Source organism: Veillonella infantium, assembly GCF_002959895.1.
GTDB lineage: Bacteria > Bacillota > Negativicutes > Veillonellales > Veillonellaceae > Veillonella > Veillonella infantium.
On the sequence record NZ_PPDD01000004.1, the window covers coordinates 1 to 57175 of the forward strand.

Below are 57175 nucleotides of genomic sequence, written 5' to 3' on the forward strand. Positions count from 1 at the left end.
GTCAAAGACGATTCACTATAACTATTAATTAGTAGCACTTAAAACAGTTGAACTTTCAAATATATGTACTAATAAACTATAGAGAATATATATGCTATAAAGTGGATAGGATATATTATTGCTTTAGCTGACTAAAGAATATATAATAAAAGTATCTTTCATGAAAATTTCACATAAAGAAGGGGAGACTATGGTTAGTAAAAAGGTTATTATCAAATCTTTAGTATGTACAGCGTTGACATGTAGTTTTGCTACATGCGCAATAGCAGCAGATAAAGATACTGGGGAAAACGTTCAATCAAGCTGGATGGATCGTACTGATATTGGTATTGGTTTTAAAGGAAGCCAAGAAGATTCCTATCATGATTATGCAATGCCTAATAAGCAAATGACGGATAATAATTTAACGTATGATACACGATTCCATTACCGGAATCATAACTCCAACCATAAAGTGAATACACAGTATTTTATAGAAACATTACAACCCATAAAACAATATGGTAAAGATGGCAAATCCATGGTGTTTGTACAAGGTCGATTAGATGGTAATGGTGGTGAAAAAATTTCCACTAGTGCATATTGGAATGGTCCTGACGCATATGGGAGCCTGGCTGATGTTCAACAGTATTATATTGATAAAGGTGAAGTAGTAAAACATGATACTCTTGGTCTTGTCGGTACTGCTGGTGTTGGTTATCGTCGCCTTAGTATAAATGAACACGCTTACGTCGGAGCCAATGTATTCTATGACTATGCTTTTAAAGATAAATTTTCCCGGGTTAGTGCAGGTTTAGAATATGTAGCTGGTCTAAATACGATTAGTGTCAATGTATACCGTGGACTATCAGAAAAAAAGGTGGGTCCATATCAATTTAATACACCTTTACGTCAAGTGCCGCGGGCAATAGATTTTCATGATAGCTTTAGTACACCACCTGATGGTATTCATACAACACCTCGATATTCTTATGAACATGTATTGGATGGCTTTGATATACGATATACACGTGATTATAAGAATGCTCGTTGGCTATCTAGTTATGTGGAAGGATATCACTGGAAAACAAAGGCACCAGGAGAACAGCCAACAGAGATGTTCTATATTGACCAACATAAGTGGCAATCTATACATGGATTAAAGGTAGGCGCTAAAATGAATGTGACGCCTCATATCTCTGTAGACTTAGGAATTGGTAAAAGCAATATTAGTTCTGTAGAACCTTATGTATCTGTTATGTATACTTTAGGTAAGTCTAGATATGCGTACTTTGGTGGTAAACATAGTGAAAATGTGATGACTTCGGCACGTTCTAAGATGTTTGATAAGGTTAAACGCAGTGATATGAAGGTTGAGTATTATTGGGAACAAGACTTGCGTGACGGTCCTTGGGATCATTTATAATTAGAATCGTATTAATTATGATTGTTTATAGTTCTTAATAAATCTTAATGAATTGGTATCTATCTATTATTTAGAATAGGTGGATACCAATTTTATTTTATAGTTCTATGAAATATTGCGTATAAATGAGCATTTGAAATATAAATGGTAAATCTATATGATTTTTGCTAGATAATTCTTAATTTCATATATTTTGGAAAAATTCATCAAAAATTAGAAAAAAGTACTTGCATTAGCAGGTTACCTCATGTTAATATATACGAGTAGTCAACGAGAGTTGATACGCGGCCCCGTGGTGTAGCGGTTAACATGTCGCCCTGTCACGGCGAAGATCGTCAGTTCAAATCTGATCGGGGTCGCCATTTTTTTTTACAAAAAAACGTGCCTCGGTAGCTCAGTTGGTAGAGCAACGGACTGAAAATCCGTGTGTCGACAGTTCGATTCTGTCCTGAGGCACCATTTGTATTCCATGCGGTTGTGGTGGAATGGCAGACACGCCATCTTGAGGGGGTGGTGAGCGTACGCTCGTGAGGGTTCAAGTCCCTCCAACCGCACCAAAATATAAGGACCTACAGTTTACTGTAGGTCCTTTTTGCTATATCCATCTAGGCAGAATTTCATATTATGTGTACAATCATAGTAATTAATAATATATATTGTTTTGGGAATGAGAGTGTTTTATGAAATTTAACTATGGCGATACATTGCGTATCCGAAATGAGTTATATACGATCCTAGGCAAAATTCGTTACATTGATACTCATAGGAGAATTTGGTATAAGTATAAGCTTGTTAAACACAAGAATAATGCTGAGTTTTGGATCAGTTGGAATGAAAAGCGTGATGTATATCAGTTTACAAAGTTATGTGGCAAAGTAATACCATCTGATATGAACGTAGTTCATCGAAGTTATCAGATGGCAATAGGTACAAGAGGGGATATAGATACAGATATAGATATTGGTGCTTTCTCTCGTTATGAAGAGTATGAAGATGATAAGGGTACTCATATACTTACTATTGAAAAACGGGTTCATACGACAGAGTATTCCAAAGGCGTTTATGTTGATAAAAAATATGTGTTGCTTGAAAGCAATGCAGAGATAACTAAGCCTATTCTAGATAAAATGGATACTGTTAAGAAGGTGAGATTCATAGGGCCAATTATTTGGTTTTTGGCAAATTTTTTTAAGAATAAATAAAAGGTAGCAACAATATATGTTGCTACCTTTTGGTTTGCTCTAGAATTTAGTTGTTAGCTGTTTGCTTCAGCTGGTTGTAATTGTTCAAGTTCTGCTTCTTTAGCATCTAATTCTTTTGCGCCGAAGTGTGCAAGTACACAGAATGTAATGCAAAGAACACATGCTACTAATAAGAGGTAGAAACCTGCATTCCAACCAAATTTGTCTGCCAAAACACCAAATAGAGTTGTACCAAGGTTGGCACCTACGATGTAACTCATGAAGCCACGAAGACCAACGGCAGAGCCTACAGCGAATGGCGGTACAATATCCATAGTTTGTACAGATGCTAAGAATTGAGGAATGTAGATTAGGCAACCTACGACAGCAGCAAAGAATGTAACCCACAAGAGGGATTCACTTTGCCAATAGCCAAAGATACAGAAGAAGATAATACTTACTGCAATGATTGCTGGTGGCATACGATAACCTTTAAAGAATTTATCGGAAATATAACCTGCAAAAATTGTTGAAGGAATGGCTGCCCATTCAAAGAATAAGAATGCGATAGACATTTCTGCTTTAGAGAAGCCTTTCACTTGTAATAAGTAAATAGGCAACCATGTAAGCATACCGAAACGAATCATGTAAACGAATGTATCAACTAGAGACACATACCAAGCATTTTTATTTTTTAATACATATTGTACAAAAATTTGTCTTGTGCTTAGGTGAGGTGCTTCTGCACTTCTATGTGCTTTATGAGATGTATCGGCAATGATTTCACTAGTTGGTGGTAAGCCTTCTCGTTCTGGACTTTCTTTAATCAAGAAGCCAATAATAACAGCTACTACAATCGCAATAATTGCAGGAATACCATAGCTACCTAATTGCCAGTGATCAGTAGTGGTGAAGTATAACGCAGCAGCTACGATTGGTGCTACGATACCGCCACCAAGATTATGGGAGATATTCCAAATTGCTCCAAAGCGACCACGTTCTTGTTTTGGATACCATTTAGCGAGTGTGATGAAGGATGGGCCTACACCAAAGCCTTGGAAGAAACCATTAAGAACTACTAATACTAAGAAGAAAGCGAGGCTATCGGCAAAGCTCATAAAAATATTGATGATTGCACAGCAAATAAGACCGAAAGCCATAAATTTTGCAGGACTTGCTTTGTCAGCAAGACTACTCATGAAGCCTTTACTTAGACCGTAGGCGATAAGCATACCACTAGATAGCAAACCGATTTCCGTTTTGCTCATGTGTAAGATATCTGATAAAAAATGAGTTGATAAGGCAAAGTTGTTACGAACGATATAGTACGCAGCGTAACCAATAAATATACCGGCTAGAGATTGAAATCTATATTTGTAATATAGATTCATAATCATATTCTGTGGAACCGATGGTTTTGCCTCTTTTGGTTGTAGAAATGAAAACATAGTAATTACCTTTCTTTCATAATAACCAAATTCTAGTGCACTGCTAATACTACCATTTTTAGACGATTTATGTAAATGATTAATGGTACTAAATTAAGCGTTAGAATTATAAAATTAATTGATATATGATTATTTTACAAAAAAATGTTATTTATATGTATATAGCAGGATTAGGATATAGTAACATGTGGTAGAAATACTACATTCTATAGGTGCTGAAATTTGTTGTAATGATGATTTAGAATTTGGTATAATTATACGGATGTTAAATAGCTCTTAGTTATTGTTATTTTAAGGAGATTGTATATGAAAGGTTTTACTAAACGTGCTATCCTCGCTGCTTGTGTTGGTGCAGCCATGCTTATTACTGTAGGTTGTGGTTCTAATCAAAGTTCTCAATCTACTCAATTGACTTATAATGGTTCCTCCACGTTGGCACCAGTTATTTCTAAAATCGCTACAGATTTCACAGAGAAAAATAAAACTTGGAATCATGCAGATAGCTCCTTGCCAGATAAAGATATTACTATTTATGTATCTTCTGGTGGTTCTGGCACTGGCATTAAAGCCGTTATCGATGGTACTGCGGACTTCGGTTTAGTTGCACGGGAAGTAAAAGACAGCGAAAAAGCAAAAATTAAAGATTACAACGAAATCAAAGTAGGTATTGATGCGTTGACAATTGCCGTAAATCCTGAAAACCCTTTATACGCAGTAAAAGATAATCTCAGTAAAGAAGAAATTATTAAAATCTTCTCTGGCGAGTATAAGACTTGGAATCAAGTAGATCCATCCTTGCCTAACCAAGAAATTATCGTAGTAACACGTGACCTTGGTGGCGGTGCTCATGAAGTATTCCAACAAAAAATCATGGGTTCTGTAGAGGTAACTAAAGACGCTATTCAAGCTCCATCCATGGGTGCTCTTGTAACTAAAGTTAAAGAAAACCCATATGCTATTGGTTATGCATCTTATGGCATGTTGATTCAAAACAAAGGCCAAATCGTTGCTTTCAAAGTTAATGGTGTAGCACCAACAGATGAAACGATTACTGATGGTTCTTACATAATTCAACGTCCACTTCTCATCGTAGGTAAAGGTAATATGGGTGGCGTAGCAGACGCTTTCACAAAATACTTGAAGTCTGAAGAAGGCCGTAAAGTTATTCATAAAATGGGCTTTGTTCCTGTAAACTAATCAGATAGAATAAAAGCAAGGCTGCGGCCTTGCTTTTTTCTTATGAAAGGAGAGTCTATGCATTTATCAGATCGTTTTACATCTGGCATAGTACCGATTATGGCGGTGTCTGTTCTCGCCTTATATATAGGGCTCGTGCTCTATATGGCGATAGAGGCGTGGCCTGCTTTAATACATATGTCTTGGATGGATATTATAACCGGTACAGTCTGGAAGCCTATGGCGCAAAGCCCTGTATTAGGTCTTTCCTATATTATTTCGGCTAGCATTTATGTGTCGCTGTTATCTTTGCTATGGGCGTTGCCCTTAGGGATTGGTACTTCTATAGGCCTGAGTCTAGGCGTATCGCCACGTATTCGCCAATTCTGTTTATCTACTATCGATATGATTGCCGGTATACCATCTGTTATTGTTGGTTTTATCGGTCTTGCCGTAGTGGTTCCAGCCGTTCAATCCATGTTTTCTTTGTCTACTGGTGAGTCTATTTTATCGGCTAGTCTCGTATTAGCCTTTATGATTTTGCCTTATATTGTGACTCACTGTACAGAATCTATCGAAACCTATCGTCTGCGCTATGAAGAAACGGCTTTGGGCCTTGGCATATCGCCGTGGCATACTATGAAAGCGATAGTATTACCTAGTGCTAAAGGTTCAATCATTCTTAGTTCTGTTTTAGCCTTCTCCCGTGCTATGGGCGAGACCATGGCCGTTATGATGGTTGTCGGTAATGCGCCTATCTTGCCTAGCTTATTAGGTAAGGCTGAGCCGATTCCATCTCTTATTGCCCTTGAAATGGGTAGTGTAGAGTACAACAGTTTGCATTATAGCGGTTTATATGTAGCAGCGTTAGTATTGTTAATGATTTTGATACTGACTAATGTTCTAGTCTATATGTATTCTTGGAAAACTAGAAAGGACGGTCATCATGAAGTTATCTAATCTTGCATTAGCTACTTGGGCTTATGGCAGTCTAGTCCTAGTTATGGCAATACTCATCGCTGCTTGCGCCTATATTGTGTATCATGGTGGACCGTTAATAACTGTTGATTTCCTCTGGCTCTATCCAGCGGGCATGCCTCTCGGTGTAGAAGGAGGCATATTCCCTGCCATAATCGGCAGTATTCTCGAGGGCTTATTAACGGCTTCTATGGCGGCTATTGTAAGTATTCCTTGTGCTCTTTACATGGTATATGGCAATATTTCCAGATGGAAATCAGAATGCTTTTTATTCACTCTACGCTGTATGTCCGGATTGCCATCTGTTTTGATTGGCTTATTCGGCTATAGTGTGCTGATTTTATATTTAGGTATCGATAAAAGCTTATTATCTGCGTCGATTACGTTAACGGTAATGGTTATACCTTTTATTACGTTGCGCCTTGTGAAAGTATTCCACGAGTTTCCTCGTGAAACGTATGAGGCAGCTCTCAATATGGGGCTTTCACCAAGTTATATATGGATGCATATGGTCATACCTAGTGCCATGCGCGACGGATTGAGCGCTATAGCCCTTGGGGCGGCCTATGCGATGGGGGCCACCGCACCGATTATGTACACTGGCGCCGTATTATATACGCGGTCCATACCGAATATAACGGATCCATTTATGGCCTTGCCATACCATTTGTACATTTTAGTCAACGAAGGTTATTCCGTAGATTTAGCCTATGCTACAGCCTTCGTGTTGATGGTTATATTACTTTGCATTAATATCATTTGTCGCTGGATAGGAGGGCGGTCTTGATGAGCACAATATTAGATATTAAAAATATAGAGGTGTCCATTGGTGAGCATCCTATTTTGCAACACATAACCTTGCCTATTACAGAATGTGCAATTACTGCAGTCATTGGCCCGTCTGGTTGTGGTAAAAGTACATTGCTCGCTTCGCTTAACGGTAGTTTGCAGGCACCAAAAAAAGTTACTAATGGACAAATCATTTATGATGGTCTATCTGTAGACTCAATAAATCCGCAAATGTTACGTCGCCAAATCGGTCTCATCGGACAACACCCGACCGTATTTCCTGGTACCATTGAAGACAATATGTTATTTGCTCTAAATTATTATAAAGAGTTATCCTCTACAGACAGAAAGGCTAAAGCGATACAATGTTTAGAGCAGGCTGGATTATATAGCGAAATTAATGGTGATGTAAAGCGTTTGGCAAGTTCTTTATCTGGTGGTCAACAACAGCGCCTGTGTATTGCACGAAGCTTGACCGTAGATCCTCGCGTAATACTCTTTGATGAACCATGCTCTGCTTTAGATATAAAAAATAGCTTGCATATTGAGGCCTTGCTAACAGAGTTAAAAGCAAAACAAACGATTGTCATTGTTACTCACAATTTACAACAAGCTAGACGTATTGCAGACTACACTGTCTTTATGAATGATGGCCGAGTGGTAGAGTGGGGTGCTACAGAGCAAATATTCTCTGATCCACAACAAGAATTAACTCGTGATTATTTGGCTTTTGGTGGATAATCTTAAAAATTTTATATTTTCTAAAAATATTAAAGATAAAATTTCTATAAACTGTTGACAAAGTTATTTTATAATCGTATATTAAAGGTGACATACTGGCGTGTCAAAAAGGGACTTAGAGAGAGTTTAGCCAGACTGACATACGATATAGTTCGAGAGTAACTATATACATAAAAAGGCATGCCGCTGAGAGACGAGAGAAGGGTGGTGTGCCTTTTTTGTGTGTGAAATAGGGGCTAATCAGTTTTTATATAATCTAATAAGCAATGTAAATTATTAATATTATAAATATAAAATTTTGTTAAAATAATAATGATTGCGAGTTTAAAATATGGACTAAGCACCTCCTTATGTAATACAATGTATTACATAAGGAGGTGCTTTTATATGGCAAATATTTCAGTCCGTCTAAATGAACAAGAAGAAGAGTTATTTAAAACCTATGCTGAATTTATGGATGAAACACTTTCTACCCTCTTTAAGAAGGCTTTACTAGAAAAGATTGAAGATGAATTTGACCTTAAGGTAGGTCAAAAAGCATTAGCAGAATACAAGCAAGATCCAGTTACCTATTCTGTGGCGGAAATGCGTGCAAAATATGGATTATAAACTTGAGTTTTCTAAACGGTTTGACAATCAATTTTCTAAATTAGATAAATCAACGCAACGCTATCTTTTTAATTGGCTCATAAAGAATGTAGATAATGTAGAAAACCCTAGGTACTCAGGAAAATCATTGACGGGTAATAAAACAGGGCTGTGGCGTTATCGCATTGGTAATTATAGAGTCATTGCTGATATTAATGACAATAGATGCATTATTTTAGCCTTAGAAGTTGGTCATAGAAAAGATATTTACAAATAGAGGATATATTATGAAATACTTACGTCGTGAACTTAATCAAGTAGAAAAAGAATACTTAAAACAATTTGGTGAAGGCTCTTTAAACCGTGTCATTCTACACGACCCAAATACAAAGGATAAACAAGAAGTACAAGATACCATTGATATCCTAAAAGAAGCTATGGCAAAAAATAAACCTCTAGAACAAGTTCCAGAGGAAATGTGGAAACTTATTGAGTTTTAAAGTATGGCCGGTAATCCGGAACAAACTAGAGTAATTTATTTCCTCCATACAGTACAATAAAAATAAAACAAAAGAAAACAAAACAAAACTAAAGGCACATTGTTAAATGAATGCTTTTCCTAATATAAGGAGAAATTCAATAACAACGTGCCTTTATGTTATAGGTTGTAGAGTTCCGGTTTGCGATCTCTAAAGATATTAATTTTGTTACGGATATCTTCGACTACAGCGAGGTCGATGTCTATGGAAGCAATGCCTTCCTTAGTGTCCATTTCGAGTAGGTTGGTACCCCATGGATCATAGACGGCAGAGTGACCTGTACTTTGAACTCGACCTACTGTGCCACAGCCATTTACGGCACAGACGAAGAGTTGGTTTTCTATAGCTCGTACTTCATTGAGTACTTGCCAGTGACGTAAACGCATCGTAGGCCATTGTGCCGGTACGAATAGTAGTTCAGTACCTGGTAATGCAGCCATTCTCACCAGTTCAGGGAAACGAATGTCGTAACAGATGACCGTGCTACAAGGGATCCCATCGAGTTCAAAATGAGTCGTATGAGTACCGCTAGCAAAGTATTTGTCTTCTTTGGCAGGGCTAAAGCCATGCATCTTGGAATATTCTCCTACAAGTTCACCGCTTCGGTTGTAAACATAGGATGTATTGAATACCAAATCATCTTTCGCTACAGCCACAGAACCGCCTACGATATTCACCTTGTTCTCTTTTGCAAAGGTACAGAGCAATAATTTTGTTCTTTCCCCATTTCTGTCGGCAATGGTAATTAAATCATCTGATGGATGAAAGCCTGTATTCCAAGTTTCAGGTAAAACAATAATATCAGGATTTTCTGTAAGTGATCGAGTGAGTAACTCTTGAACGCGATTGTAGTTGTATTCTACGTCATTTACGTGAACGTCCATTTGAATAATGGTTATGCGCTTTTTCATAGTACATCCTTTATTTGTTGAAATAGTATCGTTTGTGTGAAATGTATTATAATTAAAATATTAAAACATTATTGAGTAGATTACAATAATTGCTATAGGTGTTCCGGATGAAGCTATGTACCCAAGGCCTCGAAAATCGATTGACGAGGTGCTCGTAGTACGTTAATTTTTACTATTCTTCATAGAAATGTTATAATATTCTGTATATAATTGTGTTCTGATAGAGGAGGACCTATGAAACGGATTCCGTTAGTAACACTATTAGTTGTGGCCTTGGCGATGCTTGTGGCAGGTTGTGGATTACTTTCACAAAAAACAGAGCCTACTAGTTCAGTGCCACCAGTAAAAGAAGTCAAGATGGTACATCCATCGGGCATTCCTGTCCTTATGTATCATAAAATCGGCGACGATAAAGATAATGATGCGGTTATTCGGGAGGATTTGTTCCGAGAGCAAATGAAATTCCTCAAGGATAATGGCTATAATCCACTAACGATGGATCAATTATATGATTATGTTGTAAGTGGTGCTGCAGTGCCAGAGAAACCAGTTGTATTAACCTTTGATGACGGATATGCTGATACGTATTCTATCGTATATCCACTTATGAAAGAATATGGTTTTGCAGCTACTGTATTTATCAATCCTGGCGATGTAGGCACTCGGTTAACTTGGGATCAAATTCGTGAAATGCATAAGAATGGTATGACCATTTCTAATCACGGGTTCCAACATATCGAAATGGGTCAATTGTCTGAAGCTAAACAAATAGAGAATATCACAAAGGCTCAAGAGGCCCTTGCAAAAGAAGTCGGTATTAAGGATAATCCTTGGTTCTGCTATCCATATGGAGATAAAAATGCATTCACCGATGCAGCTACTAAAAAAGCGGGCATTAAAATGAGTATGGCTATGAAATCTGGCTGGGCTCATACTGGTGATAATCCATATAATATTTTGCGTGTTTGGGTAGGTAATGCGGTAGATATCAAGCATTTTGAAGAACGCATTAGCACCGAGCATTTCACTGATTTATAAGGAGAAATACATTGTTCAAAAAGAATTGGGTAAAGTTCATCATCATGGTGTTCTTATTTACCGTTGTGACCTCACCATTCGTGGTGCTCTTTGGACCATTTAATAATGTGAAACGCGCCGTTATCGGTGCTATCTTACAATCTCGTCATCCTCATTACATTACGTGGCTGTTCAATGAAGATGAACTGCAATCTATTTTGGGGACTGTTGGGGTTGTTAAAAGCCAAGATTTATTCAAGTTTAATGCTCGTGAAGACAAGTCTTTAAATCTTGAGAAAATCCAGTCTGCTCGTTATGTAGGTTATATTCTTGAAATTCCAGATCCTCGTCGTATCCAAGTAGGCACAGCGGCTAACATTCAAGAAAAAGGCGATACGACAAGTAATATTGCGAAGATGAATAATGCTGTAGCCGCTATTAACGGCGGTGGTTTCCATGATCCTAACGGCACAGGTACAGGTCGATTACCTTATGGTTTTATCTTGCATGATGGTGAGTACATTATCGGTAAGGATGTAGGACCTGATGAAGCCGTTGATTTTGTAGGCTTCTCTAAATCTGGTAACCTTATCGCAGGTAACTATGATAAAACTCAACTTGGGGATATGAAAGCCATGGAAGGTATTACCTTTGGTCCGCCTCTTATCGTGGATGGTAAGAAGATGATTACAGAAGGTGATGGTGGTTGGGGTGTAGGCCCACGTACTGCTATTGGTCAAAAGAAAGATGGTACAGTACTGTTCCTTGTAATTGATGGTCGTCAACCAGGTTATTCTCTTGGCGCTACATTGCGTGACGTACAAGATATTTTATATGAAAAAGGTTGCTACATTGCAGCAAATTTAGATGGTGGTTCTAGTTCTACACTATACCTCAATGGTAAAGTAGTAAACAAACCAGCCGATTTGTTAGGGGAACGCATGATCCCAACGGCGTTTATCGTGAAATAGGAGGACATATGAAACCTTTTACGCGTGTACTGAGCGCCTTTGCGGTAGGTATTCTTCTGCAAGGTGGGGTGTACCTATACCTTGACCAATATATGTTTGCACCAACTACAGATTTTAATGTGGCTGGTGCTTCAAAGGATGATACTAAGAACTTCCCAGATGTAAAGGAAGGTACTAAATATGTATCTTATGACCGTCAATTTATGGCGGTTGTTACTGAAAACTCTTTGAAAATTTACAAGGCTAATGAAAGCAAGCCTACAACGATTGATTTGAAGGGCCGTTCTATTAGTTACTTTAGTTGGATGCCTGACCGTAACTATGCTATCATGGGTCTATATGACTCTAGAGAGGTAGTTATGGCTCGTCTAAATGCAGATGATCCTGAACATGAAGTAGATACAAAACTTGAAGATTTACCTCGTAATAGTAAAATTGTAGATGCTGCTTACTCTGAAGCGACGAATGTTGTTTATATGAAGGTAAAAGTTCAAGAAAACGCATATCGTATTTATCGTACCGATGCAAACTATGATACGCGTCGTGTCTATATGCAAGCTACTGATATTGGACATATTGGTGTATTCTATGATGAAGATCGATTCTTCTACGATAATGTTAAGACCGGCGATATTTTCATGTTTAATGGTATTGAAGGTGGTTGGCGTGTAATTAATCCACCAGGGCGTTTCCGTTTAATCGGTGTAGATATGGATAAAACTATCTACATTGCTCGTGTTGATGAAGATAATAACGCCTTAACTGTTTACACTGGTAAACTCGGTGTAGGCTTTAAACCGGTATATAAATACAATCATCCTACTACATTCAATGAATTGACATTGTCCGACGTAAAAGACATTATCAAGAATGGTAGTGATGAAACTACGAAGGTAACAGAAGATGATACATCTTCTAAATCTTCCAGTAGTGACAGTAAAAAGAAATCTTAAGAAAAAGCCTTTATAATGATTCATTATAAAGGCTTTATTCCTATACTCGTTTGTACTATAAGGATATCTATGAATATATTATTTGTACGACTCAGCTACATAGGCGATATACTACATGCTACACCTGCAGCACGCTGGATTAAAGAACACTATCCAGAGTCAAAGCTCCATTGGATTGTAACACCTAGCATGGTAGAACTTTTAAAGGGAAATCCTTATGTAGATGAAATCATTCCGTGGGAACGGGATGAATACGAAGCACATTCTAAAAAACTACATATTCCAACGATGTGGCGCATGTGGTGGGAACTTAGAGACAAGTTGAAACCCTATAAATTTGATGTGGCTGTCGATGTACAAGGGCGACTCATAACAGGGCTCGTTTTATTAGCATCAGGTGCACCTATTCGCCTTGGCCTTGGTGGTACAAAAGAACTAAATTGGCTGTTTACAAACTACAAAGCAAAGCCGAGTACGGATCATGTTATCAAGCGATATATAGAGGTAGCAGAATTACTGAATACTGCCGTTACAGAGCATAGTGACCTAAATGTATCCAGTGCTGTTTCTGAGGATGATGTAAAACCTTGTATAGCAAATGGGGTAACTGGTAAAAAGCTATACCATATGGACTTTTTTGTGCCATCTGATTTGCATGTTTGGGCAGAAGAACAGTGGAAATCAATTAGTTATGACACATCTTTGGAGCGTAGCGGAGTAGAAAAGCCACTACGCGTAGGTCTTGTGTTAGGCACGTCTTGGGCGACGAAAGAGTGGCCTCAAGAGAAATGGTATTCTCTTATTAAATCCCTTCAGTATAGAGCTAATTTTGTTTGTTTAGGTGGTCCAAAGGAGGCTACTCAATACAAACCATTGATGGATTCCTTAACAGCTGATGGCCTTGATAAAATTATGCTAAATATGCTGGGGAAAACTACACTTCAAGAGGTAGGGGCTTTAATTGAAAATAGCGATGTAGTAGTGACTGCTGATACAGGATCATTACATATTGCATTGGCTTTAAATAAACCAGTAGTGGCATTATTTGGCCCTACGGATTCTAAGTTATGGGGGCCACTAACGGGAAACTTTAAGGTTCTTGTTAATGATGAGTTAGATTGCTTAGGTTGTCGTAAACGACGTTGTCCTAAGCCTGATCAATATTGTATGTCTGGTATTGACTCAGTACGAGTGAAAAAGGCGATTTTCGAATTGATAGGAGATAAATATGGCAAAGTTTAAAATTCAAAAAGGTTTATCTGATGCGGATATGATGAAAAACTTTAAAGATACTGAAAATTTTGAAGATACTATGCTAGATATGGAACGTTCTGCAAAGAAACCTGTAGTACATCAAAGTCCCAAACAGAAGGAAGATGCATTTTATCGTGAATTCCTTACAGATAAGGTAGAAACATTAATTGGTAAAATGTTGCTCGACATTAAGATGGAATACTTTAAAGAAGGTGAAGGTGCTTTCTCTATTCAAGTAAAACGAGATGGTAAGAATATCGTTCTTGAAACGGCGCCTAAAAAGGTAAAACCTGAAAAATAATATGATAAAGAACATTTAGTCAAAGAACCTACCTATAAAAGGTAGGTTCTTTTGTATATTTATAAAACATAAGAATTCGGGGATCTTATCAATAAAATTGATGAGGTTATAAGTGTACCGATGATTATCGAATTACTAGATTTATAAATACCGATATACTTTGAAGGCTGATAAATAATAACTAAAAATTATTACGATATAAATTTCTATTTCTCATTAAAAAGAGCAATTAATAAGAAGAGCGTTTGATTAAAAATACACGTTAAACTCTAGCTTTTTAGCACTTTATTGTGAGTTTCATCACGAAAAAATCATAAAAGAATACATGAAATTATGAGAAAATTGCATAATGTGGTTGTTGACAAAGAATTCTATAAGTAGTCTAATATAAGTATGTCTTAACGATTTGTAGAGTATTTGCTTGTGTGAGCAAGTGCTATAAAAATCGTAAAAAAATAGGTATGAGATAGTTGTGTGGTGGATGTATAAAATTACATACACAAAACTATTTCGATTTGGAGGATTAACATGGCTAAAAAATTAAGAATCTGCGAAACCGTTCTTCGTGACGGTCATCAATCTATTTTGGCAACACGCATGCGTTATGAACAAATGGAACCAGTGCTTGGCCTTTTAGATGAAATTGGTTATGAAGCTCTTGAATGTTGGGGCGGCGCTACTTATGATAGCTGTCTTCGTTTCTTGAATGAAGATCCATGGGAACGCCTTCGCAAATTAAAAGCTAATGTAAAAAATACACCACTACAAATGTTACTTCGTGGTCAAAACTTGTTGGGCTACAAACATTACTCTGATGATGTAGTAGAAGCATTCTGTAAAGCTGCTGTAAAAAATGGTATCGACCGTATCCGTATTTTTGACGCATTGAACGACCCTCGTAACATGGAAGCTGCTATTAAGTACTCCAAAAAAGCAGGCGCACACGTTCAATCCGCTATGGTATACACTATTTCTCCAGTTCATACAACTGAAAGCTTCTTGAAAGTAGCTGAAACTTTGGTTGAAATGGGTACTGATTCCCTTTGCATTAAAGATATGTCCGGTTTGTTAGGACCTGCTGATGCATTCGATTTAGTTTCCACATTCAAAAAACGTTTTGGCGATTTGCCAATCGACTTGCACAGCCATTTCACTTGCGGTCTTGCAAGCACTACATACTGGGAAGCTGCTAAAGCTGGCGTAGATATCATCGATACTGCTATCTCTCCATTCGCTCATGCAACTAGCCAACCAGCTACTGAAACTATGATCGAAATGTTCAAAGGTACTGAATGGGATCTTGGTCTTGACCTTGATAAATACATTCCATTAGTTGACCACTTCCGTAAAGTAAAACAACAAATCGCTGAAGAATTCAACTTGAAACCAGCTAGCGATGTAATCCCAGCTGTTCGTCGTTACCAAATTCCTGGCGGTATGTTGTCCAATACTCAAAACCAATTGAACGAAATGGGTATGGGCGATCGCTTCTTCGACGTTATGGATGAAATGCCACGCGTTCGTGAAGACTTGGGTTATCCTCCATTGGTAACTCCAACATCCCAAATCGTTGGTACAATGGCTATGATGAACGTTATGATGGGCGACCGTTACAAAATGGTTCCTAACGAAGTTAAAGACCTTGTACGCGGTAAATATGGTGCGTTGCCTGGTAAAATTTCTGACGAAATTCGTCACACTATCATCGGCGATGAAGAACCTATTACTTGCCGTCCAGCAGATCTTATCGAACCTGAATTGGCAGGTTACACTGAAGACTTGAACTCCAAAGGTTACACTGGCATCACTGAAGAAGACGTATTAACATACGCTATGTTCCCAGAAGTTGCTATTAACTTCTTTGAAGCTAACCGTCGTTAATCTAAAAAGTAAAAGAGGATTCCTTAGGAATCCTCTTTTTTTATGCCAAAATAAGGCAATTAGATTATGTATGTGAATAGTGCATTTATTATGATGATCATATTATGATGTAAAAAATTATTTTTATAGACTTAGTATTTATATTTAGAGTTTTTATAAAAAATATAGAGGCTATTGTATTGATAGATATTTGTCACTAGCTTTGATGTACTAAAAATTACTTGTAGTATATATCTATAGATTACCCGGATGCGTGTAAGTTATATTAAAAACTGAAAAATAGTAGGTAATAAAAGGCATATAGACCTTATGTAATATCTAGTAATTATAAACTGACAATGAAGAAAATATGAAGGTTAAATCATTTTTTTACTCTTTTTACTTGCTTTAAGTATTAAAAATAGCGTAAACTATAAGAAGTATCTACTATTTATGATATTGAGGTAACCCTGTGAATTTACAAATACGGATTTGGATATCCAATGTTGTGCTCTTTGTAGTGCCTATTTTGATAGCAATTATCTTATTTTTGCTATACTTTACAGGTCTGCGCATATTGGCTAATGCCGGTTACTATTTGCGTATTGAGCAGGAACAACAGTTTAAAAGTGTCAGTCGAATCACTGAAACAATTACCTTTTATGGTTTAGAAAACAACTTAATAGATACCTTAGTAAAGCCTAGCTATAGTCTACTCGATCCGAAGGAAGTATATGTAGAGGTACTAGATCAAGGTAATATGGTGTACAGCTATGGTAATCCTCAAATCTATAGCGCTTCTGCTATTGTTGGTCTTATTGATGTAAACCCTGAATTACAAGGTATTGTATATCAGTCCAATAATACGTTCGTATATGAAATGCGGAAATACGATGGGCGTCATGCTTACGTATATCATATTGCTATAAAGCGCGCTACTCATGGTAGTGATAGCTTAATGGAATCAGTTTCCTTCTATATTATTGTAGTGGCTATATTACTCTTTATTGTTACATTCTTTGCTATTAACCGATTTGTTACACGCTTTATCATGATTCATGTTAAGAATATGACAAAATCCTTAGAAATGGCTAATCGTCAGATTGAAATGGAGCAGGAGCAACAAAAAGAGTTACTAGCAGGGATATCCCATGATATTCGAACGCCGTTAACAGCTATTAAAGCGTATGCAGAAGGTGTTCGTGATGGTATTGCACCAACAGAAGAACAACAAAAACGCTACATGGGAATTATTTTAAAACGAGCTAATGATTTAGATTCGATGTTAGAGGAGTTATTCCTCATTACAACTTTGAATTATAAAAAAGAGTCGCGTCCATCTGAACGAATTGAACTTGGTCAATATGTACGTGATTTTGTAGAAGATCATTTGGCTCCTTATCAAACAAGAGGTCTAGAAATTAAATTCCGTATAGCAGCGGAAAATGCTTTCATTAATGCAAACCCACAATTGTTACAGCGGGTTTTACAAAATGTGTTGAACAATAGTGCTAAGTATAAAATGGCCGATGTTGGTCATTGTGTTATTGATGTAACTAGTGATGATGATTTTGTATACTGTGTTATCAGTGATGATGGCCCAGGGGTACCACCAGAATCTCTAGAACGTCTAATGCGTCCATTCTACCGTGTAGATTCATCTCGTACGAATCCACAAGAAGGTAGTGGTCTTGGATTGTCGATTATTCGTCGAATTATGGAAATCTTTGAAGGCCGAGTTGTGATTGAAAATGTAAGACCACATGGTCTACGTATTATATTAGAATTTCCTAAACAAGGAGAAGAATCATGAGTGAACATATCTTAATTATTGAAGACGATTTGGATATCGCCAATATTGAGCGTGATTATTTGATGGTGGCAGGTTATGATGTAACTATTATGACTAATGGTACTGAGGGTATTGAGGCTGCCTTAAATACTCCTGTAGACCTTATCATCCTTGATGTTATGTTGCCAGAAATGGATGGTTTTGAAGTTTGCCGCCAAATTCGTGACAAGGTTCGTGTACCAATTGTTATGGTAACAGCTCGTCTCGATGATATCGATAAAATCCGTGGTCTCGGCGTAGGTGCTGATGACTATATTGAAAAACCATTCTCTCCATCTGTATTGATTGCAAAAATTAAAGCTATGTTGGCACAATATAAACGCTTAACAGAGCGCGATGCAATGGAAACTAATGCGATTCAATCTGGAGAAATCCGTCTTGATCCTAAGATGATGAAAGTTTGGGTAAACGAAAAAGAAGTTCACCTTAAAAAGAAAGAATTCCAGTTATTAGAATTCTTGATGCGCAACCGTGATATCGTATTTAGTAAAGAAGAATTATATTCTCGCGTATGGGGTCTTGACTCTTACGGTGATTATGCAACTGTAGCGGTTCATATCAACCGTTTACGTGAAGAAATTGAAGATAATCCATCCGATAGTAAGCACATCATTACTGTATGGGGTGTTGGTTATAAATTTGTTTAATGACTGAAAAAAGGTTTCATTTTTAATTCACGTATTTGTTGGCTGTTGATAAAATATGTGTTTGTAGAGAGTTATTATATAGATATAATCAAAGGTTTAAAAAATGTTTATATACTTCCTTTGATAGTTTAGATATTCCGTGTATACTTATCTAGGTAAGGCTGACAATTGATTCTAGATAAAAAATAACTAAACTTCTCTCTCTTAATAAGTTCTCTCTCAAACTTATCTAGATCACATATACTCTCTCTCAACAGTCCTTACACTCTCAAACTATATGCATAAAGGGCATTCCTAGCGACGGCTAGTGAATGCCCTTTATGTTTTTCTATAGTTGTGTATTTATTATTTAGTCATCATATTTTTATTGTTTTAATATTTTGTTATCTTGCATTGTAAAAGAATGAGTACTATAATAGTTTTATCACAATTGATTTTATAAAATTTATTGTGATGAAAGTAGATATAACATGATATTACATTGTTGTTAACGTGTTTATTTTATTCCGATTAGTATTCGAGATAATAATGAATATGGCTCGAAGAGATTAATAAGAAATAATATAAGGAGAGATTAATGAATTTTTCAAAACATAAGAAATCAATTATTGCCTGTGTGCTCGCACTTGGAATTGGCATAGGTGGTGGATACTATTTCTTTGGTAATCCTGTTACACATCAAGCTACTGTGAGAGAACAAACGAAACAGACAAAGCCAATTACAGATACACGTAATACGTACGTGGTTCAAGCTGCTAAAGAATCTGGCCCAGCTGTAGTAGGTATTACTACGCAAGTTTTCCAAAAGGATATTTTTAATCGTACTATCTATGCTGGAGAAGGTGTAGGATCTGGTGTACTTATTGATAATGATGGACATATTGTAACTAATAACCATGTTGTAGCGGGCGCTAAAAATGGAGAGGTGACAGTATCTTTGTCTAATGGTTCCACCGTAACAGGTACAGTTATCGGTACAGATGCTCAAACAGATTTGGCTGTTGTTAAAATCAATCCTCCAAAGGATATTCAACCAATTAAAATTGGTGACTCTGACTCCTTACAAGTAGGTGAACCTGCTATCGCGATTGGCAATCCTTTAGGTCTAGAATTTAAAGGTTCTGTTACATCTGGTGTAATTAGTGCTTTGGCGCGTACTATTGATGATCAAGGGCAGCGATTCCCATTGATTCAAACTGATGCAGCTATTAATCCTGGTAATTCTGGTGGTGCTCTCATTAATGCAGATGGTGAGTTAATCGGTATCAATAGCTCTAAGATTTCCAAAGAAGGCGTTGAAGGTATGGGTTTTGCCATTCCAATCAATTCAGCTATGACAGTTGTAGATTCTATTATTAAAAATGGTAAGGTTGTTCGCCCATATATCGGTGTATGGGCGGTAGATCGTCAAACAGCAGCACGCAATAATGTAAGTTATGAAGGAGAAGGTCTTCTTATTGTACAATTAGATTCTAATGGTCCTGCATCTAAAGCAGGGTTAGTAGAAGGTGATACAATCGCTCAAATTGATGGCAAAGATATCACTACATTACTTGAATTAAAAGAGCAAATTGATGCTAAGAGCCCTGGCGATACAATTTTAGTATCTTATACCCATAATGGTAAAATGAAGAGCGCACAGATTAAATTAGGACAAGCATCTTCAAAATAAATAGAAAATCCTCATCTTTGATGAGGATTTTTTTTGATTTTCTTCATTTTAGATCATTACCATATAAATTTCAAAAATTTTTTTGGTTAAATAAACATAGTGTTTATCTGCCTTTTGGGTGATTTTCTATCTAAAAAAATAGAAAAAGTAAATATTTTTAACAAGGTACCTTGCAAACCAAGGTACCTTATGTTATTATGTATTTGTCAGTACAAGATAGTGACAGTAAGAGAGCTTTTAAGTTGGCAGGCAAGCACAGCCTAAAAGGAGGAACTATGCAAGTTCAATTAAAAAAAGGTGTTATGGACATGCTAGTATTAGCGTTACTAACACAAAATGATCGCTATGGGTACGAAATAGTCAGTAAAATCTCCGAATATATAGAACTCTCGGAAGGTACTATTTATCCACTTTTTAACAGATTAAAAAAAGAAAAATATGTAGAAACATATTTGCTGGAATCGCAAACTGGACCATCGCGAAAATATTACAAAATAACTCCCAATGGTACAGTCGCTTATAATCAGATGCGACAAGAATGGGATGGATTTTCTGGCGTTGTTGATATGCTCTTGAAAGGGGTAGACTAAAATGAATAAACAAGAATTTTTGAACACATTACGTATTATTTTTAAAAAAGCAAATGTTTTAGATGTAGAAAGTATCATTGATGTATACGAAGAACATTTTGCTGTAGGGTATGAGAAAGGTCTTGATGATGAACAAATCATTAAATCATTAGGTACTCCAAAAGAAATTTATACATCCTATGTAGAGGCAGGTATCATCACTGATGAAATCGGACAAGAAGGTACTAAAAGAACAGTTAACATGCAAGCAATATATAAACGACTTGAAGATTATAAAGCCCTTTTGTTACCACAGTTACCAGGGGTGGCTAAAAAAGCATCTCATACATTATTAACAGTAGCTAGTGCTCTTACCTATATTGTTGGGGTATTACTATTTATCGTGACACCAGCGATTTTATTTTTGTTAAGTGGTTCATGGCAACCATTAGCAAATGTTACACCACTTCCTGCTGTATCGATTGTTACTATGGCGGGAATTGCGGGATTAGGTTTATTTGGTGGCTTGACATGCATCTATGCTGGCAGTGAGCTTAATAATGTATGTAAGCGTTAATTTGATACATTGAAATATTAGATAGAATGAACTAAGGAGATACTATGAAACGGATTATAATTACAGCAATTTTAGCAGCTATTTGCACAGTAGGGGGCGCAACTTCTTTTGTTATGAATGATTTACCAAGCTATACTGCATGGAAACAAGATAATGCGCAACAATTTAAGCATACATCAAAACACGATGGTATAGATCAACAAAATGATAAACAATTTGACAACGATAAAGATCATAAGAATGTAAAAGATTATAAGGACCATAAAGATCATAAGGATCAAAAGGACCGTAAGGACCATAAGGATCAAAAGGACCGTAAGGACCATAAGGATCAAAAAGATCATAAAGACCATAAAGACCATAGAGACTATGACCACGAAATGAATAATATGCCTAATACACCAACTCAACCACAAGGTCAAATGCCTGCAACAGGTTCTGTACCAGCATCAGAACAAGCAGCTCAACCAGCTCAACCGGTTCAACAACCTGCTAATGGAGTAACTCAAGCACCTAATATGCAATCAAGTGCCGACCAAAGTGGGCAATAAAGTACATATATAAAAAGAGTAATTAATTATAATTACTCTTTTATAATAGAAAACTAATTTATTTTTTTTGCAAGGTACCTTGCAATTCAAGGTACCTTATGTTATTATGTATATGTCAGTACATGATAGTGACCGTAAAAGTTTTTGATTAACTTGAATCGGAGGTTCACAAGAATAAGCCTGATGGTATTAAACAGGAGGAACTATGCAAGTTCAGTTAAAAAAAGGTGTTATGGACATGCTTGTACTAGCATTATTAACACAAAGTGATCGCTATGGATATGAAATTGTTAGCACCATTTCAGAATATATTGAAATTTCGGAAGGAACTATATATCCATTATTTAATAGATTGAAAAAAGAAAAGTATGTTGAAACGTATTTAAAGGAGTCCTCTTCGGGACCATCTCGAAAATACTATCATATTACAGATGATGGGCGTGCAGCATACAATCAGATGCGTCGAGAATGGAATGAGTTTTCTGGCGTTGTAAATATCCTGTTGAAAGGAGTCGACTATAATGAATAAGAATAGCTTTTTAGAAGCACTACGTAATATCTTCAAAAAGGCACATGTTGCTGATGTTGAAAGTATTATAGAGGTTTATGAAGAACACTTTGCAGTAGGGTATGAAAGAGGTCTTTCAGATAGTGAAATTATTAAAGCATTAGGGACCCCAGAGGAAATCTATGCGTCTTATGTAGATGCAGGTATCATTACAGAGACTTTGACTCAAGATGGTAGTAAAAGTAAATCTGTTAATATGGAAGCTATCTATGCAAGATTTGAAGATTACAAAGAGCGCTTGTTACCTCAGTTACCAGGAATGGCAAAAAAAGCATCCAAAACATTACTATCTATTGGTAGTGCTTTATCATATATCGTAGGGGTTCTGCTGTTTATTATTACGCCAGCAATCCTGTATCTATTGGGGAGCTCTTGGCAACCATTTGAGAATGTAACAGCATTTCCGGCATTATCTTTAATAACATTAGTGGCGCTTGGCGGCGTAGGGCTTTTCGGAGGCCTTGTATGTATCTTTGTTGGCATTGAGCTTCGCGGCGTACGTGAGCGTTACTTTCAAAATATAGATTAAGGAGGACCTATGAGACGAATTATAATTGCTGCCATTCTAACAGTAATCTGTGCTGTTGGGGCAGGTACATCATTTGCTGTAAATGATCTACCAAATTTTGGCGAATGGATGAAAACGAATGAACAACAGTTCAGAAAACCACATAGACATGATGGTCCTAATATGCATATGGATAAACATATGATGGATGGAAATAATCAAATGATGCCTCAAGGCGGTATGGGGCCAAACAATGGTGGACATATGCACTCAAATGGTCAAATGTCTCCACAAGGCCAACCACCTCAAGGTCAACCACCTCAAGGTTCGCAACCTAATGGTAATGCTCCACAACAAGCACCTAATGGTGAGACACAAGCTCAATAAAATATATAAAACTATTAATATAGATTGAGCCGTATATTTTAAGATATTAATAGATATAGAGTTAGATCTATCTGAGGATATTGTTGTTTTAATCGTATTTGAATATTAGGTAAAGGTGAAAATATTAAAAAACTTTTAATTGCTACAGTATTAACCGCAGCATGTGGGATTGGCGGGGTAACATTTGCTTCTGCTAATGATGTACAAAATAATAATGAACCTATCAAAATGAACTTATTGGTAGAACGAAATCGTGATGTAAACCATTTCCAAGATAAAAAAGGTGATATGCCATCAGAATGTCAAAATAATCAAATGCATGGTCAACATCGAATGGGGCATATGCAAATGAATCATCAAGATGATAATATGCCTCCACATGTTGATGGTGACCAAATGAGACCAGAAGGTCAACATCACCAAATGAGACCAGATGGCCAAAATCATCAAATGAGACCACAAGGTCATAATCATCAAATGCCACCACAAGGCCAACCACCTCAAGGTGGTCAGTCTAATGGCAATGCTCCACAACCACCAATGGAGCAAGGCGCATCACAAACTACACAACACCAATAATACTCTTATTGGATTCTCTCTCTGAACACTAAATAGAGAGCGTGGTCATGAAAGTGCATTCATGGCCACTGTAGAGCCACACACTCTACGTGATACATTCGTATCAGAATCTCTCTCTTACACACAATAACTACACACAAACAAAAAGAGCTCCTCAGTGTGAAGGAGCTCTTTTTGTATCTGTTTATAATTTTATTTGATGTGTTTAGAACCACGTTCTGTCATAGCTACGCCGTCTTTGCAAAGAGGGCATTCTTCAGGTTTGTATGTAGGAACTTCGAGGTTAAGCAATGCTTGTACTTTTTCGTGAGGCACGCCGAATTCTGCTTTACCACCAGAGCGGTTAACGAGCAAACCTACACCTACGATTTCACCACCAGATTGGTTTACAACATTTACTACTTCTTGTACAGAGCCACCAGTAGTTACGATATCTTCAACGATAAGTACGCGTGTGCCTGGCTCAATTTTGAAGCCACGACGCAATGTCATAACACCTTTTTCGCGTTCAGTGAAAATCGCACGTGTGCCAAGAGCTTTACCTACTTCGTGAGCAAGTAAGATACCGCCAGTCATAGGTCCAATAACGAGTTCTACATTTTGGTCGCGGAAGCGTTCAGCTAATTCTTTACAAAGTGTTTCAGTGTATTTAGGATGTTGCAACACATTGAATTTTTCAACGTACATTGGGCTGTGGAGTCCAGATGTCAAAAGGAAGTGACCTTCTAAAATAGCTTGAGTGTCGATAAGTAATTGTTTTACTTCTTGTTCTGTCATCATTTGGATACATTCTCCATTTCTTCAATAATTAAACGAACTGCTTCACGAGGATTTTCAGCCTGTGTAATAGGGCGGCCAATAACGAGGCGAGATGCGCCATCTTGTAATGCACTAGCAGGAGTAGCAATACGTTTTTGGTCATTTGTTGCTGCAAAGGAAGGGCGAATACCAGGTGTTACGATGAGGAAATCATCACCACATGCTTCACGGATCATCTTAGCTTCTAATGCGGAACATACAACGCCATCCATACCACATTCTTTAGCGAGTTTTGCTAAACGAATAACTTGGTCGGAAATAGGCAATTGTCCACCAGTAGATGTCCACGCTTCATCATCAAAGCTAGTTAACACAGTAATTGCCAACAATTTAGTTCTTTCAACACCTAATTGTTCAGCTGTTTCATGAGCGGCTTTTACAGCTGCTTTCATCATAACAGGACCACCTTGACCATGCATAGTGATCAAGTTAGCACCCAAACGTGTTAGGGAAGATACGCCATGTGCTACTGTGTTTGGAATATCATGCAATTTCAAATCAAGAAATACTTGTTTGTTTTGCTCTTGTAAAAAGCGAACTGTTTGCTCTCCTTCGGCGTAGAATAGTTCCATACCGACCTTGTAAAAGCTAACCGCATCACCAAGGGATGTTACGATTTCTTTCATGTCATCCATTGTGGATACATCAAGGGCAACGATTAATCTGTCATCTGCCATCTTGCAACCTCCATACTACATATATATCTAAATAATTTTCACATACAGAGGGCCTATCTGTCAATTAAATTTGATGTGAAAGCGGTGACTATTAGTCACCCTTGAATAGTAGATTATAGACTGTTTCATGCTATAATAAATGGAGAAAATGAATATAATTCTTATATATAAATTTTGAAACATATAGATTTGAAAGGAGTCCTATGTTAGATTTTGTTGCATTAGACTTTGAAACAGCTAATAAATTTAAAAATAGTGCGTGCTCCTTGGCGGTTATTACCGTAAAGGACGGACAGATTACAAAAAAGGCATACAGCCTTATTAAGCCACCATTCATGAGCTTTGATGATGAATGTATTGAAATTCATGGCATTCAACCAAAGGATGTTATTCACGAGAAAACATTTGATCAATTGTGGAATGCTATCTACGAAAATCACTTAAAAGGCAATATCATGGTAGCTCACAATGCAAAATTCGATATGAATGTATTGCGTGCTACACTGGATTACTATAAAATCCCTTGGCCTGATCTTGATTATGCATGTACGGTGAAACTTTCACGTGCAGTATGGCCAGATTTAGTAAACCATAAGCTAAATACAATGGCTGCATACATCGGAGTCGAGTTTAAACATCACTACGCATTAGATGATGCGGAAACATGTGCTAAGGTTGTATTAGAGGCGGCTAAAGCTAAGGGTGTTAATAGCTTACCAGATTTATTGAAGGCTACAGGTGTACCACTAGAACCATTTATTGATGACAAAAATCGCGCTGCTCAAGAGGCTTTACATAAAGAGCCTGAGCCAGAGCAAATGTCATTTTTTTAGTAAGGAGAGACATTATGTTAGGTAAAGAATTATTATCCTATGTGGACCATACACTATTGCGGCCCACAGCTACATGGGATGATATTAAAGAAATTTGTGACGCTGGCGTAGCCTATAAAACAGCATCTGTATGTATTCCACCAGATTTTGTGGCTTCTGCCCATGAAGCATATCCAGGCCTCAATGTATGTACTGTTATTGGGTTCCCTTTAGGGTATGAAACGACAGAGGTGAAGGTAGCTGAAACAAAGCAAGCCCTTGTAGAAGGCGCCTCTGAAATTGATATGGTCATAAACCTTGGCAATGTAAAACAAGGCGATTTTGAGGCTGTTACATCTGAAATTAAGGCATTAAAAGAGGCTTGTGGAGATAAAATTTTAAAGGTTATCATCGAAACCTGTTATCTAACTAATGCTGAAAAGGTAGCCCTATGTAAATGTGTTACAGACGGTGGTGCTGACTATATCAAGACATCTACAGGTTTTGGTAGCAGTGGAGCTAGTATTGAAGATATTCAACTCTTTAAGAAACACATCGGCCCTAATGTAAAAATTAAGGCTGCCGGTGGTATTCGTTCTATCTCTGACATGAAAGCCTATATTGCAGAAGGTTGTAGCCGTATCGGCGCCAGTGCAGCAGTAGAACTACTTAAAGATCATTTAGACGAAGAAGTATAATAGAAAACCACCTAGGCTGTGCTTAGGTGGTTTCTTAGAATGGCGGTATAACCATGCGCATGTATGATATTATTCTAAAAAAGCGATCTAATTTACCCTTAACAGATGAGGAAATTCGTTTTGTCATCTCTGGCTATGTGAATGGCGAAATTCCAGACTACCAGGTGAGCGCCTTGTTGATGACCATTGTATTTAATGGGATGAATGCACGTGAACTCGGCACATTGACCATGGCGATGGCACAATCGGGGCACATGGTAGATTTGTCCAATATTGATGGTATAACAGTAGATAAGCATAGTACCGGTGGCGTAGGCGACAAGACTACGCTTATCATAGGACCTTTGGTAGCTGCTTGTGGAGGCAAGGTAGCGAAAATGTCGGGCCGTGGCTTAGGTCATACGGGAGGCACTATCGACAAGATGGAATCCATACCAAATCTAAAGGTGTCATTGGACCAAGAGGCATTTATTAATCAAGTCAATACAATAGGTCTTGCCGTTATCGGACAATCTGAAGGACTGGCACCTGCAGACAAGAAGCTATATGCTTTGCGTGATGTAACAGGCACCGTCGATAGTATCCCTCTAATTGCATCCTCTGTAATGAGTAAAAAATTAGCCTCTGGGGCACAAGCCATTTTGCTGGATGTAAAGGTTGGTAGTGGCGCCTTTATGAAAACCATAGATGATGCTCGCGCATTAGCAAAAGCTATGGTAGATATTGGTAAGGAAAATGGTCGTTCTGTTAAGGCTGTTTTAACCGATATGGACCGACCACTAGGTCACGCCATTGGTAATGCTTTGGAAATTCGTGAGGTTATTGACACCTTGAAAGGTCATGGCCCAGAGGATTTAACTCATGAATGTCTTATCATGGCAGCCCATATGCTTGTGTTGAGCCAAATTTGTGATTATGAAACAGCTCTTAGTCGCGTACAAGAGGCCCTTAATTCGGGAGCTGCTCTTGAACGATTGCATATGATGATTGATGCCCAAGGTGGAGATAGCCGAGTTCTTGATGATGAAAGCTTATTAGTTATCGGAAAATTTACTTATGATGTTACAGCGCCTCTAGACGGTTATATTACACATATGAATACAGAACAATGTGGTATTGCATCTGTTATGCTTGGAGCTGGTCGCACCATTAAGGATGGACCTATCGATTATAGTGCAGGCATAGTAATGCATAAGAAAACCGGTGATGCTATTACAGCTGGTGAAAGTATTGCTACCTTGTATGCTTCTGATGAAAGCTTGCTCGTAAATGCAGCCAAAACATATTTAGAGGCCATTACATTTGGTAAAACAGCACCAGTGGTGGTAGATACGATTCTTGATATGGTGGAATAAGGAGATCCATATGACGGAACAAGAAATTCAAAATCTTATTGACCATGCTATAGTAGCGCGTGAGAAGACCTATAGCCCTTATTCCCATTTTGGAGTAGGTGCAGCCCTTCTGTGTGAGGATGGGGGAATCTATGAAGGTTGCAATATAGAAAATGCCTCCTATGGTCTCACTAACTGCGCTGAGCGTACTACTATCTTTAAGGCTGTATCGGAAGGGCGTACAAAATTTAAAGCCCTTGCGGTAGTAGCTGATACAGAAGGGCCTTGTTCGCCTTGTGGGGCTTGTCGTCAAGTAATATCTGAATTTGAAATACCTTATATTATTATGGCAAATCTAAAAGGAGATTATACAGTAGTTGAACTAGATGAACTATTACCTTTTAGATTTGGTGCACATAGCATGTAGTTACACGTTAAGACAATAAGCTAAAACAACAAGGTTAGACTATAAGTTAAGGCGACAAGCTAAGACAATAAAAAAGAGACCACTTATGTGGTCTCTCTTTAGTATACCTTAGAATGCAGGAACAACTGCACCTTTGTATTTTTCTTCAATGAATTTTTTGATTTCAGGGGTATGAAGAGCTTCCATCAATTTTTTGATGCGAGGATCGTTTTCATTGCCTTTAAGTACAGTTACGATGTTTACGTAAGGGGAATCTTTAGATTCGATTGCCAATGCATCTTTACTAGGGTTTAGACCTGCATTTAATGCATAGTTAGTGTTAATAGCTGCTAAAGCTACATCGTCAAGAGAACGAGGTACTTGAGCTGCTTCCAATTCAACGAATTGGTAATCATTAGGGTTGGAAGTGATATCCTGAATTGTAGACAAGATATTGCTGGAGTCTTTCAATGTGATAAGACCTTCTTTTTGCAATAACAATAATGCACGACCACCATTTGTAGGGTCATTAGGGATAGCGATTTTAGCGCCTTTAGGAAGATCTTTCAAATCTTTGATTTGACGGGAATATAAGCCCATTGGTTCAAGGTGAACACCACCAGCAGATACTAGTGGAAGGTTGTGAGCTTTTGCAAATTCATCCATGTAAGGTACATGTTGGAAGAAGTTTGCATCGATTTCTTTATCACCTAACGCAAGGTTTGGTGTGTTGTAATCAGTGAATTCAGTGATTTGTAAATCAATACCATCTTTTGCCAAGATAGGTTTAACTTGTTCCAAAATTTCTGCGTGAGGTACTGCAGTAGCACCAATTTTTAATACTTGTTTACCGTTGTTAGCAGCTTGTTTATTATTGTCATTACCACAACCAGCGATCAATAAAGCACCGCCAAGGATTACAGTAGCTGCTAATGCTAAAAATTTTCTCATTAGATACACTCCTTTTACAATCATTTCATATAAAATATTACACTTATAGTACTAAATTATTTCCTATCTATCAAGAAGGAATTATTATGAGTTCTCCATAGCTTGAAGTTATATCAAAAAGAGATTTCCAAACTAGTATCTATAAATAGTTGATAGTGTTTGGAAATCTCTCTTTATTTTATGAACTTGCAATTAGATTCTGTACATACTGGAAAACACTTATTTACCGATAATCAAACCAATGGACCACATGATTTGGTAAATCATTGCAGCCCCTGCAGTTGTACCCATAGCTTTGTCGAGTAGGAACTCATCTGTTTTAGTACTTAAGGTATGTACAGTTTTGAAAGCTAATGGTGCTGCGAGAAAGGCGAAGAGGGAGAACCATGTCATATGACCTACAATGATCCATGCAAGGATCCAAATGAAATTGAATAGGTAAGTAATGCTCATTAAACTGAGGGCCCGTTCACGACCCAATACGATTGGTAATGTACGACGACCGTGGCTTTCATCATTTCGAATATCACGAATGTTATTCGTGAGCATGATGGAACCAACGAGCAATGTAGATGGAATAGCAGGGATTAATAATGCTAAAGATAAGTCTCGCGTCCATGCATAGCCCGTAATGAGGACGATGGCAAAACCCATAGCGATACCAGAGGAAATTTCACCAAATGGTGTGCGAGAAATTGGTTTTGGCCCACCAGAGTAGAGAAAACTAATGAGAATGCAAAGAAAACCAGCTGGAATATAGTACCAGGTGATGGTTGCTGATAGGTAAAGACCGATGATGATAGGTACAACCATGAGTACCTTAATCATGGTAACGATGAGCTCTGGTGTAATGGCACCACGGGTGATAGAACCAGCATTGCCGACCTTTTGCCCCGCATCGAGACCAGATTTAAAATCTTTATATTCATTCCATAAGTTAGCAACAATTTGAGCTGTTACAACAGCTAAAAATATTAAAATCGTATGGAAAATGGCGAGACCTGTACCATGTGCGGCACCAAACGCGTAATAACTAAAGGCAGCGCCTAAAATAGTAGGCCCTAGAGCGGCCGCTAATGTACGAGGCCTAGTGAGTGGAATTATTTCTTGTATCATAATAAAAGCACACCAAGTGTGCACTCCTTTCTATTTCTCATACTCTATGTTTACATATCTATTTAAGTATTGTATAGCAGAACTGAAAGGTTGTAAATTACACTATACAGTTATACATCTCTATATAGTATAATAATTAGTATATGCAGTATAGATTATCTTTTTAAAATCTTATAGATGCAGTACAGGTTATGAATATAATCTGTATACATAGTGTATTGTTAAATCGTGAGGTGTCTTATGAGAGCTCTCAATAAAAAATTGATGACATTGGCTTGTGCGACGTGCTTGACTGTTGGCATCGGTGCAGTGGCATATGCCGATACAGTAGATTTAGGCTATGGTTTATATGGCAGTACATCTCCTACAGTGAAGGCTGTAGAAGTTGTGCGTGTTCCTACGGATGCTAAGTTGCGTAATAATGAGCAAAGCCAAATGATTTCAGTTGCAAATAAAGCGGCTGTCGATGCTGTTAATGCTCATTTTAAAATGCATGCTCCAGTTTCTGTCGCACCTATGAAGGGCGATGTTTTAGATGGGTTTTCCTACTATCAATTACAAGGAACTGACAAACAAGGTCACCATGTAGGGCAGTTAGTTGTTGTAGACTATTCTAAAAATGCCATTGATCAAGTGATTAATATGAATAAAACTATTTTAGAAAAGGTTCCAGACGCAGAAAAAGCTAAAATAAAAAGCTCTATCTCTAAATATGTAGATTCCTACTCTAAAGAGAAGGCTCAACAACAATTACAAGCCTTGAAGGGCAATACTATTGAAGGTGCTAAATTAGCGAAAGATTTGAAGATGCTAAATGACAAGTTACCTACTCACATTATGGGTGCCTTTGATAAAATGCTTGCCACAGATAAGAATATATCTCCTAAAAGTATAGAAGAGGTCCGTTCTTATGTAGATTTTATGGCGAAACAAGTGAGCCTAGATGCAACGCATGTGGCTTATAAACCTGTTCAAACACGTTATGGTACGGCTGTAACAGGCGATTTGCGTGGTGGTCTTAAATATGATGGTTTTAGAAATTCTTATGCTTTGATTGGTTATGCTGTTCCTACCGATAAAGGTGTATCTTTACAGCTTTTAATGTCTGATGATTCTAGCCATGATTATTGGGCTAATGAGTTAAATCATATGTATCAAACGCAATCTCTCAAGGGAGGTAAATAATATGAAATCTTTGAAAGTATTGGCTTGTGCAGCTTGCTTATTGGGAACCGTATCTGGTGTAGGTTTCGCTAAGGATGTACAAACCATTGCAGGTTCTATGGTAGTGCCTAACAATGTCAATGTTGTTTCTGCATCTAAAACAAATACACGTGATTTTGTAGCGAAACAATTAGATGAGAACCCTTCAAAATCATCAATGGCAAACATGATGGCTAAGGAGTTTCTTCAAAATCTAGGTACTAACTTTGATGTATATCAATTACAAGGAAATGATAAAACAGGTCAAAAGGATGCATTCCTAGTAGCGGTAGATGTTAAACAAATAGCGCAGCAAGTGGCTAAGGACAAAGCTAATGATCCTATGTTTGTAGCGGCTATGGCGGCTCTAGATAAAGGTCAAATTGACCCTGTTACAGAACAACTCATGTTAGGTGCTATTAACAAGCAAATTCCAACTACTACAACTGTAGTACCTTTAAATGATCCGAAACGCTATGCTAATCTTAAGACTCGGTCAGGTGAACTGCTTATAAAACCTAGAACGCTTACCGTAGAAAATGCGGAACAAGTACATCCTGTGGCTGGTACAAAATATCAAACTTATGCAGCAAGTTCTCGCTTGTTATATGCAGATGGAAATGTACAAACTCCGCTTTATGCAAATGCTGCATTTGTGTTAAAGCCAGGTAAACCGGTACTATACGTAGGTGTAACAACTGATGTACAGCGGGATTATTTCAAAACGATATTTGACAATGCCTTCAAATCTATTAAATAATTTGTTATAGATATACTTTCACAGAGTATGTCATATACAAGGTAATTACTAATGTGAGTATGTCGGCATTAGCATGATTTATATTATTTTTTATTATATTTTTAAAGGAGAATTATTATGAACACAATTCACACAGACAAAGCTCCAGCAGCAGTAGGTCCTTACTCTCAAGCTAAAGTAGTAGGCGGTTTATTATTCGCTTCTGGTCAAATTCCACTCGATCCTAAGACTGGTTCCATTGTTGCAAGCGGTATCGTAGAGCAAACTGAACAAGTATGCAAAAACATTGATGCTGTATTGGCTGCAGCAGGTTCTGACTTCTCTGAAGTTATTAAAACTACTTGTTTCTTGGCTGATATTGCTGACTTCAAAGCATTTAACGAAGTGTATGCTAAATACTTCACTTCTAAACCAGCTCGTTCTTGCGTAGCAGTAAAAGACCTTCCATTGGGTGCTTTGGTAGAAGTGGAAATTATTGCGGAAGTATAAGATGGATTATATTTCCTTATTACAATCAGAGATGCGTCCTGCCTTCGGGTGCACTGAGCCGATTGCATTGGCTTATGCGGCTGCGAAGGCAGTCTCTGTTTTAGATGAGTTTCCTAATCATATTCACGCACGATGCAGCGCGAATATTATTAAAAATGTAAAATCCGTAGTAATTCCTAACTCTGGTGGGCGAAAGGGCCTTCAAGCGGCTGCCACCCTTGGTGCCATCGTAGGTCATCCTGAGCGTGAGCTAGAGGTACTAGAATCTGCTACAGATGAAGATCGTAAATGGCTTGGCACATTGTTGGATGCTAACTTCTGTACGGTCTCACTCGCTGAAGGTGTAGATAATCTTTATATCGAAATCACTGCTGAAACAGATGAACATACAGCGGTGGTTCGCATTGAAAATGACCATACGAATGTAACCTATGTAGCCGTAGATGGTGAGATTGTCTCTGAAACAACTAATGAAATTAAGAAGGCTGCAAAAACTAAATATGCTATGACTTTTGATAGCATTTACGAATTTGCTAAAACGGCAGATATTTCTGGCATCATTCCTCAAATCAAACAGCAAGTAGAATATAATACGGCTATTTCTAGAGAAGGTTTATCTAATGACTATGGATCCAACATAGGACAGCTATTACTATTGGATGAAGAAAATCCTTCCCTTGAAACGAAATGTAAAGCTCGTGCAGCGGCTGGATCCGATGCGCGCATGAGCGGTTGTCCATTGCCTGTAGTTATCTGCTCTGGCTCTGGTAACCAAGGCTTAACCGTATCTGTACCAATTATTACGACTGCCGAGGAACTTGGTAAAAGTGATGATGAACTTTATCGAGCGCTAGTCTTTGCTAACTTGTTAACACTGTACGTTAAATCTGGTATTGGTAAATTGTCCGCCTACTGCGGCGTTGTATCTGCCGGTGTGGTAAGTGTAGCAGGTATTGCCTTCTTGAAAGGTGATAGTAAGGATATCATCGAGAATACCCTTGTAAATGGTCTTGCCAGCTTATCTGGTATTGTATGTGATGGTGCAAAACCATCCTGCGCAGGTAAAATTGCAATCTCCCTTGATGGCGCCTTTATGGGATATAAACAAGCTCGCCTTAATAAGAACTACCAAAAAGGTGATGGCCTTGTAGCCTACTCCGTTGATGATACTATTCGTAGTATCGGTGCTGTGGCTCAAGGTATGAAAGAAACGGACGTAGTTATCTTGAATGAAATGCTAAAACACTAATTTAGCTAAAAATAAAAGCCCCCGTAAGGGGGCTTTTTTACTGTAATTTTTTAGGATCTTTGAGTATCAATGATGCCCCAAGACCCATTACGAGGAATGGCACGAGTGTCATCATAGCTACCGGTAGGGAGTAGGTATCTGCTAGGTTACCTACTACAGGTGCGATGACACCACCGATAGTTTGGCTCACGCCGAGGGTGATACCCGATGCAAAGCCGATACTTTTGGCTAGATATGTTTGGCCTAGTACGATAACTGGGCTGTAGCTAATTGCTTTAGCAGCACCAATCATGAGTAGTAGCAAGTAGGCTACAGGCATCATGATGAGTGGTGAGAAGGTTGGCACCTCTGTTAATAGGAACATAGCAGGTAACCAAACTAATAGGGATAGTCTGATAATCTTGATAGGACCATATTTATCGCCCAATAGACCGCCAATATAGGTCATGAAGATGCCGATACTAAAGAATACAGTCAAGGCAAAGCTACCTTGTTCTGGGCTTGTACCGAGCTCGCGAGTCCAGAAAATCGGAATAAACGCATTGATAACGCGGAAGTTTACTGATTGGCTCAAGATAATGATGAACAAGATGCCAAAGTATTTCCAGTAGTTCTTCAGCGGTTTTGCTGCCACTGTTGGATTTTCAGTAGCTACTGCTTGGTCGATAGTACGTGCATGAGCTACGATGCGAGGCATGAGTACGAACAATATAGTAGATATAATAATACCTACTACAGTGAAAGCCGCTAATCCATGTGGGCCCACTGTATAGGCGATAGCACCTGCAAAGAGTGGGCCAAAGGCGAAGCCTGAGCTGCCGCCGATAGCAAAGGTGCCCATGGCCTTACCTTTCTTGCCTCCGCCGAGACGGTTCATAATCTTCGCGCCTTCAGGATGGAAGACGGAAGAGCCAACGCCCGCTAATGTGGCACAAACGAGGAGGCTTTCATAAGAGGTAACAAAGCCCATCATACCTGTACTACATGCAGATAATAAAACGCCGAAGGCAATGAGCCGGGGCTGATTGATCTTGTCTGAAATATAGCCTAGTAAAGGCTGTAATAATGATGATAATGCTGTATTAGCTAAGATGAGAAAACCTGCTTGCTCTAAGCTCAGTCCATAGGTATAAATGAACAGAGGTAAGAGGGCAGGCAACACACTTTGACAGGAGTCGTTAATCATATGACTCACTGTAATGAGATAAGGGTAATATTTTTTCATAGTAGTGTCCCCTTGAGTCTATTTAATAGCAGTAATTATATCTTGTGTATATTATAACTCATAAAGTTACTAAAGTATTGATAAATATAGATACAAAAAAAGCGCTAACCACAGTTAGCGCTTTATATAGTTCAGTTGGCAGAGGAGGAGGGATTTGAACCCCCGCGCCGGTTGCCCGACCTACCGCATTTCGAGTGCGGACCCTTCAGCCTCTTGGGTACTCCTCCGTGCTTTTCGGCGCTCTTTAAAGAAGTCTTTCATAATTTGGCTGCATTCATCACCAAGCACACCAGATGCTAGTTCTGGTTCATGATTTAAACCAGGATGAGAGAGCACATTGAATAGCGATTCTACAGCGCCTCCTTTGTAATCACTTGCACCATATACGACACGATCAATACGACTGTTAATAATGGCTCCAGCGCACATCGGACACGGCTCTATCGTAACATACAGGGTACAACCAGTCAACCGCCAGCGCTTGAGAACATCGCATGCTTCGCGGATGACGAGGACCTCTGCATGAGCCGTTGCATCATGATCAAGTTCACGACGATTGTGGTGGCGTGACACGATTGTATTATCTTCTACGAGAATGGCACCAATAGGGATTTCTCCAAGTTCATAAGCCTTGCGAGCTTCTTCCATGGCGATAGCCATGAAATACTCATCCCGTGTGCGTTCATCCATATTTTCAATATCGATAGGTGTAATGTCTTTTGTCATTGGCATACCTCTTCATGTATAATATCTTACATAAAGTCTATCATAGTGTACGCAGTTATGCGAATAGATTATTTGGGGGAAATATGGACATTATTTGGTATATATTTGATATGATTGGCACTATTGCCTTTGCTGTATCCGGTGCACTCGTTGGGGTAGCCCGAAAGATGGATATATTTGGGATGACTGTTCTTGCATTGGCTACTGCCATTGGTGGTGGTATTGTACGGGACGTGTTGCTCGGCTATTTTCCGCCGAATTCATTGCGAAATGTAGTGTATGTTACCGTTGTTTTAGTGGTAACTGTTATCGTGTTCTTGATTTATAACAGTCGATATCGCAAGCATGCTATGGGGCCTCGTAGTCGAGCTAGTTACTTGTTAGCTGATGCATTAGGGCTAGCATCATTTACAGTAACAGGTGCCTCTGCAGGTTTTAAACTCTATCCAGAGTTGCCTATCTTTATTGTATTGCTCGGTACAATCACTGCTGTTGGTGGCGGTATTATCCGCGATATGTTGGCGCAACGCATCCCATCTGTTTTGAAAGAGGATGTATATGCCTTGCCTAGTATTATTGGAGGCATCGTTTATTATCTTATGGTCACATCGAGTTGGGACAGTATGGCCGTATATGGTGCTTTCACAGTGGTACTCGTTATCCGTCTGCTAGCCATCAAGTACAATTGGAGTCTACCTAAGGTAGGAAAGTCCAAGCCGGTTGCGAAATAATGGTCAAATGATATAATTATACTATTGAGCATATGAACATTTCATAAAAGTGTCAGAAAAAGAGAGTATTATATAACAGTTCATTTTGCGAGTCGGGAGTACTCGCTACACAGAAGGAGATTTGATTTATGACGAATAAATGGTTGAAAGTAGCACTTATGGCTGCAGCCATCGCTACTGGTACATCTATTAAAATTGATGCGGAAACCGTATTGTACGTACCTCAAGATGATCGCCCTGTAAGTTTACAATATACTGTAGATACAGCTCGTGAAGCAGGTATGACTATATTGACGCCACCTCAAAATTTGATTTCAGGTAAGACCTATCAAGGTCAAGCAGATCAAATTATGGCTTGGGTTGAACAAAATGCAGGTCGTGCTGATGTGATGGTATTGAGTACAGATACACTTATTTATGGTGGTCTTGTAGACTCTCGTAAACATAATATTCCACTTTCAACATTGGAAAGTCGTTTGAAACGTATTGAAGCCTTAAAAGCTCGTAATAAAAAGGTTCGTATCTATGGCTTTGGCACTGTAATGCGTTCTCCACGTGCTAGTGGTGGCGGTACTGAGCCAGCTTACTATGCTGAATACGGTCCTACTATCTTCCAAATTGCAGCATTACAAGATAAATTAGATTCTGGGTCCTTAACACAAGAGGAAACTCAAAAATTGATGAGCTTGCAAGCCTCTGTTCCTGTAGAATATCTACAAGATTGGTTTGACCGCCGTCAAAAAAATATGAAAATCAACAAAGAATTAATCGATGAAACTCGTAGCGGTGTATTCGATTACTTTGCATTGGGTCATGATGATACATCTCAATTGTCTCAATCTGCATTAGAAGGTCGTTACTTAAGTAAATACTCTAAGGATATTCCTGCTGAGAAATATGGTAGCTTCCCTGGTGCCGACCAACTTGGTCTATTGTTGATGGCTCGTTCTCGTACAGATGAAAGTACAGAAAAACCTACATTCTCCGTAATTTACCCACTCGGTGGTGGCGGTAAAACTTTGCCAGGTTACGAAGACCAAACAGTTGATAAAACGATTGCACAACACGTTGAGGCCGTAGGTGGCACTATGGTGACACAAGGTAAACCAACTGTGTTGTTAGCCGTGAATACACCACTTACTACAAGTACTGGTGAATCTGAAAGCTTCGAGAACTTCCCGATGATTTCTAATTCTACTAATGCTTTCGTAGATCGCATTCAACAAGCTGTTGATTCTGGTGTAAACGTCAGTGTTGCTGATATTGCTTATAACAATGGTGCTGATAATACATTGGTATCTGCTATGTATAAGCGCGATTTGCTATACAAAATCGGTGCGTATAATGGTTGGAATACAGCAAGTAATACGATAGGCTATGCCATTGCTCAAGGCGTATTGCTCAAAACTATGAGCCCAGAAGGTCACCGTAAGATGTTGACTCAACAATACTTAGATAACTGGGCGTACCAAGCAAATATCCGTAAAGATATTTACCGTATGCAAGACTCTATTCGCACAGATAATGTACGTTACTCTGGCGAGTTGAATGAACGTCTTGAAAGTTATTTAGGCGAACGTATCCAAGACTTTGCTGAAAAATACCTTAAAGTTGACCCTCGTACAGTAAAAGCTACATTCCCTTGGGGCCGTCTATTCGAAACAGATATTACAATCTATGATAAACCTGTAGTGCCTCTTGAAAAAGAATTGCGCTTGAAACGTGAAGCAGAGGCAAAAGCTAAAGCCGAAGCGGAAGCTAAGGCTAAGGCAGAAGCTGCAGCTAAGGCTAATGGTCAAGCTGTGCCAGTCAAACCAGCAAAGACTCAAACTGAACTCTCTACAGTATCTGTAATTCCAGTAGTAAAACAACCAGCTACTACATCTCAAGGTCTACGCATTGTGCCAACACCTGCCGTTGTACCTGGTCAATAATGAATAGGGAATGGCTATGAAAAAAGCATTTTTACCGGAAATTACTTATATGCGTGGCCTCTGTATGCTCGGTGTTATCGGCATTCATGTAGGCTCCTATGCATTGCAAAATCCTTTTGTAAATTTAGAACTTATTAGCGTCTTAGAAATTCTATCGCGCTTTGGAGTGCCGGCATTTTTCTTCCTCTCTGCATTTGGCTTGTTTTATCATACATCTGTAGAGGGACCATTCTCATATAAGGAATTTATGCACCGCCGTATTCAGGTGGTGCTATTTCCATATATTACGTGGTCTTTATTTTACTTGCTCTATACGGGGCTGACGGCACATAATCTAGGCAATTTACATCCCGGGCCATTGGCGGTAAATCTATTGTTTGGTACGTCTATGTATCATTTATACTTTATGGTTATCCTCTTATGGTTCTACGTGATGATGCCGCTATGGCGAGCTATGGTGAAAGTTATCTTAAAACGACCTGTATTTTGGATGATCTTACTATTTATTATCCAAGTTGCTATCGATTATGTCTCGTCTTACATACTCGGCCGTTGGGTAACAGAACATCTTAGTAATAACCCTGTGTTGAAATATCTCTTTGATATGAGACTTAACTATTGGGTCATCCATTATGTGTGGATATTCCTGTTGGGGGCTGTATGTGCTGAACGATATGAAACGGTATGCGAATACATGTGGCGTTATCGTTACTTGTTAGGTGCTAGTGCAGTAGGCTCTATATTGTTGATGCTCGGATCCTACTACTATGTCATGGACGTATGGCATTATACAGTGCTAGAAGCAATTTATACAGTTCATCAAATGAGTCCAATGGGTGTCCTCTATACTGGACTGGGAACACTATTTAGTTTGTTCCTATTCCAAACCTTACCAATGAATGCGACTATGGAATCTACTTGGTCAGAAATAGGGGATAAGTCCTACGGTATTTATTTAGCACATCCATTCTGGTTGTTGATCATCTCTGGCGTGATGGCTAAATATAATCTCCTCTATACAGTGGTCAATGTACTTGCCATGTATGCTATGGCGCTAGGACTGTCTTATTTGACTACAGTTGCTCTCAATTATGTGCCTAAACCAATTCGTAAATTTATATTGGGACATTAGTAGTAATCCGCTAGGATATAGTTTTTAACTATGGCATCCTAGCGGATTTTTGTATATCTAAATTGTATCTTTCACAAAGTAAAGTGTGAAAATTTGAAAGTAATTGTGATATAATAAGTCCATGATGATTACTACTTGATAGAGTAACGATATAGAAAAAGAGGTGCTCCTATGCAAGAATTAACATATTTTAATGGCGAGTTCGTTGAACCAGGTGCCAAAGTTATCAGTATTGATGACCGTGGTTATTTGTTTGGTGACTCTGTATACGAAGTGGTACGTGTCGTAAAAGGCCGTTGCTTCGCATTGTCCTACCATCAAGATCGCTTGTATCGCTCTATGCGTGAAATGGATATTCCAGTAAAAATGACCCCAGATGATTTAACTGAATTGCACGAAATTCTAATCGAGCAAAGTGAAATTAAAGAGGGTTATATTTATTTGCAAATCTCTCGTGGTGTAGCACCACGTCATCATGCATATGATCGCTCTAAACTAGAACCACAAATGCTCATGTCTATCCGCAATCTAGATATGGATGCGGTTAATAAATTGGGCGAAGGTGTTAAAGCAATTGCATTGCCTGATGAACGTTGGGACCATGTAGATATTAAGACTACTAACTTGATTCCGAATATCTTGGCACAAACTAAAGCGGAAAAGAAATTTGCTTATACTGCAATCTTATTCCGAGATGGTATTTGTACAGAGGGCGCTACATCTAATGTATTTGCTATCAAAGATGGTATCTTGTATACGCACCCGGCCGACAATCATATCTTAAAAGGTATTACGCGCCAAATGATTTTGACCCGCGTAGCACCATCTCTAGGTATTACAGTTATTGAAAAAGAATTTGATCGTGCCTTTGTAGATGATGCGGACGAATTATTCTTTACCGATACAATTGGTGGTGTCATCCCAATTACTAAGCTAGATAGAAATCCAGTATCTGGTGGCAAACCAGGTGCTATTACACTTCGTCTACGCGAAGCACTAGAAAAATTGATGGAAGAAGGTTTGCCTTAATAGGTAATCGACTTTCATTACATGGTAAACTTTTCCCTTAAGAAAGGACATTATTTTGATTCAATTACAACACATTAGTAAAGTCTATGAAGGTGCTACTCGTGTGGAAGCTTTAAAAGATATTAGCCTTGACGTTAAGGAAGGTGAAATCTTTGGCATTATCGGTCAATCTGGGGCCGGCAAATCCACATTGATTCGATGCATTAATATGCTCGAAGCTCCTACTTCTGGCTCTGTTATCGTCAATGGTACAGATTTAACAACACTTAGCAAATCCGATTTGCGTAAAGCACGCAAAGATATTGGTATGATTTTCCAACATTTTAATTTATTGTCATCTCGTACAGTATATGATAATGTGGCATTTCCGTTGGAATTACAAGGAATGAGCAAATCTGAAATCAAGGAACGCATTACGCCAATCCTTGATATCGTAGGTCTTACTGAGCGTATGAACAATTATCCATCCCAATTATCCGGTGGTCAAAAACAACGTGTTGGTATCGCTCGTGCCTTAGCGTCTAATCCAAAGGTTCTTCTTTGTGATGAAGCTACATCTGCGCTTGATCCGCAAACAACAGAATCCATTTTGAAATTGTTGAAAGATATCAACGAAAAGATGGGCCTTACTATCGTTCTCATCACTCATGAAATGCACGTAATCCGTGAAATTTGTGATCGTGTAGCGGTTATCGAAGGCGGTGTAATCTTAGAAGAAGGTAGCACTGTTGAAGTGTTTACACATCCTCGTGAAAATACTACAAAAGAATTCATTAGTTCTGTAGTAAGTGAGAACTTACCGCCAGAAGCGTTAGAGCATTTAGAATTACATGACCAATGGATTGCAGGTACAGCTCCATTAGTACGTCTTAAATTTACAGGCCAAGCTACGGATGAACCTGTAGTAGCAGGCCTTGTACGACGCTTTAACCTCGATGTAAGTATCCTCTTTGGTGGCATCGACTATATCCAAAATACATGCGTTGGTCGCCTTATCGTTATCTTGAATGGTGACCCTGAAAATGCTCAAGAGGGCTTAGATTACATCAAAACATTACCAATTGAAAGCGAGGTGATCGGTTATGTCAGAGCAAATCATTAATCTTCTCATAACTGGGACCCTTGATACATTGCAAATGACCATCATCTCTACAGTCATGGCTATGTTATTTGGTATTCCTCTCGGTGTTATTTTGGTAGTAACCTCTAAGGGTCATATCTTAGAAAATGTAGCGCTTAATAAGGTGCTAGGTGCTATCGTGAATGCAACGCGTTCCATACCATTTATCATCTTGATGGTAGCTATCATTCCATTTACTCGTATGGTGGCAGGCACATCTATTGGTACAACTGCAGCTTGTGTACCTTTAACAATTGCAGCAATACCATTCTTAGCGCGCCTTGTGGAAACATCTATTAAAGATATTAACTTTGGTGTTATTGAGGCAGCTCAATCTATGGGGGCAAGTCCACTCCAAATTATTTGGAAAGTATTATTACCTGAAGCATTGCCTACGATTATCGACAATGTAACGGTTCTAATCGTTAATCTCATCAGTTATTCTGCGATGGCAGGTGCAATCGGCGGCGGTGGCCTTGGTGATATTGCTATCCGATATGGTTATCAACGCTTCCAAGCTGATATTATGATTGCTACCATCATTATCTTGGTCATTTTGGTACAATTAGTACAAATGATTGGTGATGCATGGTCTAAAGCGATGAATAAGAAGTAGGAGGCTCCTATGAGTATCAATGAAAAATTGAGAAGTCAACAAAACGATGAGTTATTCACCGCTATTTTAACGCTTGAAAATACTGAGGAATGCTATGCATTTTTTGAAGATATTTGTACGATTAATGAATTAAAAGCCTTATCTCAACGCTTGCAAGTAGCAAAAATGTTACGCGCAGGGGATAGCTATGAAAAAATCGTAGAAGAAACAGGCGCCAGTACGGCAACGATTAGCCGTGTAAAACGATGCCTAGTTTATGGTGCTGATGGCTATACATTAGCGCTAGATCGTTTAGGTGCAAAATAATATAAACTAGCATGACAACGGTGGCCCTTTGGCGACCGTTGATGTGCTATCTGTAGGAGGTTTATATGGAGTGGCTCATTGAGGTAACAGGTTTACCATTTGATATCCTTATACTCATTTTGCTCGCTATAGCAGGTGCTTTTGCAGGCTTTGTAGACTCCATTGTGGGCGGCGGTGGACTCATTTCGGTTCCGGCCATGTTATTAACAAATCTTCCGCCTAGTATGGCCTTGGGCAGTAATAAATTATCCAGTATTTTTGGTGCTGGCAGTGCATCTATTACGTTCTTGCGAAATCATATGGTTGATTTTTCGTTAGTTCGTAAACTATTGCCATTTACCTTTATTGGTTCTATGATTGGTACATTAGCGGTTGTATCGTTGCCACCATTATATGTGAAGCCAATTATAATCATCCTGCTCGTTTGTGTCACACTTTTTGTGGTATTCAAAAAGGACTGGGGTGAGGTGAACCGCACTTCTGCAGTGGCAGGAAAAGCATTGTATATTTGCATGGCTTTTGCTCTTGGTATTGGTATTTATGATGGTTTTATTGGCCCTGGTACAGGTACATTTTTGATTATGGGCTTTATCTTTACTGGTTTTGATTTTTTACATGCTTCTGCAAATGCAAAAATATTGAATTTTACTAGTAATTTAGCATCGTTAATCGTTTTTTTGTATTTAGGTCACGTCAATATTAAGTACGGTCTAGCCACAGGTGTTGGACAAATTATAGGTGCTTATTTAGGCTCTCATTTAGCTATTGCTAAAGGATCGTCGTTGGTACGTGTTGTATTCTTGTCGGTAACGACAGTTATGTTGTTGAAATTAGTCTATGATTATGTTTCAACATTATAGGAGGGCAAGGTATGCCTCATAAAAGTGATGTACAAGTGGCATTGATTAGTGGTGGCACATCAGGAATTGGCTTTGCTACTGCGAAACTACTTCTAAAAGAAGGTTGGTGTGTCGTCATCAATGGTCGTGATGAAAAGTCAGGACAAAAAGCTAAGATGAAATTGCGTCGCTATTCTTCAAGGGTACAGTATGTACAAGGGGATGTATCTAAGATTGAAGATTGCCAGCGTATTGTAAAAGAAACTGTCAAATTATTTGGTGGTGTATCTGCTCTCGTAACAGCGGCAGGCTATTATGAGGAAGAGCTTCTAGCAGATGTGACAGAGGCGGCCTTTGATGAAATGTTTGGCACCAATGTGAAAGGTACGGTTTTCTTGTGCCAAGCGGCATTGCCTTATTTGCGCGCTACAAAGGGCAGCATTGTAACAGTAGCCAGTGATGCAGGATTGCAAGGTAACGTAGCTTGTTCTGTATACGGCGCTTCGAAAGGGGCGGTGGTAAGCTTTACGAAGTCTTTATCGCTAGAAATGGCACCCCATAATGTACGCGTTAACTGCGTGTGTCCAGGTGATGTAGATACCTCCTTAGTAGATAAGCAAATTGCAAATGCTCAACAAGATGCAGAGGCTGCCAAGGCTGAAATGGGGCAACATTATCCACTAGGTCGGATTGGCCAACCTCATGAGATTGGAGAGGTAATTGTATTTTTATTGAGTAGTAAAGCTTCTTTTGTAACGGGCGCTGCTTGGACTATTGATGGTGGTCTCACTAGTTGGTAATATTGAAAATCTTAGATGATATTTTACTTTTTAAAACTTGGAATAATTGTAAAAATTCATTCCCCTTATATCAATAGAATGGTATAATAATACTAATAATATGACCTATAGTTGGTTCACAACAAAGGAGAATACTTATGGCAGAATATAATGGCGTAACACTTGAGCCACTTATGGATGGTTCTCAAGATCGTGACTATCAAGTTGAACAATTTATTTTCTGGGGCGCAAGTCGTGCAGCAGCATTGGCTTTGTCTCCTAAATTCAGCAGTGTTGCTTTGTGCGCCAATGCAACGTATATGGTAACTCGCATTGCACATCTTTACGAAGTAGAATTGCAATCTGGTGCCGTAGTGGGTCTAGTTGGTGGTCTTAGCACAGCTGTAGGTACAGCGGCTATTTCTCTTCTTATTCCTCTAAAAGCAGTTCGCGTTCCTGTAGCAGTTGGTTTAACATATGCTATTGGTAAAATTGCTCACATTTGGATCCAAGATGGTATGCCTTCTGATATCGAACGTTATAAACCAATGGTTGCTGAATTCCTTGAAAGCGGTAAAGCTATAGCAGGTGATATCATCCGTGATGCAGGCGCTAGCATTCCTTTCACACAAGGTCAACGCGACGTTTGGGCTGGTATTGCTAATGAAACAGGTCTTGCTAAAGAAACTTTGAAACAAGTTTACGAAGAAAAAGTAACACCTGCTATCGATAAATGGAATAACGAAACAAAATATCAAATCCATGACAATGCAGCAGAAGTTGTGGCGAAAGTAACCGATGCGGCAAAAGAGAAAATTGATGTTGCTAAAGAAAATATTGATGTAGCTAAAGAATTAGCTAAAGGTGGCGTAGAAGTAGCTAAAGCTTCTGCACAAGCTGCAGTAGAAACTGCAAAAACTAAAGCTAATGATGCTGTTGAAACAGCAAAAGATGTTGCTACAAACACTGTTAATACAGCAAAAGATAAAATTGGTGGTTTGCGCAAATAGGCGCTAAAGGATTATGAAGATGAATCCATTAAAAATTATTACATATGGTAAGTATTTTAACGAATCTAAATTTGCCGCTTTCTTAGGGCGATATGGGAAGAAACTTGCCTTTGTACAACGAGCAGTGACCTTGTTCCTTTGTATGCGTGATAAGGACACTCCAAAATATGTAAAAGCAGTCATTGCTGGTGCCTTAGGGTATCTTGTATTACCTATTGATATTGTACCGGATACAATTCCCGTATTAGGTTGGATAGATGATGTAGCGGTGCTTGGCCTTGCTTTTAAGGTGGCCAATCGCTATATTAAAACTAGTCATCAAGAAGAGGCCAAAAAATACTTCCCATTTGGTGGCAGTAACTAGCTTTTAACCATTAAGGCAGTTTGATCCGTTGCGGTTGAACTGCCTTTATTTATTTGACACACTAAAGTAATAGAGATACAATGAAGATTGTATTCTATGAAAAAAGAAGGAAAAATTTATGCATATTGCTTCAGTAAATGTACGCTTTTACGAAACCGATATGATGGGCATTGCGCACCATAGTAATCATTTTAGATGGTTTGAAATGGCACGTATTGAATTCCTTCGTCAAATCGGTGTAACCCTGTGGGATATGATGAATGAGGATATTGTATTTCCCATTATGAACGTATCTTGCAATTATAAAGAACCAGCAAATTTTGATGATGAGCTTCATATTGAAACGTATCTAGTTAAGATGACACGTGCACAGATGGTATTTCGTTATCGTATGCGCCGTGCCAGTGATGGTGCTCTCCTAGCTACGGGAGAGACTAAGAATGCATTTATGTCAAAATCAACAGGTAAAATTGTGCGATTAGACGATACTTTTTATCAGCCAATGTTAGCAGCTGTTGAGGAGATGCCTAATGAGTAATGTACAACAATTGCCTATCGGTGTATTCGACTCCGGTGTGGGTGGGCTATCTGTTTTAAAGGTTTTACAAGAACAATTTCCTAATGAAGATTTTATCTATATTGGCGATAACGCGAACAATCCTGTGGGAAATCGCAGTGATGATGAAATTACATATTTAGCTTGTCATATTGCAGAGGCTCTTGAAAAACAGCCTGTAAAATTGATGGTTATTGCTTGTAATACGTTTACTGTTGTAGCACTTGATGCGGTACGAGAACGCGTGTCTGTACCCGTTATTGGTGTGTCACAAGGCGTGAAAACAGCGATTAGTCAAAGTAAAAGTAAGACCATTGGTATCATGGCGACGGTGGCGACTGTGAATAGCCATATTCATAAACACGTAGCCCTCGAAGTTGATCATGAAGTTCTTGTTTGGGAACAACCTTGTCCTGAATTGGCAGGTCTCATTGAGCAAGGCCATTTAGATGATTATTTTGTACGTGATGTATGTACTGACTATTTAGAGCCTTTATTATCTCGAGAAATTGAGGTCGTAGTTTTGGGCTGTACTCATTTCCCATTTGTACAACCTTTGCTAGAGGAACTGACGTCAGGGCGTATTCAATTTATTGACCCTGCTTTTGAAACGAGTGAATTGGTTCGCCGTAGATTAGAGAGTAAAGATTTGTTTAATCCTCAAAAATCTGCAGGTACTGTAACATTGTATTTTACAAAGGATATTGAGCTTGGTGATACGCTGAGTGCCTCTTTCCTTGATACAAGTCGTCGCAGCATTGAACATATTACATTATAAAGGAGATGCCCTATGTGGTTTTATAACATCCTAAGTTTTGTAATAGCTATTATTGTGGCTATTGCAGCTTTGTATTTATTATTCCGTTTATTTGTATTGAAACAAGGTAATGAAAAGATTATCTTAATACCAAAACGAGCAACAAACTTCCAAGTATCTGATCGTAATTTTGAATCTATTACTTTGTTCTGTGATATTCCGTTTGTAAACAAAGGTCGTCAACTTGGTACAATTATGGATTTATTCCCACGTCCATTGTTACCTGAGGAACATTTTGATGCTGTGAAAGTCAATGCATGGGCTATGGATATTAACCGCCCTCGTCATGATGGTTATTTTGAAGCTGTTATTATCAAACCTCGAAAAGGCGGTACGATTCGTGTATTCGTTACATTGACAGGTAAAAATGGGAATATTCGTGAAGATATTAAGGGCTTCCCTTATATGGACATCGATATTTACTATCAAATCGTAGGTCGTACAGATTATCATATTGATAAACAACGTATTCGTTTGACTGCTGAAGAAGTGCAAGCAGCATTGGTTCAATAAGGAGGCATAACAATGGCAGAATTAGAGTTAGTATGTGTGCCAACACGTATTCTTACAGATAATGATGACATCGTGGATGCTATCGTTGAATTTGGCGGTCATAATATTGGACCTGAAGATATCGTATGTGTAGCTGAATCTGTAGTAGCTATTACACAAGGTCGTTTTACTCGTCCTGAAGAGTTAAATGTTTGCTGGCAAGCTCGTTTAATCAATCGTTTTATCCATCCAGATGGCTCTATGGCGTCCATTTATGGCATGCAATCCGCTATGAATCTAGATGGTAAATGGAAAGTATTGGGTGCCTTCATTTTAGGTGCTATTGCTAAAATTTTCCGCAAACCAGGTGTATTCTATGCAATTGCTCGCGCTGCATCCTTAACTGATGATGTAACTGGTACAATGCCTCCATTTGACAAGCACATCGTATTTGGTCCAAAGGACCCAGATAAAGTAGCTGAGAAAATCGTATCTCGCACAGGCTGTTATGGCGCTGTTGTAGCTGACGTTAATGATTTGAAACGTTCCGCTGTGTTAGGTACAAGCCGTGGCATTGACGGTAATAAAATTGCACAATTGTTGATTGACAATCCATTTGGTAATGATAGCCAAATGACTCCGATTGTTATCATTAAAAATTACGCATCTGTATCTGGTAAATAACAGAAGGCTGTACTCATCACATAGAGATGGGGACAGCCTTTTTTTATGTTGCGTGGATAAATGGGATTTATATGTTAAATTGATGGAGCCCATTTAGTTCAATAATTGAGTTTGTAAGGGACTCTATAAATTCTAATAAGGAGGTTTTATGTTACTCGGTTTAGACGTAGGTGGTACGTTCACAGATGCCGTTATCATAGACGGTCATCGCGTAGTAGCATCCGCCAAAAGACGGACTACAAAGGACAATCTAATGCAGGGCATAGGCGAGGCTTTAGATGCAGTCCTAGATAGTTGTGATACATCTAATGTTGAACAAGTAACCTTATCTACTACTGTTGTGACAAATACAATCGTAGAAGAAAAGGAGCAGGTTGTAGATTTGTATGTAGTGACTGGGCCTGGTCGAAATGTGGATGATATTTTTCCTGTGCAGCCTATATATCTTCAAGGCTATACAGATCATAGAGGTATTGTTGTAGAGCGTACCTCTACTGATGCAGTGTGTGACATAGCGCGTATGGTACAAGAGCGAAGTGGTACTGACTTGGCCGCTGTATCTGCAAAATTTGGTGTTCGTAATCCTCAAGAGGAATTATCTATAACAGAAGCATTACAAGAAACGTATAATACTATATCTAATGGTAGCTTGTTAAGCGGTTCCTTGAACTTTCCACGTCGCACCATTAGTGCTTATTTTAATAGCGCTGTAATGCCAGTATTTTCAGTGTTTAAGAAAAATGTAGAAGATGCGCTGAGTGCACGAAATATTAACGCCCCACTTCATATATTAAAGGCCGATGGGGGCTCTCTTCCTATGGCGCACATGGTAAGTCGACCTGTAGAAACTGCTTTCACGGGACCTGCCGCAACTGTGCTTGGTTTATCGGCTCTAGGTACCATTGGTGAGTCACATACAGTGGCACTAGACATTGGGGGGACTACAACAGATATTTCCCTGTGGAAATATGGGAAACCATTGATGACAAAGAATGGCGTATCCATTCGTGAATATCCAAGTGCAGTGCGATCCTTTGCCGTTACCTCCGTCGGTATTGGCGGTGAGTCGGTAGTTCGCATAGTAGATGGTGAAATCACGGTAGGCCCTGAACGTGTAGGGCCATCAGCGGCTTTAGGTGGCAATGAACCTACTTTAGGGGATGCTCTCATCGTATTAGGGCACGCAAGTTATGGTGATACTGAACATGCGACACAATCCTTACAACAGTTAGCTCGTGTGTTACAGACTAATTGGAAAGAGGCGGACTGTGAAGATTCATTTACAAAGCACAATGCTGAAAAGCAATGTAATCATAATATGTCAGCTTTAGATGTGGCAAAGCTTATTGTTGAAAAGGCATTAGAAATAATTCAACATGGTATCGATGAAGTGGTACAGGCAGAAAACAAACGACCTGTGTATGTCGTAGCAGATATTGTAAATCCCGATGTCTTTGTGCCTGCTCAAATCGTCGTAGTGGGCGGTACAGCGCCTAGCTTAGGGCCAAGTATCGGCGAGTTTTTAAACTTACCCGTTACCATTCCTGACAATGCAGCTGTAGCAAATGCTATAGGTGCAGCATTAGCACTATCTACCATTGAACTTACCGTTCACGTCGATACAAAACGTCGCTTGCTTGTTATTCCTGAGTTAGGTATTAAGCAGCAAACCTGTACCTTAAAACGAGCTGAACAAGTAGTAGAGCGCGCAAAAGAGGCTCTTATTGAAGAGGCATTACGCTTGGGTCTGGATAAAACGCAAGAGGTCGAGGTTATTAGCATTGAAGACTTTCCTGTTGTCGAGGGCTGGCAATCTATGGAACGTCTAATTACGGTGAAAGTACAACTAGAAGCGGGGGTGAAATACTATGTGGAATAAGGGTCTATCCTATCGTGAGCGTCATGGCATTCTAAATATGGATATTAAACAGGATGAGGCTACGAGCTCAGCTACTAATAAAGCTAACTATCATCACAGTTTAGGTCTAGTATTTTTCCCTGCTTTCGACTGGAAAATTTCAGAAACTCACCCTGAACGACAGGAGCGTTTGCTTTATACGCGAGATCAAATCGTAGAGGAAGGTTTATTAGATATACCAAATATTAGGGAATACAATCCTATAGTAGCTGATTGGGATACCATAGAGCGTGTTCATGTAGGGGCACCTAACTTAGAGTCTTGGGTAACGGAAGCACATCGTGTATCTGCAGGTGGTGCTATTGTGGCTGCTGATGCGGTTATGCGCGGAGAGGTAGACCGTGCCTTTGCCCTCGTTAGACCTCCAGGACATCATGCGATGGCTATGGTTCATGGTATTCGTGGGTTCTGTACCATAAATATTGAAGCTGTTATGATTCAACATATGCGCCAAACATATGGTATAAAACGAGTGGCGGTGGTGGACACAGACGTGCACCATGGCGATGGTTCTCAAGATGTGTTCTACCACGATCCTGATACTCTATATATTAGTTTCCATCAAGATGGACGCACGCTATATCCAGGCACTGGCTTTATGGATGAGTTTGGCGGTCCTCAAGCTATTGGTGGTAATATAGACATTCCATTGCCCCCAGGAACTGGTGACGAAGGGTTGATGAAGGTTATGCGTGAATTAGTATTACCTATATTAGAGGAATTTAATCCGGATATCGTTATCAATTCAGCGGGGCAAGATAATCACTTTAGCGATCCTTTGGCGAATATGCAAGTTACCGCAAAAGGCTATGCCGAGCTTGTAGATTTATTGCAAGCAGATATAGCTGTTTTAGAAGGTGGTTACTCTGTACAGGAAGCGTTGCCTTATGTAAATACAGGTATCATATTATCTATGGCAGGCCTTGATTACAGCAAGGTAGTAGAACCTGCCTTTGACCCTGTTAAATATAAGCAAAGTCAAAATGTAACCATTTATATTGATGACCTTATCGCTAAGTGGAAGGTACAATGGGCTAACCGTCATAAGATGGCCGAAGAGGAACGCATCAGTGTGGGCGATATATGGTCGAACCGCTACAATGTGTACTATGATGAAACAGGTGTACAAGAGGAGCGCCTTGAAAAGGTGCGCATGTATGAAGATAAAGTTGGGTGGCATAGCGTACTTTCACATGGTCAATATGGACCCTATGGGCCGCAGAGTGTATATGCTATGTTTATCCCTTGGCAAGCCGATGAGGGAACTCGTCAAGATGCCATTACAGAGGCCAGACGGGCTAAAACAGAAGGTGGTACAAGTCGTTATGTTGTGGTGGATCCACTTGGGGATGGACAATACATAATCTGATTCGTAGTGATAAAAAATAGTTAAATTGTGATATAATAGGAAAAGATAACGCCCCTTTGTGTAAGGGGCGTTCTAATGTTTAGATTTAGAATGGTGAGGTTCCTATGCGCAGCGATAATAGAACAGCAGGTCAATTGAGACCTATTAAAATAACACGGAATTTTACAGAGTATGCAGAAGGTTCTGTACTCATTGAGTGTGGCAAGACAAAGGTTATCTGTACTGCTACTGTTGAGGATTCTGTGCCGCGCTGGCTCAAAGGTTCTGGCCAAGGCTGGGTAACTGCGGAATACTCCTTGTTGCCACGTTCTACGCAAACTCGCGTGAGCCGTGAGGCTGCAAAGGGGAAACAAACGGGCCGTACTGTAGAAATTCAACGCCTTATCGGTCGTGCATTACGTGCTGTTGTAGACCTTGAAGCGCTAGGAGAACGTTCTATTACTATCGATTGTGACGTTATTCAAGCCGATGGTGGTACGCGTACAGCATCTATTACGGGTGCATTTGTAGCTCTCGTTGATGCGGTGGATTTCACCTTTGGCGGAGCTGGCAAATTCCCAATTACCGATTTCTGTGCAGCTATTTCCGTAGGGATTGGCCCAGAAGGTCCTATCACGGATCTTTGCTATGAAGAGGATAGTGCGGCTATCGTTGATATGAATGTGGTGCGTACTGGATCTGGTAATATGGTTGAGGTGCAAGGTACAGGTGAACATGGTACCTTTAATCGTGATGAACTCAATGCATTACTCGATTTAGCAGAGGCTGCTACAGATGAGCTCATGGCTAAACAACGTGAAGTACTTGGTACAACAGCAGATAAAGTAGGTAAGGTATATCCTACAGCTCCGGAGGTGTAAGATGGAACAAATCGTATTAGCTACAGGTAATAAAGGAAAAATTCGTGAATTTTCCGAGGCTTTTTCCCATTTATCCATCGACTGTGTACCTGTAAAAGAGGTCATTGCCATTGAGGAACCTGAGGAAACAGGGACAACCTTTATGGAGAATGCACGTTTAAAGGCGCGCTACTACGCAAAGGCTACCAATCGGCCATGCCTTGCTGATGATTCTGGCATCACCGTAGATGCTCTTAATGGGGCACCAGGGGTATATTCTGCTCGCTATGCAGGTCATCATGGTGATGACCAAGCTAATAATGAAAAATTAATTCGCGAACTGCAAGGTAAAAGCGACCGCACAGCTCATTATGTATGCGCCTTAGCACTCGTATATCCTGATGGCCGTGAAGTGACAGCTGAAGGCTATTGTGATGGACTTGTTCAAGATGAGCCAAAAGGGGACAATGGTTTTGGCTATGATCCATACTTTTATGTGCCTGAATTTGAAAAGACAATGGCAGAACTTAGCATTGAAGAAAAGGAAACCATCAGCCATCGTGGCCGTGCTTTACGCAAATTAATTAACAAGCTTTAATATTTTCGAACTATATGGTATAGTTCATATAAATATGTAATATAATAGTGTTAGAGAACTTATAAAATGAAACGAATTGGTATTTTAAGTGATACCCATGGGTATCTAGATGATATAGATCTTGTCTTGGAGGCTACAGCAGACCAAGAAATTGATATGTGGCTTCATGCTGGTGATTATGGTGATGATGCACGCTATATGCAGGAACATACTGATATTCCTGTATATGCAGTGCGCGGTAATAATGACCGTGTACAGCCGCTTGAACCGCGAGAACAGTTGATTCCTCTAGAGGATACCTATATTTACATGACTCATGGTCATGAGGTATCATATTATAATCGAATACAAAAACTGATTGAGTTAGGCACTGATATGGGGGCGCGACTCATCGTGTCCGGTCATAGTCATCATCATGGTGAGGTTCGAGTTCGTGATGCGGTATTTGTGAATCCCGGCAGTATATCGTTGGCTCGTGACCGCTCAGGCGGTACATTTGCTATCGTTACCTACGATAATGGACAGTTTGATGTAGAGTTTGTGTATAAACAAGATATTGTTTAGTTATATGGTGAAAGCTTTGAAACTCGATGGTTCGAAAAGCTTTCAAAAAAATAGTAAGTCTATGCATGGAAAGGGTTATGACATATCATGGATACACCAGTTAAAGCAAAGCCTAAAATGAAATTATATGGTTTTAATAATCTCACAAAGACATTGAGTTTTAATATTTATGATATTTGTTATACTCGTACAGAAGAAGAGAAAAAACAATACATTCAATACATTGATGAAGTATACAATGCGGATCGTTTAACAGCTATCTTAACAGAGGTTAGCCATATTATTGGTGCCAACATCCTTAACGTAGCGAAACAAGATTATGATCCACAAGGGGCATCTGTTACGATTTTGATTTCTGAAGAGGAAATTGAAAAGGAAGATGTAGTCATGCATCTTGATAAATCTCACCTTACTGTACATACATATCCTGAAAGCCATCCGCACAAAGGGGTTAGTACGTTCCGTGCCGATATTGAAGTATCTACATGCGGTCAGATTTCTCCCCTTAAAGCACTTAACTATTTGATTCAAAGCTTTGATTCCGATATCCTCACATTGGACTACCATGTTCGTGGCTTTACACGTGACGTATCTGGCAAGAAAATTTATATCGATCATCGCATCAACTCTATCCAAAACTACATCAATGCAAAAACTCGCAACATGTATAATATGATTGATGTAAACGTATATCAAGAAAATATTTTCCACACAAAAATGATGTTAAAAGAATTTGATTTAGATAACTATCTCTTTGGTATTACTGAATCTGAATTGAGTGAACGAGAAATCAAACAAATTAAACATCAATTAAAACAAGAAATGATGGAAATTTTCTATGGTCGTAATTTGCCATCTGTAAAAGCATAAATAAAAAATATATATTCTGTACGCTATGTGTCCTATCAGATAATACGTATATAGTACCAAAGTAGATAAGTCGTATATGGCTTATCTACTTTTTATTTAGCTATCATTTTTATTACTAAATTAGATTAATAGAATTTAATTCTAAAATATTCGGAAAACTATATCGAAAAAACTTGAATTGTTATATATCATTTTGTATAATACAATTAGTTAAAGGTATTAATTACCGACTCAAAAGAGTCCGAGTTTATCCACAAAGGAGAATTATTATGGACGTACGTGAATTAGCTGTACAAAAGAAACGTGAATTAAAAGGTTTCCTTACTGTAGGAACAAAATATGAATTAAAAGACGCTCATGATTTATCTGTAGCTTACACACCAGGTGTAGCAGAACCATGCTTGCGTATTAAAGATAATGAAGCAGAATCCTTTGAATTAACTTGCCGTTCCAACATGGTTGCCGTTGTATCCGACGGTACTCGTGTACTTGGTCTTGGCGATATCGGCGCTGCAGCAGCATTGCCTGTAATGGAAGGTAAATCTTTATTATTCAAAAAATTCGGCGATGTAGATTGCATTCCATTGGTTGTAGATACAAAAGATGCTGATACTTTGATCAACACTGTAAAATTATTGCAAAAAAACTTTGCTGGCATTAACTTGGAAGATATTTCTTCCCCTAAATGTTATGAAATCGAAAACCGTTTGAAAGAAGAATTGGAAATCCCTGTATTCCATGATGACCAACACGGTACAGCTATCGCTTGTTTAGCTGGTGTAAAAGGCGCTCTTCGCCTTGTAAAGAAAGATTTAGCAACTGCTAAAATCGTTGTAAATGGTGCTGGTGCTGCTGGTGCAAACATCGCTCGTCTGTTGTACCTTGCAGGTGCTCGAGACATTACATTGTTAGTATCCTCCGGCGTATTGCACAAAGACTACAAACGTCTTGATTCCTTGCAAGCTGAATTGATCGACTTGCTTAAACTTGAAGAAAAACATGGCAACTTGGCTGAAAATGCTAAAGGCGCTGACATTCTTCTTGGCGTATCTGCTGCAGGTGCTTTCACAAAAGAAATCTTGGAAAACTTGGCTGATGATGCAATTGTATTCGCTATGGCTAACCCTAACCCAGAAGCAACATATGCTGATATGAAAGCTGCTGGTATTCGTATTGCTGGTACTGGCCGTTCTGACGCTCCTAACCAAATCAACAATGTAGCAGTATTCCCAGGCGTATTCCGCGGCGCTATCGATGTTCGTGCATCTAAAATTACTGATGAAATGAAATTGGCTGCTGCTGATGCATTGGCTAACTTGATTCCAGACAGCGAATTGAACGAAGAAAACATTATGCCATCCGTATTCGATCCTCGTGTAGCTCCAGCAGTTGCAAAAGCAGTTGCTGAAGTTGCTGTAAAACAAGGTATTGCAAGAAATCCACAAGTAGTAGAAGACGGCAGCTACGAAGGTTAATCTAATTGCTATGAGCTTAATGCTTAATAGCCTCTTAAAACCTAAGTAAGATAATATAAACAATACAAACATGCACCTCGAAAGGGGTGCATGTTTTTGAATATGAACTAATAAAATTTAAAAAATTAATGAAGTTGTAAAAAAGTACTTGTCACTAATTTGTATCGATGATATAATAATTTTCGTTGCAGAGCGATACTCAATAGAGTAAAAACTCAGCAAGAGTAGTGGTTGACATCAACTACCAGGTTTGCTATAATTAGCAAGTAATTAATGACGGGGCATAGCGCAGTTTGGTAGCGCACCTGGCTTGGGACCAGGGGGTCGCAGGTTCGAATCCTGCTGCTCCGACCATTTTTTTTTGCGGGTGTAGCTCAATGGTAGAGCCCCAGCCTTCCAAGCTGGTCGCGAGGGTTCGATTCCCTTCACCCGCTCCATTTTTTTTTGCCTTTTTTAGGGTAAACTAAAATAAAATAGAGCACAGTTGACGATATATAGTACATAATTTATACTATAATAGATAATTACATATATAGGTAATCCACATGGTTCAGTAGCTCAGTTGGATAGAGCAACGGCCTTCTAAGCCGTGGGTCGGGGGTTCGAATCCCTCCTGGATCACCAAAGAAATAAGCGGATAGCTCGT

At 38.8% G+C, this 57175-nt stretch carries 63 protein-coding genes and 7 tRNA genes; 61 read left to right on the forward strand and 9 right to left on the reverse strand.

Annotated features, from left to right (window positions below; genetic code table 11):
• Window positions 1–190 precede the first annotated feature (190 nt).
• From VCHSUH03_RS02430 to VCHSUH03_RS02450, 5 genes are all read left to right on the forward strand, one after another.
• Window positions 191–1405 carry an inverse autotransporter beta domain-containing protein gene (locus VCHSUH03_RS02430; protein ID WP_241567126.1) on the forward strand — a complete coding sequence of 405 codons (1215 nt, stop codon included), beginning with the start codon at window positions 191–193 and terminating at the stop codon, window positions 1403–1405.
• Between the two features lie 286 nt (window positions 1406–1691).
• Window positions 1692–1767 (forward strand) — tRNA-Asp (locus tag VCHSUH03_RS02435).
• A 21-nt stretch (window positions 1768–1788) separates the two neighbouring features.
• Window positions 1789–1864 (forward strand) — tRNA-Phe (locus VCHSUH03_RS02440).
• Window positions 1865–1876: 12 nt separating this feature from the next.
• Window positions 1877–1962 (forward strand) — tRNA-Leu (locus VCHSUH03_RS02445).
• A gap of 123 nt (window positions 1963–2085) precedes the next feature.
• Window positions 2086–2607 carry a DUF4178 domain-containing protein gene (locus VCHSUH03_RS02450; protein ID WP_105093948.1) on the forward strand — a complete coding sequence of 174 codons (522 nt, stop codon included), beginning with the start codon at window positions 2086–2088 and terminating at the stop codon, window positions 2605–2607.
• A gap of 53 nt (window positions 2608–2660) precedes the next feature.
• Here VCHSUH03_RS02450 and pgtP read toward each other — a convergent pair whose 3' ends face one another.
• Entirely contained in the window at window positions 2661–4034 is a 1374-nt protein-coding gene (gene pgtP, locus VCHSUH03_RS02455; RefSeq protein WP_105085289.1) for a phosphoglycerate transporter PgtP, read from the reverse strand.
• 306 nt (window positions 4035–4340) lie between these two features.
• On the opposite strand from pgtP, the gene VCHSUH03_RS02460 reads away from it, so the two are divergent.
• The 7 genes from VCHSUH03_RS02460 (at window position 4341) to VCHSUH03_RS02490 (ending at window position 8806) form a co-directional block, all read left to right on the forward strand.
• Complete coding sequence (locus VCHSUH03_RS02460; protein ID WP_105085290.1) at window positions 4341–5231, forward strand: phosphate ABC transporter substrate-binding protein; 891 nt, start codon at window positions 4341–4343, stop codon at window positions 5229–5231.
• A gap of 57 nt (window positions 5232–5288) precedes the next feature.
• The gene (pstC, locus tag VCHSUH03_RS02465; RefSeq protein WP_157939973.1) at window positions 5289–6170 is read left to right on the forward strand and encodes a phosphate ABC transporter permease subunit PstC; all 882 of its coding nucleotides are present in this window, start codon (window positions 5289–5291) and stop codon (window positions 6168–6170) included.
• On the forward strand, window positions 6157–6975 hold the full coding sequence (locus VCHSUH03_RS02470; protein WP_105085292.1) for a PstA family ABC transporter permease: 819 nt from the start codon (window positions 6157–6159) through the stop codon (window positions 6973–6975). Before pstC ends, VCHSUH03_RS02470 begins: the two co-directional genes overlap by 14 nt.
• Window positions 6975–7718 (forward strand): phosphate ABC transporter ATP-binding protein, encoded by a 744-nt coding sequence (locus VCHSUH03_RS02475; RefSeq protein ID WP_105093949.1) that lies wholly within the window; start codon window positions 6975–6977, stop codon window positions 7716–7718. The genes VCHSUH03_RS02470 and VCHSUH03_RS02475 overlap by 1 nt, the downstream gene beginning before the upstream one ends.
• Before the next feature lie 387 nt (window positions 7719–8105).
• On the forward strand, window positions 8106–8327 hold the full coding sequence (relB, locus tag VCHSUH03_RS02480) for a type II toxin-antitoxin system RelB family antitoxin (protein ID WP_005387906.1): 222 nt from the start codon (window positions 8106–8108) through the stop codon (window positions 8325–8327).
• Window positions 8317–8583 carry a type II toxin-antitoxin system RelE family toxin gene (locus VCHSUH03_RS02485; protein WP_105094000.1) on the forward strand — a complete coding sequence of 89 codons (267 nt, stop codon included), beginning with the start codon at window positions 8317–8319 and terminating at the stop codon, window positions 8581–8583. Before relB ends, VCHSUH03_RS02485 begins: the two co-directional genes overlap by 11 nt.
• A 10-nt stretch (window positions 8584–8593) precedes the next feature.
• Window positions 8594–8806, forward strand: coding sequence for a hypothetical protein (locus VCHSUH03_RS02490; protein WP_105093950.1), 213 nt, complete (start codon window positions 8594–8596; stop codon window positions 8804–8806).
• Window positions 8807–8964: 158 nt separating this feature from the next.
• On the opposite strand, the gene VCHSUH03_RS02495 is transcribed toward VCHSUH03_RS02490, so the two are convergent.
• The gene (locus VCHSUH03_RS02495) at window positions 8965–9756 is read right to left on the reverse strand and encodes a carbon-nitrogen family hydrolase (RefSeq protein WP_105093951.1); all 792 of its coding nucleotides are present in this window, start codon (window positions 9754–9756) and stop codon (window positions 8965–8967) included.
• Window positions 9757–9990: 234 nt separating this feature from the next.
• On the opposite strand from VCHSUH03_RS02495, the gene VCHSUH03_RS02505 reads away from it, so the two are divergent.
• From VCHSUH03_RS02505 to VCHSUH03_RS09555, 16 genes are all read left to right on the forward strand, one after another.
• On the forward strand, window positions 9991–10794 hold the full coding sequence (locus VCHSUH03_RS02505) for a polysaccharide deacetylase family protein (RefSeq protein WP_105093952.1): 804 nt from the start codon (window positions 9991–9993) through the stop codon (window positions 10792–10794).
• An 11-nt stretch (window positions 10795–10805) separates the two neighbouring features.
• Window positions 10806–11744 (forward strand): phosphodiester glycosidase family protein, encoded by a 939-nt coding sequence (locus VCHSUH03_RS02510; RefSeq protein ID WP_105085298.1) that lies wholly within the window; start codon window positions 10806–10808, stop codon window positions 11742–11744.
• Between the two features lie 8 nt (window positions 11745–11752).
• On the forward strand, window positions 11753–12697 hold the full coding sequence (locus VCHSUH03_RS02515; RefSeq protein ID WP_105085299.1) for a hypothetical protein: 945 nt from the start codon (window positions 11753–11755) through the stop codon (window positions 12695–12697).
• Between the two features lie 69 nt (window positions 12698–12766).
• Window positions 12767–13939: a glycosyltransferase family 9 protein gene (locus tag VCHSUH03_RS02520; RefSeq protein WP_105085300.1), complete on the forward strand. Its 1173-nt coding sequence runs from the start codon at window positions 12767–12769 to the stop codon at window positions 13937–13939.
• Window positions 13926–14252, forward strand: a complete 327-nt coding sequence (locus tag VCHSUH03_RS02525; RefSeq protein ID WP_105085301.1) for a hypothetical protein — start codon at window positions 13926–13928, stop codon at window positions 14250–14252. The genes VCHSUH03_RS02520 and VCHSUH03_RS02525 overlap by 14 nt, the downstream gene beginning before the upstream one ends.
• Before the next feature lie 528 nt (window positions 14253–14780).
• Window positions 14781–16133, forward strand: coding sequence for a pyruvate carboxylase subunit B (locus tag VCHSUH03_RS02530; protein ID WP_105083499.1), 1353 nt, complete (start codon window positions 14781–14783; stop codon window positions 16131–16133).
• A 451-nt stretch (window positions 16134–16584) separates the two neighbouring features.
• A complete protein-coding gene (locus tag VCHSUH03_RS02535) occupies window positions 16585–17925 on the forward strand; it encodes a sensor histidine kinase (RefSeq protein WP_105085303.1) in 1341 nt (446 codons plus the stop codon).
• Window positions 17922–18611, forward strand: a complete 690-nt coding sequence (locus VCHSUH03_RS02540) for a response regulator transcription factor (RefSeq protein WP_005387927.1) — start codon at window positions 17922–17924, stop codon at window positions 18609–18611. Before VCHSUH03_RS02535 ends, VCHSUH03_RS02540 begins: the two co-directional genes overlap by 4 nt.
• A gap of 577 nt (window positions 18612–19188) precedes the next feature.
• Complete coding sequence (locus VCHSUH03_RS02545; RefSeq protein ID WP_105093953.1) at window positions 19189–20283, forward strand: S1C family serine protease; 1095 nt, start codon at window positions 19189–19191, stop codon at window positions 20281–20283.
• 275 nt (window positions 20284–20558) lie between these two features.
• The gene (locus tag VCHSUH03_RS02550) at window positions 20559–20873 is read left to right on the forward strand and encodes a PadR family transcriptional regulator (protein ID WP_105085305.1); all 315 of its coding nucleotides are present in this window, start codon (window positions 20559–20561) and stop codon (window positions 20871–20873) included.
• Between the two features lies 1 nt (window position 20874).
• Window positions 20875–21429 (forward strand): DUF1700 domain-containing protein, encoded by a 555-nt coding sequence (locus tag VCHSUH03_RS02555; protein ID WP_105093954.1) that lies wholly within the window; start codon window positions 20875–20877, stop codon window positions 21427–21429.
• 44 nt (window positions 21430–21473) lie between these two features.
• Complete coding sequence (locus VCHSUH03_RS02560) at window positions 21474–21980, forward strand: hypothetical protein (protein ID WP_105093955.1); 507 nt, start codon at window positions 21474–21476, stop codon at window positions 21978–21980.
• 205 nt (window positions 21981–22185) lie between these two features.
• Window positions 22186–22509 (forward strand): PadR family transcriptional regulator, encoded by a 324-nt coding sequence (locus tag VCHSUH03_RS02565; protein WP_105085308.1) that lies wholly within the window; start codon window positions 22186–22188, stop codon window positions 22507–22509.
• On the forward strand, window positions 22502–23077 hold the full coding sequence (locus tag VCHSUH03_RS02570; RefSeq protein WP_105093956.1) for a DUF1700 domain-containing protein: 576 nt from the start codon (window positions 22502–22504) through the stop codon (window positions 23075–23077). Before VCHSUH03_RS02565 ends, VCHSUH03_RS02570 begins: the two co-directional genes overlap by 8 nt.
• Before the next feature lie 9 nt (window positions 23078–23086).
• Complete coding sequence (locus VCHSUH03_RS02575) at window positions 23087–23443, forward strand: transcriptional regulator (RefSeq protein WP_105093957.1); 357 nt, start codon at window positions 23087–23089, stop codon at window positions 23441–23443.
• A 228-nt stretch (window positions 23444–23671) separates the two neighbouring features.
• Window positions 23672–24022, forward strand: a complete 351-nt coding sequence (locus VCHSUH03_RS09555) for a hypothetical protein (RefSeq protein ID WP_241567127.1) — start codon at window positions 23672–23674, stop codon at window positions 24020–24022.
• A 192-nt stretch (window positions 24023–24214) separates the two neighbouring features.
• On the opposite strand, the gene pyrE is transcribed toward VCHSUH03_RS09555, so the two are convergent.
• Together pyrE and pyrF are read right to left on the reverse strand one after the other, a co-directional pair.
• Window positions 24215–24802 carry an orotate phosphoribosyltransferase gene (gene pyrE / locus VCHSUH03_RS02585; RefSeq protein WP_105085311.1) on the reverse strand — a complete coding sequence of 196 codons (588 nt, stop codon included), beginning with the start codon at window positions 24800–24802 and terminating at the stop codon, window positions 24215–24217.
• Window positions 24799–25518, reverse strand: coding sequence for an orotidine-5'-phosphate decarboxylase (gene pyrF, locus VCHSUH03_RS02590; RefSeq protein WP_105093958.1), 720 nt, complete (start codon window positions 25516–25518; stop codon window positions 24799–24801). The genes pyrE and pyrF overlap by 4 nt, the downstream gene beginning before the upstream one ends.
• A 203-nt stretch (window positions 25519–25721) precedes the next feature.
• On the opposite strand from pyrF, the gene VCHSUH03_RS02595 reads away from it, so the two are divergent.
• From VCHSUH03_RS02595 to VCHSUH03_RS02610, 4 genes are read left to right on the forward strand one after another with little or no spacing between them, the layout of a single operon-like run.
• Window positions 25722–26351: a 3'-5' exonuclease gene (locus tag VCHSUH03_RS02595; protein WP_105093959.1), complete on the forward strand. Its 630-nt coding sequence runs from the start codon at window positions 25722–25724 to the stop codon at window positions 26349–26351.
• A 14-nt stretch (window positions 26352–26365) separates the two neighbouring features.
• Window positions 26366–27028, forward strand: coding sequence for a deoxyribose-phosphate aldolase (deoC, locus tag VCHSUH03_RS02600; RefSeq protein WP_105093960.1), 663 nt, complete (start codon window positions 26366–26368; stop codon window positions 27026–27028).
• 53 nt (window positions 27029–27081) lie between these two features.
• Window positions 27082–28383: a pyrimidine-nucleoside phosphorylase gene (locus VCHSUH03_RS02605; protein WP_105093961.1), complete on the forward strand. Its 1302-nt coding sequence runs from the start codon at window positions 27082–27084 to the stop codon at window positions 28381–28383.
• Window positions 28384–28393: 10 nt separating this feature from the next.
• Entirely contained in the window at window positions 28394–28789 is a 396-nt protein-coding gene (locus VCHSUH03_RS02610; protein WP_105093962.1) for a cytidine deaminase, read from the forward strand.
• Window positions 28790–28897: 108 nt separating this feature from the next.
• Here VCHSUH03_RS02610 and VCHSUH03_RS02615 read toward each other — a convergent pair whose 3' ends face one another.
• On the reverse strand, window positions 28898–29719 hold the full coding sequence (locus VCHSUH03_RS02615) for a MetQ/NlpA family ABC transporter substrate-binding protein (protein ID WP_105093963.1): 822 nt from the start codon (window positions 29717–29719) through the stop codon (window positions 28898–28900).
• A gap of 219 nt (window positions 29720–29938) precedes the next feature.
• On the reverse strand, window positions 29939–30835 hold the full coding sequence (menA, locus tag VCHSUH03_RS02620) for a 1,4-dihydroxy-2-naphthoate octaprenyltransferase (protein ID WP_105093964.1): 897 nt from the start codon (window positions 30833–30835) through the stop codon (window positions 29939–29941).
• A gap of 240 nt (window positions 30836–31075) precedes the next feature.
• On the opposite strand from menA, the gene VCHSUH03_RS02625 reads away from it, so the two are divergent.
• From VCHSUH03_RS02625 to VCHSUH03_RS02640, 4 genes are all read left to right on the forward strand, one after another.
• A complete protein-coding gene (locus tag VCHSUH03_RS02625; protein ID WP_105093965.1) occupies window positions 31076–32020 on the forward strand; it encodes a hypothetical protein in 945 nt (314 codons plus the stop codon).
• Between the two features lies 1 nt (window position 32021).
• Window positions 32022–32798: a hypothetical protein gene (locus VCHSUH03_RS02630; protein ID WP_105093966.1), complete on the forward strand. Its 777-nt coding sequence runs from the start codon at window positions 32022–32024 to the stop codon at window positions 32796–32798.
• Between the two features lie 117 nt (window positions 32799–32915).
• Window positions 32916–33287, forward strand: a complete 372-nt coding sequence (locus VCHSUH03_RS02635) for a RidA family protein (protein WP_105093967.1) — start codon at window positions 32916–32918, stop codon at window positions 33285–33287.
• Between the two features lies 1 nt (window position 33288).
• Entirely contained in the window at window positions 33289–34536 is a 1248-nt protein-coding gene (locus VCHSUH03_RS02640; protein ID WP_105093968.1) for an L-cysteine desulfidase family protein, read from the forward strand.
• 37 nt (window positions 34537–34573) lie between these two features.
• Here the strand turns inward: VCHSUH03_RS02640 and VCHSUH03_RS02645 are convergent, their stop codons facing one another.
• The 3 genes from VCHSUH03_RS02645 to tadA all read right to left on the reverse strand — a co-directional run bounded on the left by VCHSUH03_RS02645 (window position 34574) and on the right by tadA (window position 36487).
• Window positions 34574–35761 (reverse strand): MFS transporter, encoded by a 1188-nt coding sequence (locus VCHSUH03_RS02645; protein ID WP_105093969.1) that lies wholly within the window; start codon window positions 35759–35761, stop codon window positions 34574–34576.
• A gap of 136 nt (window positions 35762–35897) precedes the next feature.
• A tRNA-Ser gene (locus tag VCHSUH03_RS02650) sits at window positions 35898–35988 on the reverse strand.
• Window positions 35942–36487 (reverse strand): tRNA adenosine(34) deaminase TadA, encoded by a 546-nt coding sequence (tadA, locus tag VCHSUH03_RS02655; protein WP_206602791.1) that lies wholly within the window; start codon window positions 36485–36487, stop codon window positions 35942–35944. Before tadA ends, VCHSUH03_RS02650 begins: the two co-directional genes overlap by 47 nt.
• 83 nt (window positions 36488–36570) lie before the next feature.
• Between tadA and VCHSUH03_RS02660 the strand changes: the two genes are divergently transcribed.
• The 25 genes from VCHSUH03_RS02660 (at window position 36571) to VCHSUH03_RS02780 (ending at window position 57153) form a co-directional block, all read left to right on the forward strand.
• Window positions 36571–37218, forward strand: coding sequence for a trimeric intracellular cation channel family protein (locus VCHSUH03_RS02660; protein WP_105093970.1), 648 nt, complete (start codon window positions 36571–36573; stop codon window positions 37216–37218).
• A gap of 128 nt (window positions 37219–37346) precedes the next feature.
• Complete coding sequence (locus VCHSUH03_RS02665) at window positions 37347–39152, forward strand: DUF4127 family protein (protein WP_105085325.1); 1806 nt, start codon at window positions 37347–37349, stop codon at window positions 39150–39152.
• Between the two features lie 10 nt (window positions 39153–39162).
• The gene (locus VCHSUH03_RS02670) at window positions 39163–40284 is read left to right on the forward strand and encodes an acyltransferase (protein ID WP_105093971.1); all 1122 of its coding nucleotides are present in this window, start codon (window positions 39163–39165) and stop codon (window positions 40282–40284) included.
• A gap of 171 nt (window positions 40285–40455) precedes the next feature.
• The gene (locus VCHSUH03_RS02675) at window positions 40456–41313 is read left to right on the forward strand and encodes an aminotransferase class IV (protein WP_105093972.1); all 858 of its coding nucleotides are present in this window, start codon (window positions 40456–40458) and stop codon (window positions 41311–41313) included.
• Window positions 41314–41368: 55 nt separating this feature from the next.
• Window positions 41369–42415, forward strand: coding sequence for a methionine ABC transporter ATP-binding protein (locus VCHSUH03_RS02680; RefSeq protein ID WP_105093973.1), 1047 nt, complete (start codon window positions 41369–41371; stop codon window positions 42413–42415).
• Window positions 42396–43049 (forward strand): methionine ABC transporter permease, encoded by a 654-nt coding sequence (locus VCHSUH03_RS02685; RefSeq protein WP_105093974.1) that lies wholly within the window; start codon window positions 42396–42398, stop codon window positions 43047–43049. Before VCHSUH03_RS02680 ends, VCHSUH03_RS02685 begins: the two co-directional genes overlap by 20 nt.
• A 9-nt stretch (window positions 43050–43058) precedes the next feature.
• A complete protein-coding gene (locus tag VCHSUH03_RS02690) occupies window positions 43059–43355 on the forward strand; it encodes a YerC/YecD family TrpR-related protein (RefSeq protein WP_004693609.1) in 297 nt (98 codons plus the stop codon).
• A 65-nt stretch (window positions 43356–43420) separates the two neighbouring features.
• Window positions 43421–44215 (forward strand): TSUP family transporter, encoded by a 795-nt coding sequence (locus VCHSUH03_RS02695; protein WP_105093975.1) that lies wholly within the window; start codon window positions 43421–43423, stop codon window positions 44213–44215.
• A gap of 11 nt (window positions 44216–44226) precedes the next feature.
• On the forward strand, window positions 44227–44994 hold the full coding sequence (locus VCHSUH03_RS02700) for an SDR family NAD(P)-dependent oxidoreductase (RefSeq protein WP_105093976.1): 768 nt from the start codon (window positions 44227–44229) through the stop codon (window positions 44992–44994).
• Between the two features lie 137 nt (window positions 44995–45131).
• Complete coding sequence (locus VCHSUH03_RS02705) at window positions 45132–45983, forward strand: hypothetical protein (protein ID WP_105093977.1); 852 nt, start codon at window positions 45132–45134, stop codon at window positions 45981–45983.
• A 19-nt stretch (window positions 45984–46002) separates the two neighbouring features.
• Complete coding sequence (locus VCHSUH03_RS02710) at window positions 46003–46347, forward strand: YkvA family protein (RefSeq protein ID WP_105093978.1); 345 nt, start codon at window positions 46003–46005, stop codon at window positions 46345–46347.
• Between the two features lie 118 nt (window positions 46348–46465).
• Window positions 46466–46885, forward strand: coding sequence for an acyl-CoA thioesterase (locus tag VCHSUH03_RS02715; protein ID WP_105085333.1), 420 nt, complete (start codon window positions 46466–46468; stop codon window positions 46883–46885).
• Window positions 46878–47681 (forward strand): glutamate racemase, encoded by an 804-nt coding sequence (gene murI, locus VCHSUH03_RS02720; RefSeq protein ID WP_105093979.1) that lies wholly within the window; start codon window positions 46878–46880, stop codon window positions 47679–47681. The genes VCHSUH03_RS02715 and murI overlap by 8 nt, the downstream gene beginning before the upstream one ends.
• Window positions 47682–47693: 12 nt before the next feature.
• On the forward strand, window positions 47694–48233 hold the full coding sequence (locus tag VCHSUH03_RS02725; protein WP_105093980.1) for a hypothetical protein: 540 nt from the start codon (window positions 47694–47696) through the stop codon (window positions 48231–48233).
• 12 nt (window positions 48234–48245) lie between these two features.
• A complete protein-coding gene (locus tag VCHSUH03_RS02730) occupies window positions 48246–48896 on the forward strand; it encodes a coenzyme F420-0:L-glutamate ligase (protein ID WP_005387981.1) in 651 nt (216 codons plus the stop codon).
• Between the two features lie 148 nt (window positions 48897–49044).
• A complete protein-coding gene (locus tag VCHSUH03_RS02735) occupies window positions 49045–50775 on the forward strand; it encodes a hydantoinase/oxoprolinase family protein (RefSeq protein ID WP_105093981.1) in 1731 nt (576 codons plus the stop codon).
• Window positions 50765–52183, forward strand: a complete 1419-nt coding sequence (locus VCHSUH03_RS02740; RefSeq protein WP_105093982.1) for a histone deacetylase family protein — start codon at window positions 50765–50767, stop codon at window positions 52181–52183. Before VCHSUH03_RS02735 ends, VCHSUH03_RS02740 begins: the two co-directional genes overlap by 11 nt.
• Window positions 52184–52287: 104 nt before the next feature.
• Complete coding sequence (gene rph / locus VCHSUH03_RS02745) at window positions 52288–53043, forward strand: ribonuclease PH (RefSeq protein ID WP_005387986.1); 756 nt, start codon at window positions 52288–52290, stop codon at window positions 53041–53043.
• 1 nt (window position 53044) lies between these two features.
• Entirely contained in the window at window positions 53045–53620 is a 576-nt protein-coding gene (locus tag VCHSUH03_RS02750) for an XTP/dITP diphosphatase (RefSeq protein WP_105093983.1), read from the forward strand.
• Between the two features lie 66 nt (window positions 53621–53686).
• Window positions 53687–54184, forward strand: coding sequence for a metallophosphoesterase family protein (locus tag VCHSUH03_RS02755; RefSeq protein WP_105085340.1), 498 nt, complete (start codon window positions 53687–53689; stop codon window positions 54182–54184).
• Window positions 54185–54271: 87 nt separating this feature from the next.
• Window positions 54272–55054, forward strand: coding sequence for an adenosylmethionine decarboxylase (gene speD, locus VCHSUH03_RS02760; protein ID WP_105093984.1), 783 nt, complete (start codon window positions 54272–54274; stop codon window positions 55052–55054).
• Window positions 55055–55323: 269 nt separating this feature from the next.
• The gene (locus VCHSUH03_RS02765) at window positions 55324–56529 is read left to right on the forward strand and encodes an NAD(P)-dependent malic enzyme (protein WP_105093985.1); all 1206 of its coding nucleotides are present in this window, start codon (window positions 55324–55326) and stop codon (window positions 56527–56529) included.
• A gap of 277 nt (window positions 56530–56806) precedes the next feature.
• Window positions 56807–56883, forward strand: a tRNA-Pro gene (locus VCHSUH03_RS02770).
• A gap of 9 nt (window positions 56884–56892) precedes the next feature.
• Window positions 56893–56966 (forward strand) — tRNA-Gly (locus VCHSUH03_RS02775).
• Between the two features lie 110 nt (window positions 56967–57076).
• A tRNA-Arg gene (locus tag VCHSUH03_RS02780) sits at window positions 57077–57153 on the forward strand.
• Window positions 57154–57175 lie beyond the last annotated feature (22 nt).

Excerpts from the sequence above, each read along its gene's own strand:
- VCHSUH03_RS02430 (WP_241567126.1), top strand. The coding sequence starts at position 191 with ATGGTTAGTAAAAAGGTTATTATCAAATCTTTAGTATGTACAGCGTTG.
- VCHSUH03_RS02450 (WP_105093948.1), top strand. The coding sequence starts at position 2,086 with ATGAAATTTAACTATGGCGATACATTGCGTATCCGAAATGAGTTATAT.
- pgtP (WP_105085289.1), bottom strand. The coding sequence starts at position 4,034 with ATGTTTTCATTTCTACAACCAAAAGAGGCAAAACCATCGGTTCCACAG.
- VCHSUH03_RS02460 (WP_105085290.1), top strand. The coding sequence starts at position 4,341 with ATGAAAGGTTTTACTAAACGTGCTATCCTCGCTGCTTGTGTTGGTGCA.
- pstC (WP_157939973.1), top strand. The coding sequence starts at position 5,289 with ATGCATTTATCAGATCGTTTTACATCTGGCATAGTACCGATTATGGCG.
- VCHSUH03_RS02470 (WP_105085292.1), top strand. The coding sequence starts at position 6,157 with ATGAAGTTATCTAATCTTGCATTAGCTACTTGGGCTTATGGCAGTCTA.
- VCHSUH03_RS02475 (WP_105093949.1), top strand. The coding sequence starts at position 6,975 with ATGAGCACAATATTAGATATTAAAAATATAGAGGTGTCCATTGGTGAG.
- relB (WP_005387906.1), top strand. The coding sequence starts at position 8,106 with ATGGCAAATATTTCAGTCCGTCTAAATGAACAAGAAGAAGAGTTATTT.
- VCHSUH03_RS02485 (WP_105094000.1), top strand. The coding sequence starts at position 8,317 with ATGGATTATAAACTTGAGTTTTCTAAACGGTTTGACAATCAATTTTCT.
- VCHSUH03_RS02490 (WP_105093950.1), top strand. The coding sequence starts at position 8,594 with ATGAAATACTTACGTCGTGAACTTAATCAAGTAGAAAAAGAATACTTA.
- VCHSUH03_RS02495 (WP_105093951.1), bottom strand. The coding sequence starts at position 9,756 with ATGAAAAAGCGCATAACCATTATTCAAATGGACGTTCACGTAAATGAC.
- VCHSUH03_RS02505 (WP_105093952.1), top strand. The coding sequence starts at position 9,991 with ATGAAACGGATTCCGTTAGTAACACTATTAGTTGTGGCCTTGGCGATG.
- VCHSUH03_RS02515 (WP_105085299.1), top strand. The coding sequence starts at position 11,753 with ATGAAACCTTTTACGCGTGTACTGAGCGCCTTTGCGGTAGGTATTCTT.
- VCHSUH03_RS02520 (WP_105085300.1), top strand. The coding sequence starts at position 12,767 with ATGAATATATTATTTGTACGACTCAGCTACATAGGCGATATACTACAT.
- VCHSUH03_RS02525 (WP_105085301.1), top strand. The coding sequence starts at position 13,926 with ATGGCAAAGTTTAAAATTCAAAAAGGTTTATCTGATGCGGATATGATG.
- VCHSUH03_RS02530 (WP_105083499.1), top strand. The coding sequence starts at position 14,781 with ATGGCTAAAAAATTAAGAATCTGCGAAACCGTTCTTCGTGACGGTCAT.
- VCHSUH03_RS02540 (WP_005387927.1), top strand. The coding sequence starts at position 17,922 with ATGAGTGAACATATCTTAATTATTGAAGACGATTTGGATATCGCCAAT.
- VCHSUH03_RS02545 (WP_105093953.1), top strand. The coding sequence starts at position 19,189 with ATGAATTTTTCAAAACATAAGAAATCAATTATTGCCTGTGTGCTCGCA.
- VCHSUH03_RS02550 (WP_105085305.1), top strand. The coding sequence starts at position 20,559 with ATGCAAGTTCAATTAAAAAAAGGTGTTATGGACATGCTAGTATTAGCG.
- VCHSUH03_RS02555 (WP_105093954.1), top strand. The coding sequence starts at position 20,875 with ATGAATAAACAAGAATTTTTGAACACATTACGTATTATTTTTAAAAAA.
- VCHSUH03_RS02560 (WP_105093955.1), top strand. The coding sequence starts at position 21,474 with ATGAAACGGATTATAATTACAGCAATTTTAGCAGCTATTTGCACAGTA.
- VCHSUH03_RS02565 (WP_105085308.1), top strand. The coding sequence starts at position 22,186 with ATGCAAGTTCAGTTAAAAAAAGGTGTTATGGACATGCTTGTACTAGCA.
- VCHSUH03_RS02570 (WP_105093956.1), top strand. The coding sequence starts at position 22,502 with ATGAATAAGAATAGCTTTTTAGAAGCACTACGTAATATCTTCAAAAAG.
- VCHSUH03_RS02575 (WP_105093957.1), top strand. The coding sequence starts at position 23,087 with ATGAGACGAATTATAATTGCTGCCATTCTAACAGTAATCTGTGCTGTT.
- VCHSUH03_RS09555 (WP_241567127.1), top strand. The coding sequence starts at position 23,672 with ATGAACTTATTGGTAGAACGAAATCGTGATGTAAACCATTTCCAAGAT.
- pyrE (WP_105085311.1), bottom strand. The coding sequence starts at position 24,802 with ATGATGACAGAACAAGAAGTAAAACAATTACTTATCGACACTCAAGCT.
- pyrF (WP_105093958.1), bottom strand. The coding sequence starts at position 25,518 with ATGGCAGATGACAGATTAATCGTTGCCCTTGATGTATCCACAATGGAT.
- VCHSUH03_RS02595 (WP_105093959.1), top strand. The coding sequence starts at position 25,722 with ATGTTAGATTTTGTTGCATTAGACTTTGAAACAGCTAATAAATTTAAA.
- deoC (WP_105093960.1), top strand. The coding sequence starts at position 26,366 with ATGTTAGGTAAAGAATTATTATCCTATGTGGACCATACACTATTGCGG.
- VCHSUH03_RS02605 (WP_105093961.1), top strand. The coding sequence starts at position 27,082 with ATGCGCATGTATGATATTATTCTAAAAAAGCGATCTAATTTACCCTTA.
- VCHSUH03_RS02610 (WP_105093962.1), top strand. The coding sequence starts at position 28,394 with ATGACGGAACAAGAAATTCAAAATCTTATTGACCATGCTATAGTAGCG.
- VCHSUH03_RS02615 (WP_105093963.1), bottom strand. The coding sequence starts at position 29,719 with ATGAGAAAATTTTTAGCATTAGCAGCTACTGTAATCCTTGGCGGTGCT.
- menA (WP_105093964.1), bottom strand. The coding sequence starts at position 30,835 with ATGATACAAGAAATAATTCCACTCACTAGGCCTCGTACATTAGCGGCC.
- VCHSUH03_RS02625 (WP_105093965.1), top strand. The coding sequence starts at position 31,076 with ATGAGAGCTCTCAATAAAAAATTGATGACATTGGCTTGTGCGACGTGC.
- VCHSUH03_RS02630 (WP_105093966.1), top strand. The coding sequence starts at position 32,022 with ATGAAATCTTTGAAAGTATTGGCTTGTGCAGCTTGCTTATTGGGAACC.
- VCHSUH03_RS02635 (WP_105093967.1), top strand. The coding sequence starts at position 32,916 with ATGAACACAATTCACACAGACAAAGCTCCAGCAGCAGTAGGTCCTTAC.
- VCHSUH03_RS02640 (WP_105093968.1), top strand. The coding sequence starts at position 33,289 with ATGGATTATATTTCCTTATTACAATCAGAGATGCGTCCTGCCTTCGGG.
- VCHSUH03_RS02645 (WP_105093969.1), bottom strand. The coding sequence starts at position 35,761 with ATGAAAAAATATTACCCTTATCTCATTACAGTGAGTCATATGATTAAC.
- tadA (WP_206602791.1), bottom strand. The coding sequence starts at position 36,487 with ATGACAAAAGACATTACACCTATCGATATTGAAAATATGGATGAACGC.
- VCHSUH03_RS02660 (WP_105093970.1), top strand. The coding sequence starts at position 36,571 with ATGGACATTATTTGGTATATATTTGATATGATTGGCACTATTGCCTTT.
- VCHSUH03_RS02665 (WP_105085325.1), top strand. The coding sequence starts at position 37,347 with ATGACGAATAAATGGTTGAAAGTAGCACTTATGGCTGCAGCCATCGCT.
- VCHSUH03_RS02670 (WP_105093971.1), top strand. The coding sequence starts at position 39,163 with ATGGCTATGAAAAAAGCATTTTTACCGGAAATTACTTATATGCGTGGC.
- VCHSUH03_RS02675 (WP_105093972.1), top strand. The coding sequence starts at position 40,456 with ATGCAAGAATTAACATATTTTAATGGCGAGTTCGTTGAACCAGGTGCC.
- VCHSUH03_RS02685 (WP_105093974.1), top strand. The coding sequence starts at position 42,396 with ATGTCAGAGCAAATCATTAATCTTCTCATAACTGGGACCCTTGATACA.
- VCHSUH03_RS02690 (WP_004693609.1), top strand. The coding sequence starts at position 43,059 with ATGAGTATCAATGAAAAATTGAGAAGTCAACAAAACGATGAGTTATTC.
- VCHSUH03_RS02695 (WP_105093975.1), top strand. The coding sequence starts at position 43,421 with ATGGAGTGGCTCATTGAGGTAACAGGTTTACCATTTGATATCCTTATA.
- VCHSUH03_RS02700 (WP_105093976.1), top strand. The coding sequence starts at position 44,227 with ATGCCTCATAAAAGTGATGTACAAGTGGCATTGATTAGTGGTGGCACA.
- VCHSUH03_RS02705 (WP_105093977.1), top strand. The coding sequence starts at position 45,132 with ATGGCAGAATATAATGGCGTAACACTTGAGCCACTTATGGATGGTTCT.
- VCHSUH03_RS02710 (WP_105093978.1), top strand. The coding sequence starts at position 46,003 with ATGAATCCATTAAAAATTATTACATATGGTAAGTATTTTAACGAATCT.
- VCHSUH03_RS02715 (WP_105085333.1), top strand. The coding sequence starts at position 46,466 with ATGCATATTGCTTCAGTAAATGTACGCTTTTACGAAACCGATATGATG.
- murI (WP_105093979.1), top strand. The coding sequence starts at position 46,878 with ATGAGTAATGTACAACAATTGCCTATCGGTGTATTCGACTCCGGTGTG.
- VCHSUH03_RS02725 (WP_105093980.1), top strand. The coding sequence starts at position 47,694 with ATGTGGTTTTATAACATCCTAAGTTTTGTAATAGCTATTATTGTGGCT.
- VCHSUH03_RS02730 (WP_005387981.1), top strand. The coding sequence starts at position 48,246 with ATGGCAGAATTAGAGTTAGTATGTGTGCCAACACGTATTCTTACAGAT.
- VCHSUH03_RS02735 (WP_105093981.1), top strand. The coding sequence starts at position 49,045 with ATGTTACTCGGTTTAGACGTAGGTGGTACGTTCACAGATGCCGTTATC.
- VCHSUH03_RS02740 (WP_105093982.1), top strand. The coding sequence starts at position 50,765 with ATGTGGAATAAGGGTCTATCCTATCGTGAGCGTCATGGCATTCTAAAT.
- rph (WP_005387986.1), top strand. The coding sequence starts at position 52,288 with ATGCGCAGCGATAATAGAACAGCAGGTCAATTGAGACCTATTAAAATA.
- VCHSUH03_RS02750 (WP_105093983.1), top strand. The coding sequence starts at position 53,045 with ATGGAACAAATCGTATTAGCTACAGGTAATAAAGGAAAAATTCGTGAA.
- VCHSUH03_RS02755 (WP_105085340.1), top strand. The coding sequence starts at position 53,687 with ATGAAACGAATTGGTATTTTAAGTGATACCCATGGGTATCTAGATGAT.
- speD (WP_105093984.1), top strand. The coding sequence starts at position 54,272 with ATGGATACACCAGTTAAAGCAAAGCCTAAAATGAAATTATATGGTTTT.
- VCHSUH03_RS02765 (WP_105093985.1), top strand. The coding sequence starts at position 55,324 with ATGGACGTACGTGAATTAGCTGTACAAAAGAAACGTGAATTAAAAGGT.